This is a genomic window from Chitinophaga barathri, from assembly GCF_003807585.1.
GTDB lineage: Bacteria > Bacteroidota > Bacteroidia > Chitinophagales > Chitinophagaceae > Chitinophaga > Chitinophaga barathri.
In genome coordinates, this window is sequence record NZ_RMBX01000004.1 from 1 (window position 1) to 56805 (window position 56805).

The following is a 56805-nucleotide window of genomic DNA, read 5'->3' on the forward strand; positions in this document are numbered from 1 at the left end:
CGCCACGGATATCTTAAAGGCATCTTCGTAAATGGGGGGCTTCCCCTGTCGCTTCTTTTTCATATTGGGTAGTTTGAATCTATATATTTTCTACCGCAATCTGTAAAGCTTATTTAGGAGGAGACATAGTAAAAGCGTTCATGAAGCAGGGTAAAAGCGTTCATATAGTAGTAGAGAAGCAGTCTCTAAGTAGCAGACAGGCAGCGGATAAGTACCGGAAATCCACCTGTAATTAAAACTATCTTTAATGTGAGGGGCTGGTGCATAAAAAAAGCCGCGCATGGCGCAGCTTTCATAATATCCTGATCTGTAATTATTTGTATTTCGGATCATACAGGGAGCTTTCCGGAACGGCCACTTTAGGCTTCCCTTTATAGCGGTGTGTAAAGAGCGCGTAGCTGCCACCCACCACAAGCGCCAGAATACAGGCAAGTTTCAGATAAAACAGGAAACGGGAGGAGGCTACCCAATCGCGGGTAAAATCATTCGTATTTTCAACTGTATGCTGGTCCATATTAGATTTTTTTCGCTCTGCAAACTTACAAAGTAAATTTTCAAAGTCCAAATAAGAACGTTATTTCTTCTTGGGGTGCCAGAGGGTGGAAAAGGTGCGTTTGTTGAGGAAATAATACCGCCAGATCATGATCCCGTGGAATACGCCGTTCAGGTCGTAGAGCCGCTTGCGGGGGATGGTGTCGATGATCTTTTTTTCTTCCGTCCTGCGCCAGCGGTAATAGTCGCGGTAAGCGCGGAAGATCGCCATCATGTCTTTCGGTTTCCCGGAAACAAGGCTTTTTACAGCCGCCATCAGGTCCAGTACATGCCGCTGCGTAAGGATGATCCATTGTTCGCCGAAATGCAGGTTTTTGCAGAGCATGATGAGGTTATTCCGGAAGTTGAGGTACAGTTTGCGGGGATTGCCCTGTGGCAAACTGCCGCCGCCTACGTGGTACACCACGGCGGAAGGGCAGAAACTGATGCGGTAACCGGCCCGTTGCAGCCGCCAGCAAAGGTCCACTTCTTCCATATGGGCAAAAAAGTAAGGGTCGAAGCCGCCTACTTCCCAGAAACAGGAAGAACGGATGAACAGGGCTGCTCCTGTGGCCCAGAAGATGTCCTGCGGGTTGTCGTATTGTCCTTTATCTACTTCGGTGTTGTAAAGAATGCGGCCCCGGCAGAAAGTGTAGCCGAGAATGTCCATCCATCCGCCCGCGGCACCCGCGTATTCAAAACTTTCAGGTTCATGGAAAGCCCGCATTTTAGGCTGGCAGGCAGCAATGCGTTCATCGCTCTGCATCTGGGTTATTACCGGGGAGATCCAGTTGGGATCCACCTCCACGTCCTGGTTGAGCAGCACGTAGATATCGGCTTTCACATGCCGTAGGGCTTCGTTGTAACCGCCCGCAAACCCGCTGTTGGTAGCATTCCGGATGATCTTTACCTGTGGGAAAGCGGATTGAACAAAAGCCACACTGTCGTCCGAAGAGGCATTATCCGCCAGGTAAATTTCGAGATTGCCATACCGGGAAGCGCACACGGAGGGGAGAAAGCGTTCGAGAAAGGCTTTTCCGTTCCAGTTGAGAATAACTACCGCTACCGAGGGCAATACTGTCAAAAGTGTTCCGTTTAATCCGTGACGTAATAATTTTAGCGTTGCAAATATGCAACAAAGCCTCCAAATATTACTAAATTAGTTGATTGTTAACAGTCGGTAACGATTGTGATTTTATAAACTAACTGATGTTTAAACAGTATATAGGCTGGAAGTTTACATTGGTGGCGGTAGCAGTAGTGATTATTGTAACCACCATCTGGTTTGTCAACAACCTGTCTGAGAAGATCCAGCACGAGGAAACAAAGAATGTGGCCACCTGGGTGGAAGCCAACCGCGAGGTGTTGCAGTCTCCCCCGGACGCGACCTTCAACCTGGCATCAGTGATTGTTACCACCAATACCACCATCCCGCTGATCCTTACAGACGATCACGGCAAGATCATAGACGACCGGAATATGGATTCCGTAAAGGTGGCGAACGATCCGGGATATCTCAGCCGCCAGCTCGCTGCGTTTAAAAAGCAGCATCCCCCCTTTATTATGGCCATAGATGCCAAAACGAATTATTATATCTATTACGGTGACTCACTGATCCTGAAGCAGGTGCGTTATTACCCATACATCCAGCTGCTGGTGGTGGCCTTGTTCATCGGTATCGTATTGTTTGCGCTGTCGTCTACAAACAGGGCCACGCAGAACCTGGTGTGGGTGGGCATGGCGAAGGAAACGGCCCATCAGCTGGGTACCCCGCTGTCTTCCATGGAAGCCTGGCTGGAAATATTGAAAGACAAGGAAGAGAGCCTGGCTATTGCCACGGAACTGGGCAAGGACGTGGACCGGCTGAAACTGATCAGCGAACGTTTTTCCAAGATCGGCAGTGTGCCCAGGCTGGAGGAGCACAACGTAGTGGCGCAGGTGGCCAATATGGTGGCTTATATCCGGAAAAGAGCCCCCCAGAAAGTACGGTTCACGCTGCAGACGGCGGAGCAGGAGGTGGTGGCGATGATTTCCCCCGCCCTGTTCGACTGGGTAGTGGAAAACCTGCTGAAAAACGCCCTGGACGCGATGGAAGGGAAGGGAGACATTACGGTGCTGATAGAAAATCACCTGACGCACATTACCATAGACATCACGGATACGGGCAAGGGCATTCCCAAAAGCCTGCAGGATAAAGTGTTTAATCCTGGTTTCAGTACCAAAAAAAGAGGCTGGGGGCTGGGTCTTTCACTGGCGAAGCGCATTATCCAGGACTACCACAAGGGCCGCCTGACGGTGAAATGGAGCGAAGTAAATAAGGGGACTACGTTCAGGATCCTGCTGCGGAAATAAATTTATTTGCTTATTATCAAAAAGGCTTTATTTTTGCAACCCACAAACAAGCGCGGAGGTGGCGAAATTGGTAGACGCGCTACTTTGAGGTGGTAGTGCCTGAAAGGGCTTGGGAGTTCGAATCTCCTCCTCCGCACCTAATGAGAATCTAACAGATTCGGTTATGGGCTGCTCGACAACGGGCAGCCCATTTTTATGACTTTAATATCTTCCCTGACTTTTCTTTTGACATCGGTATTCAGATATTGCAACTCCTCCTGAAGCCTCGCTATTCCCGTTACCAAAATAAAAATGAGTACCATAAATTCCGACGCCTTTTCTGTTGACTTTAATTGGCGTGAAGTAACAGGAAGTGCAGCTTATTTACAGGGAACTTTAAAGAAGTCATCACCAGGCAAAAAGATAACCGCGGGAGAAGAAGAAGTCCCAATTTGGTATTTCTTCTTTTTGCCACTGGAGAATTTCAGGACAATGACGTCTGTTTTAAATGGAATGCTGTAAACCGATTTTATGCACCACCTTCCTCGTAAAGTATCTGGTACAGTGGCAGTATTGTTTGCAGGCTTTATCCATTGAAATGTAAGGTCGGATTTTGTTACAAAGTTGCCGTCTGCCTTATTGTTTGTTTGCCAGCAACCTGTGTAATAATCAATATAATACTGCTTGTTACTTGTATTCTGTGCCTTTGCTGTAGTGCTGCAAAAAAACAGTAGACAGCAGTAAAGTGTGGGACAATAGGCAACCAGTGGTTTCATACGAAAGAGGATTTAGCACAAATGTATAAACAATTCATCCTGCCTGCCTAAGAGCGGTTTCTCTGGAACAGCTCTTTTTTTGTTTAGTACGGGCATTGTATCGGGCGGCTTCGTCTGCTGATTATATTAATTCCAGGTGTGTGAGTTCTTTGCCCAGGTCCTTTATACTGGACAAAATCCGGTTGACCTGTTTTTCGGAAGGTATTTTAATCCTGTTGGCATATTGGGAAAGCAACGACTGGCTGATCCCGATACGTTCTGCCAGCGCGGAAGAGTTGATCACTTTGTAGTATTCAAAGAACTGCGCCAGGTCCAGGCGGATCATCACATCTTTTTCAGAAACATCCGGTAATCCTTTTAACTCCCTCCAGGTATTCATTGCATCGAGGATATTCTGTCTCAGTTCCGTCATGTTGGCCGCGGCTGTGCCTACAGGGAATTTATCATCTACTGCGTATGCGGAATAGCCGGTGCCGGTTTTCTCTACGATGAATACGATTTTTTTCATGTACTGTTTTTGAGGACAAAATTTGTATTACTAAATTAAACCTGCCTGTTTCAGGTACTTCCTTTCCAGGCCTTTTCCTATTTCCCTGCTTCCATGATCGGAAAAGATGATTTCGGTACCAGGCTTGTCCGGATGGACAAGAATGATGTGACTTCCTTTCCCCTGCCTTAATACTCTCCATCCGGCTCTTTCCAGCCTTCGCAGTATTTCGGAGCATTTACTCATTTCCCCATGATTTAAAGGTAATATATTTATTACTAAATTGTTGCTGAACGGTAATTATTTTATTACTTTTTTTAACTCCTGATCTACTCTTTAGGGCAAGAAAAAACCCGCCAGGAAAAGCGGGTTGTTTTTAAGTTTTCCAATGCACTAGTTGAAGAAATGCACAATGTTTAGTTAATCCGGGTGTAGCCGTAGAAACAGTACCCGTATATCTGAGTTTCCCCAAAATGAATCAGTAATTTAATTATCGCGACAGGCGGTGTGTAAAAACACTCCATTGTCCCGTTTCTTTGTTTCCAATTCCGATATTCCAAATGTAAATATGACGCTGATGAAATCACGAAAATGGAGGGCGAGAAATTCTCGGGATTTTAAGAGAATATCCCGGAATTTGGAATGAAGAATGAATTTTGCAACACAGGTGCCGCCCGCCTCACCACGGAATACTGAAAAATCGTCTAACTTTACATAACGCACGCAGATACACTGCGTTTCGTCGCCGGAGCTTTAAACCGGCTATAATCATGTGAACTATGGGAACTTCAATCACCTGCCCGAACTGTAAGCATCACTTCGTTATGGAAGATGCGCTTTCAGCCGACATTGAACGTGAAATGCGTAATAAAATGGCTACTGAATGGAATAAAAGGCTTGATGAGCTGAAAACTCAAAAGCAGGAAATAGAACAGCAGACGCTGACCGTTAAAAGCCAGATGGAGAAAGAACGCCAGCAAATTGCCCAGGACCGCCAACAGATCAGCCAGCAACGCCAGCAGCAGGAAGACGAATTGATCAAACGCCTGCAGGCCGAAAAAATAAAATTGCAGGAAAGCATGGCCGCTACCATCCGTAAAGATGTAGCCGCCGATTTTGAAAACCAGCTCCAGATGCTCCAGCAATCCCAGCGGGAAAACGAAGACAAACTTAAAGATGCCCGCATGCGCGAACTGGATTTCCTCAAAAAAGCCCAGGATCTGCAGAACCGCGAACAGGAACTGGAACTTTCTCTCCAGAAAAGGCTCATGGAAGAACGTGCCCAGCTCGTGGAACAGATCCGTAAAGACGAAGCCGACCGCAGCAACCTGAAAGACACCGAATACCAGATGCGCCTCAGGGAAATGGAAAAACAACTGGAAGACCAGCGCCGCCTCGCGGAAGAAATGCGCCGCAAAGCGGAACAAGGTTCCATGCAGCTCCAGGGCGAAGTGCAGGAACTGGCGCTGGAAGAAATGCTGCGGGCTACCTTTCCCTTCGACGCCATCAGCGAAGTAGGCAAAGGCGTGCGCGGCGCGGATTGTATCCAGACCGTGCGCAACCAGTACGGCCAGGAATGCGGCAAGATCATCTATGAAAGCAAACGCACCAAAGACTTCTCCCGCGACTGGATCGAAAAACTGAAAGCGGATATGCGCAGCCAGGGCGCGGATGTGGCCATCCTCGTTACCCAGACCATGCCCCGCGACATGGACAAGTTCGGTGAACGGGAAGGCATATGGGTTTGTACTTTTCATGAAGTAAAAAGCCTCACCTACGTGCTCCGCGATGCCATCATGAAGATTTACAATTCTGCCAAAAACCAGGAGAACAAAGGCGATAAAATGCACCTGCTGTACCATTACCTCACCAGCGGCGAATTTGCCGAACAATGGAGTGCCATCCGCGAAGGTTTCCGTGCGATGAAAGCCTCTATCCAGAAAGAACGCGAAGCCATGGAGAAACTCTGGAAAGCCCGGGAAAAACAACTGGAAAAAGTATTGCTCAACGCCGCCCACATCAAAGGTTCCATAGAAGGGATCGCCGGCAGCGACTCGGTGGACCTCCAGTTGCTGGACGAAGCGGCGGAAGCCCTGCTGTCCGGCGCCGGGCAGTCACCGGATGAATAGACCCGATATTTTAGAAAAAAAATTGATATAAAGCCTTGCATGGCAGCAAACCGTGCAATACATTTACTGTTGTGAAAACTGGTTCCATCCGGTAACATAAAAAACAGACCGGCGAAGGAGGTCCATCGGAGACAAAAATTAAAAGGTAAAGAACTACGAGATGAAAAACCACGCTTACCATTCCATTATATTCGACCTGGGCGCAGTGCTCGTTGACTGGAACCCGCGTTACCTGTACAGCAAGATATTTACGACCCCGGAAGAAGTAGACCATTTCCTGCAGAACATCTGTACTTCAGACTGGAACGAAACCCAGGACGAAGGCCGCAGCCTGGAGGAAGGTACGGAGCTGCTGATCGCGGAGCATCCGCAATATGAAGCACAGATACGCGCTTTTTATGGAAGGTGGAAAGAAATGCTGGGCGGCCCCATTCCCGAAACTGTCCGGATACTGAAACAACTCAAAGACAGCGGCCGGTTTAAATTATACGCACTGACAAACTGGAGTAACGAAACATTTCCCATCGCGCTGATGGAATACCAGTTCCTGCAATGGTTCGATGGCATAGTAGTATCAGGCAAGGAAAAGATCCGCAAGCCGCAACCTGATTTTTATCAGTTATTACTCGACCGGTACAACGTAGATAAATCCACTTCCATCTTTATTGATGATAATTTCAGGAATGTAAAAGCCGCGGAAGAGTTCGGTATCGAGTCCATTCATTTTCTGAATGCGGAACAATTGCAACAGGAGCTATCCACGCGCGGTATCCTGAATTGACCGGATTTCTCTTCTACATAACGTGAAAACATAACATTTATTTTCGAGAATATATATCGTTATTCCCCTATGCAAACCGCCTTCCGGGCGGTTTTGCTTTAACATTTCTTTATAGCTATTTTAACTTTTCTACTGTAAACCAACAGTAACATTCGCCTGTCTATAGCGTTCAATAAAAGACAAGCCGGATGTGATGTTTGATATGGTGAATTGAAATGATGATGTTAGTCCGTTTATCAAATTGATAGTAATGCAGAGTAGGAGCAGGACAAGGGAGAGTTGAGAACGGACTGCATCACCGGCCATATAACAGCGATTAAATTGAAACACATATGAAAAGAACAGGATTGATTTTAAGTGTGGTGGCTGCCGGGGTAATGCTTGTAAGCAGTTGCAGGAAGGATCCGCTCAACGACATGACGGCTGAAGAATCCCGTATTTATGTTACGAATTACGATGAGCAAGCAAATTTCTCTTCTTACAAAACTTTCAGCATAGTAGATTCCGTTGCGGTCATCAGTAACCGTGAAGGCGCGGCAAAGGAACTGACCACCTACGATCAGAACCTGCTGGCCACGCTAAAAGCTTCCATGCAGGCGCGCGGTTACACGCTGGTGGATAAAGGCGCAAAGCCGGACCTGGCCATGAACGTGAGCCGGATCGATAATACCACCACTTCCGTAGGTTATGATCCCGGCTACTGGTCCGGCTGGCCCGGCTACTGGGATACCGGCTACTGGGGTTACCCCGGCTGGAATTACTGGTTCCCATCCTACTACACGGTATTCCGTTACAACGAAAAATCTGTTGCGGTAGACCTTGTAGACCTGAAAAATGCAGCCAGTCACGGCAACCAGCTTACCGCCATATGGAACGCGCAGCTGCGTGGTACCGGTGTTTGGACAGGCAGCAATATCGAGTCCATGCTCAAGACAGTATTTGAGCAGAGCCAGTATCTGAAAGCATCTAACTGATTGGTGAAAGCTTAAAACGAAGAAAAATGAAAAGTATCAAAACCATTATACTCGTACTGATCGGCTCGCTGGGCGTGAGCAGCGCTTTTGCCCAGAGCAGGCCGCCGGTATCCTTTAACGTGAATTATTCCATCGCGCAGCCGCTCGGCTCCCTCAGCGACTATGCCAAAAATACGAGCTTCCGCGGCTGGACTGTCGGGTTCCAGTATGCGCTGAACGACCGCCTGAGCCTGGGTCTCAAAACAGGTTTCAACGATTTTTATGAAAGAGTGCCCCGCGCCGTTTATCCCGGTAAAGGTGAAGATGTAAGCGCCGTGCAGACGCGTACGCTGCAAACCATTCCTATCCTGGCCACCGTGCAGTATTCGCTGGCCCCCGCTGATGCAAGGGTGATCCCTTACGCAGGCCTGGGTGTGGGTACCGCCAACATGAACTACGAGAAGTACTGGGGTGAGTTCGTGGAACAGGAAAACAAATGGGCGTTCCAGGTGAGCCCGGAGCTGGGCGTCAACGTGCCTTTCGGGAAATATTCGCCTTTTATGCTGAACGCGAACGTGCAGTATAACTACGCGCCATTTAAAGTGAACGAGATTTCAAATTTCAGCTCGATACAAGCAAACATTGGAGTGAAGTTCCATATCCAGTAACCACAATTCAACGGAACATGTGAGAGTGAGGGGCCGCCGGGGGGCGGCCCCATTTTTTTACCGTTGTTCAAAGAATCCTTCGGAATATTTTTCACGTACCTGCCCGTCCGTATCCTTGTAGATGTACAGAGCGCCCAGTTTCAGTTTCGGGTGGTGGCGGATAAATTCTAGCCCTTTGTCCACCCCGAGCAATATCAGTGCGTTGTCATACGCATCCGCCGTCATGGCGTCCGGTGCGGTAACGGTTACGGTAATGATGTTGTTGTGAATGGCTTCGCCGGTACGGGGATTGATGGTATGCGCAAAGCGGGTGCCGCCTTCGTCGAAGAAACGCTGGTAATTGCCGCTGGTGGCCACCGCACCGCTGGTCATCATCAGCAGGGATTGTTTTCCCTCGCCCTGTTGCAGCCTTTCGATGCCAACGCTCCAGGGCAGTCCTTTTTCATTATTCCCCAATGCCACCAGTTCTCCGCCCACATCCACGAGGTAGTTGGAAATACCGCGCGAAAGCAGGAACCTCGCAATCACGTCCGAGGTGTATCCCTGGGCAATGCCGTTGCAGTCTATCTCCACGCCCGGTTCTTTTTTGATCAGGTAACGGGAGCGCAGCGTGAGGTTTTGATAATCCACATGCCGGAGTGTACGTTTGATCGCGTCTTCGGAAGGTTTCCCGTTGGTATGCCGCTCCACGCCAAAACCCCAGAGGTCCACCAATGGTTTTACCGTGATGTCGAACAGGCCGTCCGTGATGCGGGATACTTCCTGCGCTTTTTTTACCACGGCGCGCATATGATCGTCCATCATCACTTTATCCCCTTTATTGAACCGGTTGATCAGCGAGCTGGGCACGTACAGGGAAAGGGAACGGTCTATCTGTCTGAAGAGGCCATCTATTTCAGGTTGCAGGGAAGTGGTATCCCGGCTGAGATATTTAATTACATAATAAGTGCCCTGTGCTTTGCCCGAAAGGGTAATGGCCTTTTGAGCGGAAGTGCTAACGGTGAAGCATATACTTAGCAGCAATAATAAACCCTTCATGCGTACAATTTAGTAAAAACATCAGGAAAATGCATTCTGCCCGGTAATATCCATACCGGTGATGAGGAGGTGTATTTCATGGGTACCTTCATAGGTGAGTACGCTTTCGAGGTTCATCATGTGGCGCATGATGGGATATTCGCCGGAAATGCCCATGGCTCCCAGTATCTGCCGGGCTTCGCGGGCAATGTGGGTGGCTGTTTCGCAGGCATTGCGTTTGGCCATGGATATTTGCTCGGGAGTGGCTGTATTGTTGTTTCTGAGCACGCCCAGCCGCCAGTTGAGCAGCTGCGCCTTGGTGATCTCGGTGATCATTTCGGCCAGTTTTTTCTGTATCAGCTGGAATCCGCCGATGGGCCGGCCGAACTGTACCCTTTCCCGCGAATAACGCAGGGCGGTGTCGTAACAATCCATGGCCGCGCCGATGGCTCCCCAGGCGATGCCGTAGCGCGCGCTGGAAAGGCAGGAGAGAGGCGCCTTCAGCCCGAATGCCTCCGGCAATATATTCGTTTTGGGTATCCGTACATTATCCATCACCAGTTCGCCGGTGGCGCTGGCGCGCAGGCTCCATTTATTGTGCGTCTCTGGCGTGGTAAATCCTTCCATCCCCCGTTCCACGATCACCCCGCGCACTCTTCCTTCCGGGTCTTTAGCCCAAACGAGGGCAATATCCGCAAATGGCGCGTTGGAGATCCACATTTTGGAACCGTTCAGCAGGATATGATCGCCGTCGTCATCAAAGTAAGTGAGCATTCCGGCGGGATTGGAGCCAAAGTCCGGCTCCGTGAGCCCAAAACATCCCATGATCTCCCCGGTGGCCATTTTGGGCAGGAAACGGCTTTTCTGTTCCTCGCTGCCATAGGTAAAAATGGGGTGCATCACCAGGGAGCCCTGCACCGAGGCGGTGGACCTCACGCCGCTGTCTCCCCGTTCCAATTCCTGCATCATCAGGCCGTAGGAAATATAATCCAGGCCGCCTCCGCCGTATTCCACAGGGATAGTCGGGCCAAAACAGCCCTGCTCTCCAAGGCCCTGCAAAATATGGTTGGGGAACGCGGCCCGCTGGCAATAATCATCTATCACGGGGGTGACGGCTTTTTTTACCCATTCCCGTACAGACGTGCGCACGAGTTTATGTTCTTCGGTAAGCAGCTCGTCCAGTTGGTAATAATCCGGCGATTGAAACAGGTCCTGGTGCATGGGTAAAGATTTTGTGTCTGCTCCTAATTTACGGAATTACACCAAAGTTGCTAACTTCGGCACAGCAAATCTGATCTGTATGGCCAAACTGATGCCCGTCTTCCTGCTGGCGGTGTTCCTGACTTTTGTGATCGCCAGTTTTTCTTCCCGTTTTTCACGGATCAAATCATCTGAAACTGGTCATTCTGTTGCCGGTATAGACACGGAGGTGCAGGCGGAAGTAAAACAGTATTGGATGGTATTCCTCGAAACCGGCCCGAATCAGCAGCAGGATCCGGCCAGCACGGCGCTTATCCAGGAAAAACATATTGCGGGCATCCGGAAACTGGCGGCTGACGGAAAGCTGCTGGCGGCGGGGCCTTTCAGGGGAGATGACAATCTCCGGGGGATCTTCATTATGGATTGTAAAGACAGCCTGGAGGCGGTTGCGCTCATCAATGCGGACACCGCCGTGATGACCGGCAGGCTGAAATACACGATCAAACCCTGGTGGACTGTGAAGAACTGCCTGTTCCGGTAGTTTTTTTACCGCCAGGTGTCTATATTATTTTCATAAACCGTTTGTGGTAAAGCATTTACTCACCTTCCCGGCATAAAAAAAGCGCCCTGTGTTACAGAGCGCTCCTGGTATTCATTCAATCTTTTTTGTCCTTTACAGGTATCCCGCCATTTCTTTCTGCAATTGCAGGGCGGCGGCGTGTGCATCGTCCGCAAATCTTTCGTCGTTGCCGGCATAGATCACGGCGCGGCTGGCGTTTACCAGCAGGCCTGCTTCCTTGTTCATCCCTTTTTCAGAAATGTCTTTCAGGCTGCCGCCCTGCGCGCCCACGCCGGGTACGAGGAAGAAGTGGTCCGGTACGATCTTGCGGATATCCGCCACCACGTCCGCCTGTGTGGCGCCTACCACGAACATCATATTGTCCGGTGAGCCCCAGGAAGCGCAGGTGCGTATTACCTTTTCGTAAAGTTTTTCATCTTTCAGCGGCTGCATCTGGAAATCAGCGCTGCCTACGTTGGAGGTGAGCCCGAGCACGATCGCCCATTTTTCGGGGAACCCGAGGAAGGGCTGCACGCTGTCATGCCCCATGTAAGGCGCCACCGTCACGGAATCGAAGCCGTATGTTTCGTAAAAGGTTTTGGCGTAATAAGAGGAGGTATTGCCGATGTCGCCGCGTTTGGCGTCCGCAATGGTGAAAATTTCCTTCGGTATGTATTCCACGGTGCGTTGCAGGCTTTCCCAGCCGCGGATGCCCTGGCATTCATAAAAAGCTGTGTTGATCTTATATGCAACGCAAAGGTCTTTTGTAGCGTCGATGATAGCCTTGTTGAAGGCGAACATCGGGTCGGGGTGGGATAACAGGTGTTTGGGAATCTTGTGAATGTCCGTATCGAGGCCGATACATAAATAAGACCGCCTGTCCCTGATAAGCTGCACCAATTCCTGTCTATTCATAGTATAATTTGCAATTAGGAGCGAATTTCCGGCATTTTTACCAAATCCCCATTTTGATTTTCCGATTTAAGTGCTTATTTTTTGCTTCACCACGGTATGTAAAAACTAGATTCCCATGAAATTAAGCGCGTTGTTTAGCCTGTTATTCGTTTCGGCTGTGTCTTTTCTGCAATCGAATGCGCAGGAGGTAAAACTACCACAGATAGGCGTTGCCACTTCTTTTGACAATGACAGCCTGCTCAGCAGCGCCGGTTTTGTTTATATCGAAGAATCCGCCCGCAAACTGCTGGCCCCCGGCGTGGAAGATTCCACCTACCGCCGCCAGCTGGCCAGCCTGAAAGCCATGAAGCTCGAAGTACGCTCCTGCAACCTGTTTTTACCCGGCACTATACGTCTCTTCGGCCCCGGAGCGGATGAAAAACAAATACTCGGGTATGTGGACACCCTGATGTTCCGCGCCAGGGAAGCCGGTATCAAACTCATCGTATTCGGCAGCGCCGGATCCCGCAAGCTGCTGGACGGCATGGACCCGCAGGTTTCCCTGAAAGAACTGATCGCTATCTCCCGTAAAATGGCGGAAGTGGCTGCGAAATACGACAGGATCATCGCCATCGAAAACCTGAACAAATCCGAAGACAATTTTATCAACTCCCTGGAGATCGTCACCGAGATCGTAAAAGCCGTGAACCATCCCAATTTCAGGATCACCGCGGACATTTATCATATGAAAAAAGAAGGAGAAGACCCGGAACGGATTGTAAAAGCGGCGCCCTGGCTTGTGCATTGCCACATTGCCGAAAAAGAAGGCCGCCGCGCCCCGGGCACTTTGCCGGAAGATTTTACGCCATACCTCGCCGCCTTAAAAAGAGCCAACTTCAAAGGCCGTATTACCATGGAATGCAGCTGGAAAAACATAGCGGAAGAATGCAAGCCCGCCCTCGTTTACCTGCAAAAACAACTGGCGGAAGCATATAAATAAACATAACAATAAGCACACATACACAGCACTCACAACAAAAAAAGATCCATATGACTGAAGTAAAAAAGGACCGCCGCGAATTCCTCAGGCTTTCCCTGATGGGGGGCGCAGGCGTTGCCCTGAGCGCAATGGGGATGCCGGCCAGCAGCTATGCACGCATCATGGGCGCGAACGACAGGGTAAACGTAGGCGTGGTAGGGTTTTCCGACCGTTTCCGCCAGGCGCTCATGCCTTGCTTTATGAACAATCATAAAGAACTGAATTTCGATATCGTGGCCGTATCCGACATCTGGAACAGGAGAAGGGACGAAGGCAAAGCCATCCTCGAAAAACAACTGGGGCACAGCGTTCAGACCTGTGTGAACAATGACGAACTGTATAAAATAAAAGACCTTGACGCTGTTATGATCGCCACGGCGGACTTCCAGCATGCCTTTCATACCACCGAAGCAGTCAACAACAAAAAGGATGTGTACTGCGAAAAACCTTTCGCGGAAACCATGGCGGACGCCCGTATGGCCCTCAAAGCTGTAAAAGCATCCGGCAGGGTGTTCCAGGTGGGCACGCAGCGCAGGAGCGGCCCCAGCTATCATTCCGCCGCAAAGTTCATCCAGGACGGCAAATTTGGCCCCATCACCATGGTGGAAATGACCTGGAATGTAAACCAGCCCGGCCGCTGGCGCAGGCCGGACCTTACCGGCACCATCAAAGAATCCGATGTGGACTGGCAACGTTTCCTCTGCACCCGCCCCAAAGACAGCTGGGACCCGCGCAAATATCTTGAATTCCGCCTTTTCTGGCCTTATTCCTCCGGTATCTTCGGCCAGTGGATGACGCACCAGATAGATACTGTACACTGGTTCAGCGGCCTCAAACACCCCCGCAGCGCAGTGGCAAACGGTGGCATCTACCAATGGAAAGACGGACGCTCCAATGCGGACACGCTCACCGCCGTATTCGACTACGGTCCTGAAAACGACCCCGCCACCGGCTTCCAGGTAGTGTATAGTTCCCGCTTCCACAACTCAGCCGGCGGCACAAAAGAACTTTATTACTCAAACGGCGGCATGATCGATATGAGCACGAATAAGATCAGCCCCACCGGCGGCCTGAGGGAAAGAGAAGCCAAAGAAATGGGCATGAAAGCCAACCTCCTCCCCGACATGGACATAAGCATATCTGCTGCTGCCGTAGAAGCCGGCGCAAATACAGGCGGAGACGACACCACGAACGCACACGTGCGCAACTGGATGGAATGCGTAAGGAAACAGGACGTTAAAACAAACGCACCGATAGAAGCCGCTTATTCCCATTCCATCGCGCTGATCATGGGCACAGCCGCTTACAGGACCGGTTTAAAAGCAACATTCGACGAAACCAAACAAGACGTAATCGTAGGAGGGAAGGTGTTTACACTATAATTTCCGCCTTTCCTCTCCATGGTGGGCTGGTTCAAATTGTATGTTTTAAGAAAATAAACTGGGCGTTGTTTCTTTTGGGCAATGGGCACAGTATTTTCTTAAAACATACAATTTGAACCAGCCCTTCTTTTTTTGACTTCGTTGAAAGTTATAGTGTTTGGGTGGGGAGCAGGAGAAATTGGTTAATTAAGGTAGCGTTTTCCGCTTTTGCATGGGCGGGGGAGACTTCTTCCAGCAACAAACCCTCTCATTTCCCTGGATTAGAGGCCGTAGGAATTTAAAGAAATAATTTAAAATTTCGTAAAAAGCTGTGCCCACAGCCCTGAAGCCACAATGCCCAGTTCTTTTTAGGAAATTTTAAATTATTTCTTTAAATCTCCGCTTCGTTTGAGCATTTCGGCGGCGATTTCCTGTGACTGGGAGTTGGGATCGTTTTGCAGGTGTTGTACCACGCTGGCGTAGTCTTTTTCGTTTTTGTTCTGGCTTAGTTTGAAGCGGGTATCCACGCGGGTGATCGTGATCTCAAAACCGGTGATGGCTTTGAGATTGTTGTGCAGTTCTTTTTCGCCGATGTCTGAAATGCTTACGGGGTGGGCGCTTGCGGCTTCGTATTTGTTCATCAGGGCGGTGAGCGATTCGGTCAGTTCCTGTTCGCTCTGGATGCGCAGGGTGCCGTATATATGCACCGCAATATAATTCCAGGTGGGGATTTTGTCTTTTTCGTACCAGGAAGATGAAATATAAGCGTGCGGGTCTGAGAATACCGTCAGGAAGGTCTGGCCGCTGGTGAAGGTGGCGGACTGGGTATTTGCATTGGCAATATGCCCCCGCAGCACGTATTCTCCGGGCATTTTTTCCTCCAGCTCCACAGGCAGGTGCGTACCGACAGGCAGCCCGTCCTGTATGCTGATGAGTAGCGCGAAGCTATGTTTCCGGATAAATTCCGCGATGTTATTCCAATCTGTTTCCTGGTGAAGGCGGGGAGCATACATAGGCTAAAATTTGAGTACTGGGGAAATAAATCAAGGCCAAGGAAAACAATCACAGAACGCAGTCAGGAAACACAATCACAGCCAGGGCTTGGATAATCCGGCATTTCAAAACAAACCTCATCCCCCCTTTGGGCTTAAAGGCCGTAGGAGTTCAAAAAGGTAAATTTAAATTCGTAAAAAGCTGTGCCCATTGCCTCAAAAAACAGCTGCCCAGTTCTTTTTATGAATTTAAATTTACCTTTTTGAATCTCCGCTTTTAGACAACTATCTCTACGATCTTTGTCGGCTCTATTTGTTGGCATTGCGCATAGCGATGCTGCGGGCGGTATTGCCTGCGAACTCCGCAAACGCTTCTTTGGTAACGGCATCGTTTCCTGCTACAGCGGGCACGCCTTCGTCACCGCCTTCGCGGATGCTTTGTACCAGGGGTATCTGTCCCAGGAAGGGGATTTCCAGCTCTTCCGCCAGTCTTTTACCGCCTTCCTTGCCAAAGATGTAATATTTGTTCTGCGGCAGCTCAGCGGGCGTGAAATAAGCCATGTTTTCCACGAGGCCGATGATCGGCACGCGGATCTGCGGGCTGCTGAACATGCTGATGCCTTTTTTGGCGTCAGCCAGGGCCACGTCCTGCGGGGTGGTTACGATCACCGCGCCGGTAACGGGCACGGTCTGCACCAATGTCAGGTGGATATCACCGGTGCCGGGAGGCATGTCGATGATCAGGTAATCCAGTTCTTCCCAGTACACATCGCTCACAAATTGTTTGAGGGCGCTGCTGGCCATGGGGCCACGCCACACGATGGCCTGTTTTTCATCCACCAGCAGGCCGATGGACATGAATTTGATACCGTATTTCTCCATCGGCACGATCATGCCTTTGCCTTCCACGTTCACCATCATGGGTCTTTCGCCGCGTACGCCGAACATGATAGGAACGGAAGGACCGTAAATATCAGCGTCCATCAGGCCTACCTTGGCGCCATCCTGCGCGAGAGCGAGTGCCAGGTTGGCCGCTACGGTGGATTTGCCTACGCCGCCTTTGCCGGAGGCCACCATGATGATATTTTTAACGTTCGGCAGCAGGGATCTGCCGTCCTTACGGTTGGAGCTTACGTTTGCGGTCATTTTTACCTCTACTTCCGCCTCTTTGCTCACCAGGTGAATGATCGCGTTCACACAGGCGTTTTTTATCATTTCTTTCAGCGGGCAGGCCGGGGTGGTCAGTACTACCGTAAATTTTACTTTATTGCCGTCGATCTCAATGTCCTTCACCATGTTAAGGGTCACCAAATCCTTACCCAGATCGGGTTCTTCCACATTTGACAGTGCCTCGAGGACCTTTTCTTTTGTGATCATAAATTGATGTTAAAATTGTTTCCGATCTGCAAAGTTAACCTAAAATGATGTTTAATTTGTTGGTTTTATATTCGTGTTTCCGGGTGGTAACATATATCTTAGTCCTTGCATGCATAAGAAACTGATCATACTATTTTCCCTGCTGTTCCTGCCTTTTTTGCTCAAAGCACAACTGAAAGCATTCAAAGACAGCATTATACAGATTTCCGGTATCACCATGACCGCGGACAGCCTGCGCGCCATCCCGGCCGTGAGCATCCTTGTAAAGGGCCAGAACCGCGGTACTATTTCCAATAGCCAGGGCGTTTTTTCCATCGTGGCGTTCAAAGGGGATACCCTGCTTTTCAGCGCCATAGGTTTCCGCAGAAAAGACTATAAGATCCCCGTCGAACTGGTCGGTAACAGCTATTCCCTGATCCAGCTGATGACCGAGGACACGATGTACCTCGCCGAAACGGTTATCCATCCTTATCCAAACAAACGTGAATTTGAAAAGATGTTCGTGGATATGAACATCCCGAACGATATGTACGAAGTGGCCCGTAAAAACAATGAGCAGGCCAAACTACGCGCCATGGCCAGGTATATACCTGTGGACGGCGGCGGCGCCTACAACGTGTTTATGCAGAAACAGCAGCAATCCCTCTACTACGCCGGGCAGGTCCCGCCGCAGAATATCTTCAACCCGCTCGCCTGGGCACAATTCATCGAATCCTGGAAACGGGGGGACTTCAAACGGAAGGACTAAACGTTTTTCAAAGACTTCATAAAGATTTACGCACCTGAAAGGCCGGCAACTGTTTAACAACCGGCTTTCCCATAACATCATCCCGTGCACCCGGTGGCTTCATGCGGCTTGGAACCCGTTTTTCCTTAAATTGCCGTTCATTGAACAATCACCAAAATAAATCTTCTATGCAGAAAGTAGCTGTGATCGGCGCCGGCACCATGGGCAACGGGATTGCCCACGTATTTGCCCAGCACGGGTTTTCCGTTCACCTAATCGATGTATCCCAGCAGGCGCTGGACAAAGCACTGGATACCATTGTCCGCAACCTCAACCGCCAGCTTTCCAAAGAAACCATCACAGAGGCGGACAAACAGCAGACCATTACGAATCTTCATACTTTTACCAGTCTCGCGGCGGGCGTGCAGGGCGTGGACCTCGTGGTGGAAGCCGCTACGGAAAACGTGGACCTGAAATTGAAAATATTCCGCGAGCTGGACGAACATACCGGCCCGGAAGTAATACTGGCCAGCAATACCTCCTCTATTTCCATCACAAAGATCGCGGCGGTCACAAAGAAGCCCGGCAAAGTGATCGGTATGCACTTTATGAACCCTGTGCCGGTCATGAAACTGGTGGAGATCATCAACGGTTATGCCACGGAAAAAAGCGTGACGGAATATATTACGGACCTTTCAAAACAACTGGGAAAAGTGCCCTGCGTGGCGAACGATTACCCCGGTTTTATTGCGAACCGCATCCTCATGCCGATGATCAACGAAGCAGTCTATACTTTGTACGAAGGTGTAGGGGGCGTGGAAGAAATAGATACGGTGATGAAACTAGGCATGGCCCATCCCATGGGGCCTTTACAGCTGGCGGACTTTATCGGCCTGGACGTTTGCCTGTCCATCCTCCGTGTGTTGTACGACGGCTTCGGCAACCAGAAATACGCGCCCTGCCCGCTGCTGGTGAATATGGTGACTGCCGGTTATCTCGGCGCCAAAAGCGGTGAAGGATTCTACAAATACACTGCCGGCAGCAAAGACCTGGTAGTGAGTGACCGTTTCCTCTAAAATGTTGTAACCCGCCGGCATACTGCCTGGCGGGTTACGCTATCAAATCCCATATCAAATCACTATTTTTTATCCGCTTTGCAAACGCCGGGAAACTCCACCCGGCTTTAGTTTCATGAAGGATATCGTAAAAGTTTATTTCTTTGAAGAAGAACTATACAGGTTCAAGTTTAATTTTTCTGAGATATAATTGATCGCAGCCATAGACCTCACGCTGTTGCCCACGGGGTCCAGCGGGGGAGAGAATGCCGCAATGGCCATCCTGCCCGGCACTACGGCTATCACACCGCCGCCTACGCCGCTTTTGCCCGGCAGTCCTACGTGGAACAGCCAGGTGCCCGAGGTCTGGTACAATCCTTCCATACTCATCACGGCCAGTATTTTAGGCACATACTTTTCATCAAGAATACGTTTTTTCGTAATAGGGTTCACGCCCCCATTGGCGAGTACGCCGGCCATCACAGCAAGGTCTTTGGCGGTTACACCTACGGAACATTGTTTGGTATAACTGTCACAGGCGTCTATCGGGTCCGCCCACATATGACCGTATGCGTCCAGCAGCATGGCGATGGCGCGGTTGTGCTGGTTGGTGGCGGCTTCTGATTTATACAGTTCATCTAAGACTTTCAACGGCCTGCCCGCCATATCGCTGAGGTGGTTCAGCACGATCTGCCATTGTGCGTCTTTATTCGGGCCTTTGATCATACTGTTCGTAGCCATGGCGCCTGCGTTCACAAGCGGGCTCACGGGCGAATAACCTTCCAGCTCTATCGCGATCACCGAATTAAAAGGCATGCCGGTGGCATTTACGCCGATGGCATGCGCGATGCTGTCCGGGCCTACTTCCATCATGGCTTTGCAAAGCACAAATGCTTTTGAAATAGATTCTATGCCGAACTCATATTTTGTATCGCCGGCCTCAAACACTTTGCCATCGGCTGTTACAATGGATATGCCAAAGAGATTGGAAGGCACATTGGCGAGGAAGGGGATGTAATCCGCGTTCGCTCCGCCGTTCAGGCCTTTGAACTTTTCATGGGTTTCTTTGAGCAGTTCGTTGTAGTTCTGTGCAAAGGAAGTGACCGTGATCAGCAGGGTAGAGAACAGGAGTATTGCTAAGCGTTTCATAGCAAATATTTTTTTGAGGGTTTAGAATTTGAACATCGTGGAGAATTGTATGCGGTGATTGTCCGCACTCATCCCATTGATATTTTTGCGGTATCCGTATAAGTATTCCAATCCTACTTTCATGAATGTATTGGGGTACCAAATGAGGTTCCCCACGCCGTACTGGCTCATGTTAAAATCCGTGCCCGGCTGGTATGATTTGGTTTTAAGGGTGAGGTATCCCCAGCCCACCGTTGTGCTCAGTTTGTCGCTCCACCAGTGATCGTAAAATCCCATCAGGCCAAGGGCCGGCACGGTACGCAATTTTTGCGCGGGGCTTTGCCAGATGCCGTCGTACCCGTCTCCGCCGATGTCGTCAAAATAATTCGCAATGCCTTCGCCGTAGGCGGCCTGGTACACGAAATTGTCTTTGCTTTTTTCCAGCTGGAAAGTACCGGAAATATTCACCCCCCAGCCCGGGGTGCTTTTACGGTCTTTGTCCGGCATTTCGTAGGTGAGCGGGTGAAACACGCCTGCGATCTTTACATGATTTCCGCCCCAGTCGTGACGGATGCTCAGCACGGCGTCGGGTATCTGCGTAAGGCTGTTATAACCGGAATCGGTGGGGACGGTAATATTCCCGCTCGGGTTTTCCAGCGAGATGGCAATTTTGGTGTCTTTGCCGACGGGCTGTGTAAAACGGATCTGCACCTGCCGGGTGAACACCATGGCATTCGGCCCCCAGTAATCCAGGGTGTTGGGGAAAACGTCGATGTCCATGAAGTTGCTCCAGTATTGCCCTGCGCCCAATCTTCCATACTCGCCCCAGGCATGCCGCAAGCGCGGTACTGAGCTGCCGTTGGGGTTAAACAGGTCGAACTCAAGGGTGGTTTTGAGCGTATGTTTTCCCAATGGCACCGAACCGATAAAATTAAAACGCGTTTGCCGGATGGTGTAGGATGTATTGGTTTTATGATCGTTTGGGATCACGATGGTACTGGGCTGAAATGCGTCGTGATTGGTGGTCTGGTGAAAATCATGAATAGCGTCGAACTGGACGTAGCCGCCAATTTCAAGCGACACGCCTTTATTGTCCGACACCACAAAACCGCCGTACCTGCCGGATTCTATGGCACTGCGCGTTTGCGAGCGCGCTTCGGGACTGTAGCGGCTGATGCGCAGTTCAAGACGGCGAAGGCGCGCGTCAAGGCTGTCCAGCCTGCTTTGTGTGGCGGGATCCTGCGCGTGCAGGGCCTGGCAGAGCAGGATGCAGGGCAGTAGCAAAACACCCCGTATCAGGCCCGTGTATCGTTTTAAGAAGGATATTTTATACGGTTTCATAAGATCAAACTTTAGGGGTTGGAAGCCGTGCTCAGTTATGGTGTACTGCCCGTTTTCGCGGCCGGTTTCTTTTTTATGGAAGCGCTGATCACAAACGGCGCCGCCACGAATATGGCAGTACCAGCCATTACCACGCCCACATAAAACGCCGGGCTTCCCACGGGAAGCTGCGTAGGCGGGAAAAACGCGACTACAAACGCGAAGGCCACGGCCAGGAAACCCACGCCCGCGATGATCCACATACCCGTATTGCCGCCGGGCACTTTATAGGACCGGGCCAGGTCGGGCTGTGAATATCGCAGCTTGATACCGGCGGCATACATCATCATGTACATGATGAGATACAGACCGATCGTGAGTGCGCTGAGCAGGAAAAACGCCACGTTCACATCGTCCATCACGAAATACAACGAGGACAACACTGTTACGATACAACCCTGTACGATCAGGATATGACTTTGCACGCCGTTTTTGTTCGTATAGGCCAGGAAAGTGGGCAGCTGCCCGTCTTTGGCCGTCCACAGCAAACCGCGGCTGGGCCCAGATATCCACGACATTACACCCGCCATTACGCCGAATGCGGTGAGCGCCCCCATGACATTGGTGATCCAGGGCACGCCCAGTCTTGCGAATGCCTGGTCGAAAGCCACCAGCAGACCGCCCTGCAGGTCGATCTTATCGTACGGCAGCATGGCCGCCATGCTGAGTGAACCGAGTGTGAACAATGCAAAGGAGATCAGCGCGGCAAGAAAGATGGCCGCCGGGAATTGTGATTGCGGTTTATCCAGCTCCTGCGCGTGTACCGCGTGCACTTCCACGCCCGCGAACAATAGCAGGATACCCGCCAGGAAGGCGATATCGCCCATACCCTGGATGCCCGGTATCAGCCGGGGATGGATGCGCCCGCTCACTTCGTGCACTAATGTGGTTTGTTCAGACGGTACGTTGAGGAATTCCACCGGGTTGCCCTGCGCCACCCAGATGGCCGCCAGCACGATCACGGTGACGCCGGGGAGCACGGTGCCGATCAGGAAACCCTGGCTGGAAATTTTCGAGATCACTTCCGTTCCTTTAAAAGTGATCCAGGTGGCGAACCAATAGATGGCAATGGAGAATGCGCCTACGAACTTGCCATTCAGCGCCAGTTCCGGCTTGCCGATCATATACGCGATGCCTGCCGCGGCAAACGCCAGCACAGTAGGGTACCATACCACGTTCTGTATCCATTGCAGGAATATCGCGAGGAAGCCGAGCTTTTGATTAAACGCTTCCTTGATCCAGGTGTACACGCCGCCGCCTTTGCTGGCGAAGGCTCCGCCAAGCTCCGCGCCTACCAGCGCCGCGGGGATGAGGAAGAGAAAAGTAGCGAAGCCGATATAGAAGAACATGGTAAGCTCTTCTTTTGCCATCATGGGCAGGCCCCGCAGGGAGATCACCGCGGCAGCCGTCATTAAAGCCAGCTGCGCCGTGGTGATCCTTGATTTTTCAGATGCCATATCAATCAGTTAGATAAAGTAATGGATTTGCCGCCTAGTGGTGATAACCGCCGGATTCTTTTTGTGTGGACGGTGAAGACACCGGGTGGTTTTTGAAATAATCCACGCTGCGCTTCAGGTCCGCGATCAGCAGCGAAGCCATATCCCTGCTGAAGCCATGGCGTACCAGCACGCGTTGTATCACGATCTTGTTCAGGTTTGCAGGCAGCGGATATGCGGGTACCTGCCATCCGCGCATACGCAGGCGGTCCGCCAGGTCGTACAGCGTAAAGCCGGGGTTTACACCTTCCCTGATGCGCCAGCTGGCGCCGGGCAGGCCGCCTTTTCCGTCATAGAACAACTCGAATATTTCCATTTTCCTGATCTCGTCCGCAATGTATTGGGCATGGCCCAGGCAGGCTTCCATCACCTTTTTGTAGCCTTCGCGGCCGAGGCGCAGGAAGTTGTAATACTGGGTGATGATCTGGCCGCCGGGGCGGGAGAAGTTGAGGGCAAACGTGGGCATGTTGCCGCCGAGATAATCCACCTGGAACACAAGTTCTTCCGGAAGGTCTTCCGCGTCGCGCCAGATCACCCAGCCCACGCCTAAAGGAGACAGGCCGTATTTGTGACCGGACGCGTTGATGGACTTAACACGCGGCAAACGGAAATCCCATACCAGGTCCGGCTGTATAAAGGGCGCGATAAACGCGCCGCTGGCGGCATCCACATGTATACCAATGTCCCAGCCTTTTTCTTTGTTGAGTTTATCCAGCGCTTCGCTGATGGCTTTTACATTTTCAAAAAGACAGGTGAAGGTAATGCCCAGTGTAGGCACCACACCGATCGTATTTTCATCACAGGCCGCAATCACATCGTCGGCCGAGAGGGTGAGTTTGTCTGCTGTAACCGGTATCTGGCGCAGTTCCACATCAAAATAACGGGCAAATTTATGCCAGCATATCTGTACGGCGCCGCAGATGAGATTGGGTTTGCTGGTGTCCTGCCCGGCTTTCTGGCGGCGTTTGCGCCATTGCCATTTCAATGCAAGACCGCCCAGCATAGCGGCTTCGGAGGATCCTGTGGTGGAGCAGCCGATGGTATTGGCGGCATCGGGTGAGTTCCAGAGATCGGCAAGCATATGCACGCAGCGTCTTTCTACTTCAGCCGTCTGGGGGTATTCATCCTTGTCGATCATGTTTTTGTCGATCGTAAGGTCCATGATCTGGTGCACTTCCGGCTCCACCCATGTCTGGCAGAAAGTAGCCAGGTTCTGGCGGGCGTTACCATCCAGCAGCATTTCGTCTGATACGATGGCATACGCATGCCGTGGGTCGGTTTCCGCTTTTGGAAATTGGTACTTTGGAGCAGATACAGTCAGGTCTGAGGAAGCATATACCGCTTCTTTAAAAAATCCCCGCACCGTGTTTTTGTCATGTAAGGGCATAAACAAATATTTAGGATGGTTAAATACACAGTTTCTTTAAGCATGGCGGTGCTGCGATCTTTTATGTTATGCATTTGCGGCGCCTTTTCATGATCCGGGAAAAGGCTTAACCGCAGATGTCTGGAGTCGTTGTAAATGCCCTGCTGTGCCCCTGGTATGCATGGCCATTCCGCATACCGTTCAGGCACGACAATGCAGGTTTCATTCACATGAAATCAGTTAAAGGAATGCTGATTGTTGCTTAGAAAGGGTTATTATGATTGATTAACAGGTTTCTGTGGTTTTTGTTCAACCTGCATATTTTTCCCGGTACTCTTTAGGGGAGAGGCCTACTATTTTCCGGAAGAGCTGGCGGAAAGCTTTTGCGTCTTCATAACCGGTCTGCATCATAACGCCGGTGATGTTTTCCTGTTTTTGTTCGAGCATTCTTTTGGCGGCTTCTATGCGTATCCGCTGTAGATATTCGATAGGGGTAACGCCGGTGGCGATCTTGAACCTGCGGATAAAATTACGGCGGCTGACGGGCAGGCCGCGTATCACTTCTTCCACCGTCAGGCGGTCGCGGAAGCGGTCTTCCATCCTTTGCTGCGCTTCGCATACCAGCTCGTCCTGGTGCTCGCGGGAGGGGGACCAGTTGGCAAAATAGGACTGCTGTGCGCGGTCCATGTCTATCGCGAAGGTTTTAGCGGTATGGATCGCCGTTTTCCGGTTGCAGTATTTTTCCAGGATGTGTAATAACAGGTGAAAGGTGGACGTAGCGCCCCCGCTGGTATAAATGCCATTGTCGTCCGTCACGACCACATCGGGGTCCACGATGACGTCCGGGTAGGCGCGGGCCAGCTCTTTAACAGCCGTAACATGGGAAGTGGCCCTTTTATTCCGCAGCAGCCCTGTGGCCGCCAGTAAAAAAGCGCCTGTGCAGCAGCTGGCCACTTCGGCCCCTTTGTCCGCCTGCTGGCGGATCCAGGAGATAAAACCGGCGTTTTCGCGCACATACGCGGAAATGTCCCCGCTCATAAAAGCGGGTATCACCACCAGGTCCGACTGCGCTACTTCCCCCATGGGCACGGGTACATACGTTTCGTGGAAAGAAGGGGCCTGGTCGCGGCTTTCCAGGGCTACCAGCCTGATCTCAAAGAAGGGGAGGCCGGTCTGTTCCTGGTAATAAATATTCACGGTCTGAAAAACGTCCAGGATGGCTGCAATGCTGATAGGACGGTAATGCTGGCTGAGGATTACAGAAAGCTTTTTCATAATTAGGCGAAATGGCTCTTCAAGATACTAAAAATTTTGGCATAAATGACCCGGTAAATTGACCCTTCCGCCCTCATGGTTATCTTGTATCCCTTTGTAAATTAGCAGTAAATACCACCAGATATGGATAAAAAACCCGGCACCCTCATTGGCTTGGACCTGACGGTGAACGATGCGGAAACTGTAAGCCAGTTTTATCACAAAGTGATAGGCTGGGAAATAGGCGCACAAAAAATGGGCGATTATGAAGATTATTTCATGAAAAACCCAGATACCGGCGATATCATAGCCGGAATATGCCATGCACGCGGTGGCAATAAAGACCTTCCGCCCGTTTGGCTCGCGTATATCCAGGTAGCGGACCTGGACGCAAGCCTGGCCCAGGTTGAAAAGCTGGGCGGCAAGATCATGAGCGAAAAAAAGAAAGCCGGAGAGATGGGAAGTTATGTGCTGGTGCAGGACCCTGCAGGGGCTTTTTTTATGTTATGGGGATAGAACCGCCGTACTATAATCTGTAAACAGGGCCGTGGATTCCGCGGCCCTGTTCTATTTAGCGGGTGTATCAGCGCGATGCGCAATGAAGGATATCTCCCGTCATCATAGCCGGTACAATTATATCGCCTTTGGCATCCAGCGTAAAGTCCGCCGGCCCCGCGATCTTCTCTTTATTCAGTACGGCGCTGCTGCCGTCGCTCAGCTTCACTTTAATGATCTCCCCGCTTTTTTCAAACGCCACCCAGTCGGACACCAGCAGGTATCCATCCAGCAGCGCGATGCCGTCATACCGGCCCGGGCGGCCGCTCACACGCGTAAAGGCGGGATTGGGTTCTTTCAGGCTGATGTAGCCGATCTCCCCGTCGGACTTTTCCATGGAGCCGAAAGTGCAGATATACAGGCGGCCGGAGGAGTTGTCTACAAACAAACCGTTCAGCCCCTGCAGCTTGCCGGTTACCGGCACGGCTTCTATGGCGGACTGCTGCGAAAGCCGGATCCGGAAAAGTTTGTTGATGTCCATCGCGGAAACATACAGCGTGTTGTTATCCTGTACGGCAAGATCGTTCAGGAAGGAAGTGTTCTCCGCTGTAAAATCGATGTTATACAGTTCCTTCCCGGTAGCCAGGTCGTAACCTTTCACCCGGTCGATGTCCGTTACAAAAAGGATCTTGCCGGCGATCACGGCGCCTTTGGGAGCGTGCAGGCCTTCGGCGAAACGTTCCGCTTTATTGCCGCTGAGGTCCGTACGCCAGATGATGCCATTGGTGTCTTTGGCGGTAGGGTTGCCTCCTTTGCCTACGTCCGCGATGTAAAGGTATTTGCCGTCTGTGGCGATGCTTTCGGGGTTGGAAAGGAATGTGCTGCTGTTCATCTTATGCTGCGCGAGGGCAGGCGTGGCCAGTAGTAATAATGCCAATAGCGTTCTCATTGTTTTTAATTTTCAACAAAGCTATGGCCGCATGGGCAAAGGGCTATAACAGATTCCGCTCAAAAAGTAGCAATTTTAGCCCGCTGCGCATTTTTGGGTGTGGCGCCATATTTCCCTTTATAACATTTGATGAAATAAGACACGTTTTCAAACCCGCATGCATCGGCGATTTCATTGATGTTCATGTCTGTCGTCCGCAACAGTTGGTCCGCATGTTTAAGTCTTTCGTCGTTGATCCATTTTTTGGGAGCGGCATTAAAGAGGCGGGCAAATTCGCGTTTGAACCCGGAGAGGCTAAGGCCGCAGATCTTTGCGTAATCTTCCAGGCTGAGGGGTTTCAGCAGGTTCGATTGGATCGTGAGCGTAATGGCGGCGGCGCTGGTGTCGAACAATTGGTGGAGGAATGACAGCAGCTGTGGCCGGTATGGGCTGGCGAGCATGAGCAGGAACAGTTCCTCCAGTTTCAGCTCCAGCAGCGGCGACGTATGTTCGTTCGGGTGATGCATGTAATCCAGGATGGTATCGCGTACGCTGAGGATGTTCAGGCTGCACTGCACTACCAGCGGTTCGTTCTTCCGGGCTTTGCGTACTTCTTCCACGGCGCCGTGGCGGTTGAGGAAGGCGCGCATAAAACTATCGTCCATGGCCAGCATGAGCGCCTGGAAATCTTCCTGGTCCGTCATATAGGCGCTCATAAAATACACGCCGCGTTTCAGCAGCACGAGGTCACCTGTTTTGGCGTCGATGACCTCTTCACCGAAATGGAAACGTTTGATGCCTTTGATGACAAATACGAGGCAGGTGTCTGTAAGGAAACCTTCATTGCGGCCGGGCTCTTCGGCGAGCCTGAACCAGGCGAGCACCGATTTACCGGTGTATGCCATTTTAACGCCCGGATCATAAGCCATGGCTTCGGGGAAGCGTAATAACATGGTGCTGGATTTTCTGTTTTCAAAGATAGGGCTTCCAGCGATGTGTTGTTTTTCTATGACCGGAACCCGCCACTGTCGGGCAGTTGCTGGTGTGTGGTACTTTTTTAACTCCTGATCAAGTCCGTCTCATCTCCGCGTCATCTCCGCCTATCCTCCGGCTGTCCTATATCTTTCCTATAACCACCCTGTAAGCACCCTGCTGTTAATATAGTGTAATACGGTTTCGCTGGTCCGCCATGGGAGCGGGTTTTCAATTTCGCCGAAATTGTCATACCGCACATTTTTAATCAAAAAAGGCCGGTCTTTTCAGATCGGCCTTTTCATTTATGTTTCCGGTGGTTTGGTAAATTCATGCCCGCAATATGCGCAATGCGTCAACCCCGCCTGTTTCCCGCTTTTCGCCCCGCAGGCCGGGCAATTCCGGTTCGGAGGCGGTGGTGATTGGCCGGAAGGCGGTTCCAGCTTTAGCTTATCAATGATATCCAGCGGTTTGCTGTTTTCTTCTGTCATACCGTACATTTTCTATTGTTTCTTAAATTCTGCTGTGCTTATATAATCTGCTTATGGGAACTGCCGCTTGAATTAACAGATATAAATATAATAAAAACACTTAAAATGAAAACATTCATGGATGAGCGGTAATTCATCTATCGGACCCGTAAAAAAAGATTTTAATCCGTACATTTATAACCCATGCCAAGAGGCTGAAATGGATTTCATGCTGAAAAAGACATTGCTATACCTGCTGCTGGTTTTTGCGACCCGCGCTGAAGCCCAAAACTGCACCGCTCTCGGACAAAACCCGTCCACCGCATTCCCCGTTTGCGGTGACCAGAAATTTATTCAGCATTCCGTTCCCATCTGCGGCAACCGCGTTATTCCAGGGCCTACCTGTAATACTTTCGGAGACGGGCCTCACAACGATAAAAATCCTTACTGGTATAAATTCACCTGTTACAAAGCCGGCACACTGGGCTTCCAGATCACACCGCTTACACTCGCGGAAGATTATGACTGGCAATTGTTTGACATCACGGGCAAAAACCCGGATAACGTGTATACGGACAGGAGCATGTACGTAGCCATGAACTGGACCGCTGAATTCGGCGTTACCGGTGCTTCTTCCGCGGGCACCAGCCTGGATGTATGCGGCGGCCCGCGCCAGCCTTTGTTCAGCAAAATGCCGGAACTGATCGTGGGGCATGAATACCTGCTGCTGATCAGCCACTTCAGTAATTCGCAGAGCGGGTATGAGCTGTCTTTCGGTGGCGGTACCGCCGAGATCATCGATCCGGTATTACCGGAGATCACTTCCCTGAAATACGATTGCGCGTCTTATTCCATCGGTATCAAACTGAGTAAAAAAGTATTGTGCAGCAGCCTTGCCGTGGACGGCAGCGATTTTGTCCTTTCCGCCGGCGCGCCCGCTATTCTTTCAGCAAGGGGCGTCACCTGCAGCAATGGTTTCGACCTGGATTCCGTCACGTTATTCCTGGCCGGCCCCCCCGCGCCCGGCACACATGTGGTGACCGTGCGCAACGGCAGCGATGCCAATACTTTGCTCAACGTATGTAATAAACAAATGCTGGCCGGAGGGAACATGGGTTTCTCCGTGCCGGTATATCCCGCCCCGCGCATGGCCACTCTGAAGGCATTGCCCTGTGGTCCGGACGAAGTGGTGCTTGAATTCCCGGACCCCATCCGTTGCAGCTCCGTAGCCGCGGACGGCAGCGATTTTACGATCACCGGCCCCGCCGGCGTCACGATCGTATCCGCCACTACTGTCTGTGCCGCAAATGATCTTACCAATACCGTCACACTGAAACTAAGCGGTCACATCATCACCGCGGGAAATTATACCCTGAGCCTGACGGGCAGCGTGCTGAGCGAATGCCACATTCCCAGCCTGCCGGGCGGCCAGGCCGTATTTAGTATTCCCCCGCAACCGCCTGTATTGCTGCGCGGTATTCCCTTGCAGGGATGCGAGCCAGTGGCGGTAAAGATCGGGCTGAGCATACCGGTGCGTTGCAGCTCCATTGCGGCGGACGGCAGCGATTTCACGATCAGGGGAGCGAGGCCGGTGACCATCTCAGGCGCTACCGGCATCTGTAATGCGGCCGGCCTGGCGGATTCGGTGGAGCTGCGGTTTAATGCGCCGGTACAGACGGGAGGGAGGTACGAAGTACTCACCGCTTTGGGAACAGACGGCAATACTTTACTGAGCGAATGCTGGCAGCCCGCCGCTATAGGGCAGATCACCGCTTTTAATGCGGCGGATACCGTCAATGCGGATTTTACTTTTGATCTCGCTTTTAACTGTAAACTGACCACCGCCAGTTTCCACCATCATGGCCGCAACAACGTCAATACCTGGAGCTGGCTGATGGATGGGGCAGATCCTTTTAACATACAGCATCCCGTAAAAATATACGACAGTTTTGGCGCCAAAGCCGTCACCCTCGTAGTGAGCAATGGTGTATGTTCCGCCCGGAAAGACACCACTATCACCATCACCAGCGAGCTGTCGGCGGACTTCAGCGTGGACTATGGCCCGTATTGCCCGCTGGAGGCGGTACATCCCGTGGATCACAGCACGGGCAATATCGTCCGCTGGACCTGGGATTATGGGAACAACGCCGTCGCGTCCGGCAAGGAGGCCGTGCCCATGCGTTATTTCCCGCAGTTCCGCGACCAGGATTATACCATCCGCCTGATCGTGGAGAATGACAAGAATTGCCGCGATACCGCGGAACATAAGATCAAAGCGGCACGCAGCTGTTACGTGGAGATACCTTCTGCTTTTTCGCCGAACAACGACGGCGTCAACGATTATTTCTACCCCATCAACGCCTATAAAGTAACAAACCTCCGCCTGGCGGTGTACACCCGCTCCGGCCAGCTCATATTCGAAACGTACAACTGGCAGAAACGCTGGGACGGCAAGATCAACGGCTCTCCCGCCGATGTAGGCACCTATGCCTGGATGCTGGAATACACGGACCAGCTGGGTGAAAAAGTACAGAAAAAAGGAACGGTCGTACTGGTGAGGTAATTATAGGTATTAAAGCATTGAACGATGATAATAGATGTTAATAAACAAGACCTAAGTGCGCTTTACGATAAGGCGAAAGAAAAATACAAAGAATGTATTAATAATAAGGAGAATGAGTTTTTGCAGAAAGAGGTTGGTGCCTCCCTGAAGTCTGTTATGTCAAAAGAGAAAAGTATAAAAATTGTTTTTTCTCCGGAATTTACCGGGAAGTATCTGGTTGAGATATGCCTGGCACTATCAGATAAAGATGATAGCCTCCTCGGGGAGTACATGTATGTTGAGAATGAAAAGGGCGATATTATTGATGATAGTTTAGTTTTTTGGTAGTGATACTGATAACATATTCGTTTAGATGCCTTTGGCGGTACGGTCTTTCACCGTTTCCAGCAGGCGGTCTAAATAATTACGGTCCATCCATTTCCCTTTGCTCACTACGCCATAGATCTTTTGTGTATTGGAAATGTCGGTCAGGGGGTTGGCATCCAGCAGGAGTATATCCGCTTTGTTGCCGGCTTTTAACGCGCCGTATCCTTCCTGGTGAAGGAATTTCGGGGCGTTGATCACAGATGCCCGCAGCGCCTGCAACGGCGTGAGGCCATGTTTCACCATCAGCGCCAGTTCTTCATGGAGGCCGATGCCGGGATAGGTAAAGGAATTAAGATACCCCGCGTCTGTGCCCGCCAGTATCATCACGCCCGCTTTTTGCAGATCGGGCAGTACAGCCGCGGACTTTTCATACGAGGCTTTTCTGAATGCGATCGCTTCCGCATCATGTTTCTTCACATTATTCACTCTGCCGGTATAGGTGCCTTGTATGCCTTTGCCGATGTATTGCAGGTAAGGATCGTTCTGATGATCGTCCTGGTCAAAATAAGCGAGGATATGACCGAGGCTGAGCGTGGGCGTTACGGCCGTGCCTTTTTTTGCCATGTAGCTGAACATCTTGTGGGCGGAAGCGGGGTCGTACGTTTCCATCACTTTGACGGTGAGGTCGCGTCCTTTCAGCGTCCCGGCCTTCACCTGCGCGGATATTTCAGTTTCTTCCCTGGAGCCTGCTTTCAGCAGGTAAGTAATATGTTCGATGGACGAGATGCCCGCATCCACGATCTCTTTCATGGGAATGGCGTAGGGCACATGGCCGGAGATCACCCAGCCTCTTTTGCGCGCTTCGCGGATGCTTTCCAGGTAAAGGTCCGGCTGAAGGGTATTGTCGGTGATCTTGATGAAATCCACGTTCAGGCCTTTCAGGGAATCGAGCGCGTGATGCAGTTCTTCTTTGGTGCCTATTTCAATATCCCCTTTCCAAACGGATTTGTAGCCTTCCAGTTTGGGGCCGGAGGTAAAGATATTGGGGCCTTCCAGTTGGCCGTTGCGGATGGAGTCGCGCCACTGAAGCACGTAGTGGCTGATGTCCGCCGCGCAGTCGCGCACGGAAGTGATGCCGTATGCGAGGAAGAGGGGGAGGAAGTTCTTGTTCTCATGCGCCAGCGTGTCACCGCCGCCAAAGTGCATATGCGCGTCCCAGAGGCCGGGCATGGCGATCTTCCCTTTTGCGTCCACGGTTTGCGGAGCGTCGTACTTTGATAACTGGCGCTGGTCAAAAACGGCGATCACTTTATCATCCTTTACCGCAATGGCTTTGCCGGTAATAAGTTTGCCGGTTGCCACATCAAGGATAGATGCGGAATGAATGATAAGATCGGCCCTGGTCTGCTGTGCGGAGGAAATGATGCCCGGGGCCAGGGCAAACAATAAGAGTAGCACTTTTTTCATCGCGTGAAGGTAAGCGATGCACCCGCCCGGGAATGGTACTTTTTGTAACTATCCGGGTGTTTTTGGTAAAAGGGTAGGGATAACAGGCGGGAAAAGTTAATTTCACGCGGTTAAAATTGAATACAGGTATGATGAAGCGAATTTTCGGCGTGATGATGTGCGCCGCTATAGGCCTTTCCGCGCAGGCACAAAGGATGAATATTATCCCGAAACCGATGGAGATAATAGAAAAGACCGGGGAGTTTGTAATAAAACCATCCACGGTAGTGTATGCGGATGCAGCGTTCCGTGAAGTGGCGGGTTTGTTTTCCGAAGAGACCGGCATCCCTGTTTCCGCCAAGTCCAGGCAGCATAATGCTATTGCGATTGTGAAAGCCATGAAAGGCGGCATTCTTGATTCAAATACCTACGCGCTGAGCATCCATGAAAATTATATCGAAATACAGGCATCCGGCAGGGCGGGAGCTTTGTACGGCATGCAGACGCTGCGGCAGCTGATGGCCACGCAGCCTGACGGGAATAAGATCCCCGCGGTCACGATCGTGGACCGTCCGCGTTTTGCGTACCGGGGCATGCACCTGGACGTATCCCGGAACTTTTTTCCCCTGAGTTTCGTCAAAAAGTTCATCGACCTGATGGCTTTGTACAAAATGAATACCTTTCACTGGCACCTGACGGATGGCGCGGGCTGGCGGCTGGAGATCAAAAAGTATCCCGCCCTCACGCAGCAGGCCGCATGGCGCACGCATGGCGCCTGGACGGACTGGCAGGCCAACGGCCGCCGTTATCTCCAGGAAGGCAGCCCCAACGCCTATGGAGGATATTACACGCAGCAGGAAGCCAAAGATATTGTAGCCTACGCCGCACGCCGCGGCATCACCGTGATCCCCGAGATCGAAATGCCCGGCCACTCGGAAGAAGTACTGGCTGTATACCCGCATTTGTCCTGCTCGGGCCTGCCCTATAAAAACTCGGAATTCTGCCTGGGGAACGACAGCACCTTCACTTTCCTCGAAGACGTGCTGGACGAAGTACGCGAAATATTCCCTTCAACATACATCCACATCGGCGGCGATGAAGCGGATAAAAAAGCCTGGAAGACCTGTCCTAAATGCCAGCAGCGCATCCGGACGGAAAAACTGAAGGACGAAGAAGAACTGCAAAGTTATGCCGTGCGACGTATGGAGCGTTACCTGGTGGGCCACGGCCGCAAGCTGCTGGGCTGGGACGAGATACTGGAAGGCGGCCTCGCGCCTGAAGCCACGGTGATGAGCTGGAGAGGCGAAAAAGGAGGCATCACCGCCGCTACCGAAGGCCACGACGTGATCATGACGCCCGGCGGGTATGTTTATTTCGACAGCTACCAGGCGGACCCCGCCACCGAACCGCAAGCTATCGGCGGTTTCCTGCCCCTGTCCAAAGTATATTCCTACGAGCCCGTACCGGCGGAGCTGGATGCAACCAAAGCCAAACATGTACTGGGCGCGCAAGCCAATCTCTGGACGGAATACATGCCCACTACCTACCAGGTGGAATACATGACCTTCCCGAGGATGCTGGCGCTGGCCGAAGTAGTATGGTCACCAAAGGAAAGCAGGAACTGGGATGATTTTAAAGTACGCCTGCAACAACATTACCGCCTGCTGCAAAAAAACAGGTGAACTATTACCGACCTTCTTACCAGTTGCAGATCAAAACAAAAATAGACCAGCAAAAACAGATCACCACCGTGAGCTTCGACAGCGAACAATACCAGCCGGTGATCCGCTATACGCTGGACGGAACCACGCCCTCCATGACTTCCACGCTTTACAGCGGCCCTTTCGAAATCAAAGGCTCCGCAAAAGTACAGGCCGCCATCTTCCGTGATACTTTGCTGATGGGCCGCCCCGCCAGCCTGCCCGTGGATTATCATAAAGCGATCGGTAAAAAAGTGACCTACAACGAACCCTACAACAAAGGATACCAGGCACAGAAAGACAGTACGCTCACGAATGGTTACCGTGGCTCTCTTACCTACGGAGACGGCCAGTGGCAGGGCTTCCTGAACAAAGGCCTGGACGTTACCATCGACCTGGAGAACGTTACGGCGCTCAGCAGCCTGTCCGTCGGTTTTATGCAGCTCACAGGCCCCGGCGTGTACATGCCGCCTTATGTGGAAGTGTCGCTTTCCGTTGATGGCAAACAATTCACCGCATTGCCGCAGTTGCAGAACGATATTTCCCCCAACCACAACAAACTCATCTTTAAAGATTTTGTATTTGACCTCAAAGGTAAAGAAGCGCGGTACATCCGTGTGAAAGCGCCTACACAGAAGGGTTTTATTTTCACGGACGAGATTATCGTATATTAGAAGTATGAAGTATCATACACTGGGACGATCTGCATTAAGGGTAAGCGAAGTGGCCTTTGGTTGTATGTCCCTCGGCATGGATGACGCGGCCAATGCAAAACTCATTCACCGCGCATTGAACGAAGGCATCAACTTTTTTGACACGGCGGACCTTTACGATAAAGGGTTCAACGAATCCTCGCTGGGCAAAGCGCTCAAAGGTAAAAGGGAAGAAGCGGTGATAGCCACGAAAGTAGGCAACCAGTGGCGGGAAGACGGCTCTGGTTGGGACTGGAACCCCAGGAAGGATTACATCATCGCCTCCGTTGAAAAGAGCCTGCAAAGGCTTCAGACCGACCGTATCGATCTTTACCAGCTGCACGGCGGTACGATAGAAGACCCCATCGATGAAACCATCGAGGCGTTTGAGTTGCTGCAGCAGCAGGGGAAGATCCTTTATTACGGCATCTCTTCCATCCGGCCGAATGTGATCCGCGAATATGCAAAACGTTCGAACATCGCCACTGTCATGATGCAGTACAGCCTGCTGGACCGGCGGCCTGAAGTATCCTGCTTCGGCGTATTGCAGCATCACGGCATAGGAGTGCTGGCGCGTGGCAGCCTGGCAAAGGGCCTGCTGGTGAACAAACCGGCTGTGCCTTACCTCGATTACAACGAAGCTGAAGTACAACACGCGAAAGAAGCCATAGAAGCCATTTCAGGGGACGAGCGCAGCCTGGCGCAGACGGCGCTGAAATATGCGCTTATGCATCCCGTGGTATCCAGCGCGGTGGTGGGTATCAGGACGATGGAGCAGCTGCTGGAACTGGCAGAAGAAGCACCGCGGCTGAACGAAATGGAGTATGAACAACTTACCGCCGCCGTGCCGGTGAAAGATTACACACAACATGTGTGACAGCCTCACGGCGCACATGATTACAGAAACAGACTTACCTGCCCATTTATAAAAAAAGGCTGACCATTTCCCGGTCAGCCTTTTTATTGCGGCAGGTATCTATTTTTTCAGTATCCCCTGGTTTTGCAGCTCATTCACCAGCGCCACGGTATAACTCTTTGAAAAGTCGTCTATGCCGTTTGGATTGACGGTGGAGGATTGCACGGAGAAAAGCAGCGCTTCCGTCTGTGCGTCGTACAGGTTGCTTTCCATGTAATAGGTTTTGTCCGTGGTATAATACCCGGGATCGTACATCATGGGGCTCCAGTAGTTGTAATATCCCCAGAAATTGCCGTACCAGCCATAGGCAGGATAAGGGCGGTAAGGCCCTGAGCCCGGTACATAGCGGGTTTCGGAGGTTTTGTCTACAAGGGCGATGGTAAAGATCGCATCACATCCCAGTTCTTTTACTTTATTGAGGATGGCCTCTTTGCCGGGAACGTTGTCGCGGGTAAAGTTCGGCGGGAATACATCCCCGCTTTTGATGGCCTTGTAACCCTTAGCCTGCGCGGCATTGGCTACGTTCGTCTCGATGGAGTTCTTGGCATTTACATTATGCACCAGGGCGGCAATAAAAATGGATTGGTAAGTTTTCTGCGGGGCTTCCGCGCTTTTCCAGAAGTTCGTAACGCGCGTGGGGGTGCTGCATGACAGGATGCATGCAATCAGCATCAGCCAGTATGTTTTTCTCATAACATTGATGGTTTAGATAAAAACTAAACAAGGGCCGGGCGTAAAAAGTTGCCATGCAGGTGTTCATTATCGGACAGTGACTGTCGCATTTCCGGACAGTTCCCAGCTGGATAGGTTTGTATATTATTGAAAATCAATACACATTCCGCTGGTATTTAATTTGACTGTTTCCGGACATGCTAACCAACTATCTGAAAATCGCCTGGAGGAACCTGTTGAAAAACAAAACCTTCTCAATAATCAATATTATTGGACTGGCCATCGGGATGGCTACGTGCATAATGATCCTGCTGTTCGTTTCGTACGAAAAGAACTTCGACGGGATGCATAAAAAAAATATCTACCGTCTTTGCGAAGTGCAGAAGCCGGAGGGACTGGTAGCACCGCAGAATGTGGCGCTCAGCATGTACCCGATGGCCACGGCACTGAAGCTGGAATACCCCGAGGTGAAGAACTTCGTGCGTATCAACGACGGGCAGGACCTGGGGCTTACATACAAAGACAAACACCTTTATCTCAAAAAAATGAACTGGGTGGATTCCACCTTCTTCCAGATATTCGATTTCCCGCTGTTGGAAGGTGACCGCAATTCCGCGCTGATGAAGCCCGGGAGCATGGTGATCACTACGGAAACGGCGAAGAAGCTGTTCGGCAATGAAAACCCGATGGGTAAAACGGTCACGCGTTACCCGGGGGATACAGTTGCTTTAACCATTACGGGTGTAATGGAGATGCCCGCCAATTCGCACCTCCAATTTGAAGCGCTGATATCCATGAGTACCGTGTACAATCCGAGATGGGAGCAGAACTGGGGCGGCAACTGGCTGGTGACCTACCTGGAGCTGGATGAAAAAGCCAATATAGCGGGGCTGGAAAGCAAGTTCCCGGCATTTTGCAGAAAATACCTCGCGGAGGAAGACAGGTGGAAAAATTATGAGCTTTTCCTTCAACCGCTCGCAGACGTTCACGCCGCGTCCAACACTATCACACATGACTATAACAACTTTCAGAAATTCGACCGCCGCTATACTTACATTTTTTCTTTTATAGCAATACTGATACTGGTGATCGCCTGTATCAACTTCGTGAACCTTTCCACCGCCCGATCTGCCGAAAGAGCCAGGGAAGTAGGTATCCGCAAGTCGATGGGTGCGCACCGCTCGCAGCTTGCCTGGCAGTTTATGGGCGAATCCGTTATGTTGTCGCTGATCGCGCTGGTGTTTGCCGTAGCCATTGTAAAGATCAGCCTGCCATGGGTGAACGATTTCGCGGGACGGCCGCTGTCGCTGCCTATTTTCAGCAACTTTATTTTACTCATTGGAATTATAACAGGGACCGTGCTGGTAGGGATCCTGGCGGGGCTTTATCCCGCCGGATACCTTTCTTCTTTCCAGCCGGTGAAAGTGTTGAAGGGTTCTGTGATGACCGGGAAAAACAAAAGCCTGCTGCGGAATGCGCTGGTAATAGGCCAGTTCACCGGCGCGGTGTTCCTCATCATCGCCACCGTGTTTGCATTAAAACAGCTAAAGTACATGCAGACGAAAGACCGTGGTTTTAATGGCGACCAGGTATTGCTGGTGCCGCTGGACAACGAAGCGAATACCAATTACGCGGCCATGAAGCAGGAGCTGCTGGGCAGCTCGCTCATCAGCGGCGTGAGCGGCTCGCAGCAGCGGCTGGGGAACAACCTGCACCAAACCTCCGTCGTTTATCACGGCGAAGGCCCGGCGAGAGAACTGGTCACTTCACAGGTGGTAGTGGATAAGGATTTTATGTCCCTGTACAAAATACCCATGGCCGCGGGCAGCAATTTTTCGAAAGAGATCACCGCGTCCAACGGCAGGGAGTACATCATCAACGAAACGCTGGCGCGTGAGCTGCTGAAGAATGAAAGAATGGGTGGTTCGCTGGAATCGCTGGTGGGCAAGATGTTCGGATTTATGGGTATGGACAGCACGGGCCGTATCGTAGGCGTGGCGCGGGACTTCAACTTTAATTCTTTGCATCACAAAATAGAAACGCTGCTGATGCTGAACCAGTCGGAGTGGGGTTTTTCGGAAATGTCCGTCCGCATCAGCGGGGGCAGGACCAAGGAGGCCGTTGCATTGGTGGAGTCTGTCTGGAAAAAACATGTTACCAAACACCCGTTCACCTACAGTTTCCTGGACGAACATTTTGCACAGATATATCGTTCGGACTCACAGGTGAGCAGTATTGTAACGATACTGGCCGTGCTGGCGATCATTGTAAGCTGCCTGGGTTTATTCGGCCTGGCGTCTTATTCGGCGGAAAGAAGAGTGAAAGAGATCGGGATCAGGAAAGTGCTGGGCGCAACGGTGGAGAACATTGTTACCATGCTTAGTAAAGACTTCGTGAAACTGGTGATCATTGCAAACCTGATCGCCTGGCCCATTGCCTTTTTCGCGGTGCGCCTCTGGCTGCAGGACTTTGCTTACCGGGTGGACATCAGCTGGTGGATATTCGCCGCGGCTGGCATTATCGCGATCTTTATTGCGCTGTTCACCGTCAGCTTCCAGGCCTTACGCGCCGCGCGCAGCAACCCTATGCAGAGCCTGAAAATAGATTAACCTTTTTTCTTTATAGCAAGCAACCATCGCAATGCCGTTGATAAGCCCGAAGGGGCCGGTCAGCGGCATTGCCATAATACGTCCGTGAACCAGCGTTTGCTGTCATAGAAAAACTCCACCGGCCTGAACCCGCTGCGGGAAGCCAGTTCGTTGATCTCTTCCACGGTGTATTTCTGGGATATCTCCATGAATATGGGCTCATTGGCGCCAAAGCGCACCGTTTGCCCGGCAATCTCCACCGCCTGCTCTTTCTGGCTGATGAGAAAACTTTTGCAGGCGCCGGTGAGCGGATCGTAAGTAGGGTAATGTTCAAATTGTGATACGTCAAAATTCCCGTCCAGCTCGCGGTTGATCCTTTCCAGCAGGTTCAGGTTAAAGGCGCGGGTAATGCCGGCCTTATCGTTGTAGGCGTCCAGGATGGTCTTCGGGTTTTTGCGCAGATCGAAGCCGATCATGAGCATATCCCCCGGCTGCAATTGCTGGCGCAGTTTGGCGCAGAACTGTACGGCTTCCGCGGGCGTGAAGTTCCCAATGCTGGAGCCCATGAACATTACTACTTTTTGCCTTCCCGTAATTTGCCCGGCAGCCTGGAGCATGTCCATGTATTCCCCGTTCAGCCCCGTTACCTGGAGGCCGGGGAGTTTTACCGGCAGCGACTGTTGCAGCTGCGCGATAATGTTACGCGAAATATCGATGGGGAAATAAGTGTCTATGGCGCCGGTGCGGAGCAGTTCTTTCAGCAGGTAAAAAGACTTGGAAGCGTCTCCTGCGCCCAGCTCCACGAGATCGAACACAGGGGCCTGGCGGCGTATGGCCCGTACTATCTGCTCGGTTTGTCCGCGCAGTATGTCCATCTCGCAGCGGGTGAGGTAATATTCCTGGCAGTGCATGATCTGCTGGAATAAAGCATCGCCGGTGGCGTCGTAGAAATATTTGGAATGAAGGCGCTTGGGCACTTCCCGCAAGCCTTCCAGTACGTCTTTTTCAAATACGAGCAGTTGTTTTTCAACAATGGTGGTGTTGTGATATGCCAATGCTGTTCTCATCCTGGTGGTTTTTAATGATGTACTTTAAATAGTTTTTGCCAGCCTGATGCCTGTGAGCTGCCAGCGCATCGGTGCATGGAAAAAGTTCCGGTAAGTGGGCCGGCTGTGGCCTTTGGGCGTGTAGTCCGAAGCGCCGCGCAGCACTTTCTGGTTCACCATGAATTTGCCGTTGTATTCGCCCACGGGCCCGGCTACGCGTTCAAACCCGGGATAGGGGAGATAGGCGCTCTCCGTCCATTCCCAGCCGCGGCCCCAGTTGAATTTGTCAGCCGCTGCTTCCCATTCAAATTCCGTGGGCAGGCGCAAACCTTTCCAGGCAGCGTAGGCGGAGGCTTCGTAAAAACTGGTATGCTGCACGGGATCTTCCGGGCGGACCGGTTGCAGGCCGTTCAGGGTGTAATGGTGCCACTGGCCGTCTATGTTGTGCCAGTAAAGCGGCGCCTGTATATCATTGTTTTTTACCCAATCCCAACCTTCGGCATGCCAGTATGAAAATTCCCTGTAACCGCCCCCGCGCATAAATTCCAGGTATTCGCCGTTGGTGACAAACCCGTTTGCGATAGCATATGGTTGGAGGTAAACTTTATGACGGCCCAGTTCATTATCGTAGCAGAACCCGGGACGGGAGAAACCTGTTTCATACACGCCTTCGGGCATTTTCGTAAAACCTTTTTCCTGCTGCCCTTCTTTCTCATTGCCATTCTCGTCCGAATACGCGGGGAACAGCGGGTTGTGGCCCAGTATGTATTTAATGTCGTACCATAGCAGTTCCTGGTGCTGCTGCTCATGGTGGCAGCCCAGTACCAGGATGGTTTCCGCATCGGGGGGCAGGGGCGTTTCCAGCAGTTGTTCCATCGCGGAATCCACGTAAGCGCGGTAACGGTAGATCTCATCCACTGTGGGCCTGCTCAGGTTGCCGCGTTGTGTGCGGATCACGCGGGCGCCGAGACTTTCGTAATAGCTGTTAAACACGAAATTAAAATTCGGGTCGTATTCGGTGTAACCGGGTAAAAAAGGTTTGAGGACCAATGTTTCAAAAAACCAGGTGGAATGGCCGAGATGCCATTTCGGAGGGCTTACAAAGTCCACAGGTTGTACCACATAATCCTCTTTCTGTAGCGGGCGGCAAATGTCTTCCGTCCATTTGCGTACGCTCCTGTACTGCTGTAGCAGTGGCGTCACGGTGGTGGTAGTGATCATTTCAGTCTTTTTGCGTATTCAACAATTGCGTAAGGTCAGTGATCGTGCGGAGCTTCAGTTCCTCCGCCTTTCCCCTCCTCATCATCAGTGCGTAGGCGTTGTTAAAGCCGATGGGCTTCAGCCAGCTGAGCTTGTAGCGTTCGCTGAACTGCTGTTGCACAAAGGCGTAAACACTGTCTTTATTCCTCAGCTGCTCCGTGAGCGGCGATTGTAATATGACCAGCAGGCCCGTGCCCGTATATTCGGGATAAAGGTCTATCTGGTTGTTCGTCAATGCATCAAAACAAATTTTCGTGCCACCTAATCCGGTTTTGGAATCCACACCCAGATCCGTGTGGCCGCGGATGAGCATTTTGTACATTTCGCAGAGGATGTATTGTTCCGTAAATATCTTGCTCCCGATGCGGATCACGCCTTTGTTCCCGGCGCGTGGCGGCAGCAGCAGCCGCTGTTCCTTCAAAAATGTCCTGGCTGCCTGTTCGGGACTTTGTTTGAGATAATCCACCTGGTAGTTCAGGTAAGTCATCACGGAGTCATTGATCCGCCCGGCCAGCAGGTTGAGGGCATCGCCCAGTTCGGGGTATTGTTCCAGTACGGACTGGCGTACCACTGGTGCCGCGTAATATGGCGGGAAGATGAATTTGTCATCTTCGAGGATAACAAGGTCGTATGCGCGGATGCGCCCGTCCGTGCTATATCCGCTTACCACATCCAGTTTGTTCTCATGCAGCGCCTGGTACATCACCGCGTCGTTGATCACCACGGTGGGGATGCGCAGTTTGTAGATACTTTTCAGGCCGAGATAACCGTCCTGCCGGCCCATGAACTCCGGGGTAAAACCGGCCAGCAATTTCCCTTTTGTGGCGGCGGGCAGCATGGCAAAACAAAGTATGGCAATGCCGGCGCCGCTGAGCAGGAGTTTATATTTCCGCCAGTTGATCTTCTGGATGCGTGACAGCAGGAAGTCGAACAGCAGGGCGAGCAGCGCGGCGGGAATAGCGCCCGCGAGGATCATATTGGTATTATTCAGCGCGATGCCGCCGAAAATAAATTCCCCCAGTCCCCCGGCCGCAATGTAAGCCGCCAGGGTAGCCACGCCTACGTTGATCACCGCGGCGGTGCGGATGCCTGCTATCAGCACCGGCATGGCGAGCGGCAGCTCCACTTTAAAAAGCACCTGCCAGGGCGTCATGCCCATGCCTTTGGCGGCTTCTTTTACGTAGGCGTCCACACCGGTGATGCCGGTGTAGGTATTGCGGATGATGGGTAGTAATGCGTAGAGGAACAATGCGAAGATGGCGGGTTTGGGTCCGATGCCCAGGAGCGGTATGAGAAATCCGAGCAAGGCGATGCTGGGGATGGTTTGCAGCACGCCCGCAAATCCCAGCACGGTGCCCGCCAGTTTTAATCTTTTGGCGATGAGGATGCCCAGCGGTACGCCCACTGCAATGGCAATGCCCACGCTCACCAGGGTGAGGCTGATGTGCGTAAGCGTTTGCTGCAGCAGCTTGTCGGACTGCGAGGCCAGGAATTCAAAAAATCCGTTCATTGCGGTTCATATTGTCCTTTCAGGAAGTTGCTTACAAATTCATTCACAGGCTGGTCGCGGAGTTCTTCCGGAGTACCCAGCTGCACGATCTTTCCTTTGTCCATCAGGCAGATGCGGTCGCCGAGGGCAAAAGCGTCCTGTATATCATGGGTCACCATGATGATGGTTTTTTCCCGGAACTCATCCAGCTCCGCGAATTCCTTGCGGATGCGGTGGCGGGTGACGGGGTCCAGGGCGCCGAAAGGTTCGTCCATGAGAAGCACCGGCGGGTTCGCTGCGAGGGCGCGCGCAAGGCCTACTCTTTGCTGCTGGCCGCCACTCAGCTCGTGCGGGAACATATGTGCGTGGGTATCCCGGCTGAGGCCGAGTTTGGTGAGCAGCGTATCCGTTCTTTCATGAATGCGCTGTTTGTCCCATTGTTCCAGCTTTGGCACCACGGCGATATTTTCTTCCACGGTGTAGTGGGGGAACAGGCCGGTTTGCTGCAATACATAACCCATCTGCCGGCGGAGCATTTCAGGCTGGAGGTCGCGGGTGTTCGTACCGCGGAAAAACACTTCGCCGCCGTCAGGCTCCAGCAGGCGGTTGATCATGCGCAGGGTGGTGGTTTTGCCGCAGCCGCTGGTACCTAGCAGGATGAGGTTCTCGCCTTCCGCAACGGTAAAGGAGACGTCCTGCACGGCGGGCTTTCCGCCGAAATTTTTCCGGAGATGCCGTACTTCAATCATTATCGAGCGAAAGGAAAAGATTATTTAAGGATTCAGAAAATGTGGGATGCGCAAATGCGGTATCCCGCAGTTGTTCATATGTGATGTTGCCCGTCATGGCCATTTGCAGTACACTCATGATCTCGCCGCCGCTGACGGACAAAATGGCCGCGCCCAGTATCTGTTTGTTCTCCGTATTGATCACCGCTTTCATCAGCCCGCGGGTATCGCCCGTTTCAATACCCCTGGCCACCCGGCTGAGGGGTAGCGTCGCTACTTTGATCTTAAAGCCCTGTTTAAGGGCTTCTTTTTCAGTCAAACCTACACGACCAAGTTCCGGGTCGGTGAACATACAATAGGGTATCATACGGTCTTTAATGCTCAGGTTCTGTTTGTCAATAATATTATGGGCCACAATAAGGTGATCGTTATAGGAAATGTGCGTAAAAGCGGGGCCTCCTTTCACGTCTCCCATCGCGTAAATACCGGGAGCGGAGGTTTCCAGCCTGTCATTCACTTCAATGTAACCGTGCGGGCCTGTTTTGACGCCGGCCAGCGAAAGGTTCAGCTCTTCCGTATTCGGCGCCCTTCCCGCGGCTACCAGCAGGTGGCTGCAGGTGATGCGTTTTTCCTCACTGTGCTGCATCAACGTCAGCTCCGTTTGTCCGTCTAAATTACGGGATACTTTGTTAACCGCGGCATTTGTCAGAAAGGTAACATTATCTTCTTCAAGTATCTGCCGGATGCAGGCCGCAACGTCATCGTCTTCCTTCTCCAGCGGGGCGGCATTACGCTCCAGGATGGTCACGCGGCTGCCAAAGCGGGCGTACATCTGCCCCAGTTCCATCGCGATGTAACCGCTGCCAATGATGGCCAGGTGTTCCGGTATTTTGTCGAGATCGAGGATGGTGGTGGAGGTGAGATAAGGAATGTCCGCAAGACCGGGGATTGCCGGAATCATGGGCCTTGCGCCGGTATTGATGAAGATATGTTCCGCGCTCAGGGTTTCTCCGTTCACACTCAAAGTATCAGGCCCGGTGAAGGAGGCCGTGCCTGAAAACATCTCAAGGTTTTTGATGTCTTTTACACCTTTTTCAAGGCCGGAACGGAAGCGGTTCACCACCTCATTTTTCCTGTCCAGGACAGCGGAAAGGTTCAGCTGCGAAGGATCGGAAGGAATACCGAAGGCCTGCGCCTTTCGGGAGAGATAGCTTAGCCGGGCCACGGCTATCATGGTTTTGGTGGGAGTACAGCCGTCGTTCACGCAGGTGCCGCCGAGAAAACGTTTTTCGATGAGTGCGGTACGGCGGCCAGCCGCGGCGAGTTTTTTGGCAAGCGGGATCCCCGCCTGGCCGGCACCGATAACAATTGCGTCAAATTTGTTCATGTCTCAGTTTTACAGGGCTTGTAAAGCTAGTATAACAGGTGCAGGCAGTGCAATGTTCATACCATGGTTTGCGTGGTGGGAAAGGTGAGGGCTGGAATATACCGGATGACCGGAGCAATATTCCGTTTGGGAAAGACCGGAGCATAGCATGTAAACCCCAATCCCATCATATACGATCGGTATAGGATCGCTATAAGATCGCTATAGGGTCGCTATAGGATAAGATTTGGTAAAAAAGTACCAATGAACTGAAGAGAATGCCATATTTTGTACAGATGATCCTCGAACTCTGCCTGATATTTTTTCTCATAGCGCTGGTGTATTCCTCCGCCGGTTTTGGTGGGGGCTCCAGTTATCTTGCCTTGCTGGCATTGTACGGCATCGGTTTCCAGCTCGTGAAATCCACCGCGTTGATCTGTAATGTGGCCGTGGTAGCGGGCGGGGTGTGGCAATTTCACGCCAGCGGGCAGCTGCCGTGGAAAAAGGCCATGCAGCTGAGTGTTTTTAGTGTCCCGATGGCTTTTATTGGCAGTTATATGCCATTGAAACAGGAAGCATTTTTCCTGCTGCTGGGTATTGCGCTGGTGCTGGCGGCTGTATTGATGGGTGTGAAGCTGGTGAAGGAAAAACAATACACGGTAAAGGGACAGCGGGGGTGGCAGTTTACGGCGGTGGGAGGAGGGATCGGTTTTTTGTCCGGTATCACGGGCATTGGCGGGGGTATTTACCTGGCGCCGGTTTTAAGGTTGGGCCGTTATGATACCCCCAAACATATTGCAGGATTGTGCAGCTTTTTTATTTTGGTGAATTCATTGGCGGGGCTGCTGGGGCAGTGGGCCAAAAATGCGGTGGTGTTCCGTGCGGAGGTGACGCTGCCATTGCTGGCGGCGGTGATAGTGGGCGGGCAGATCGGTTCGAGGCTGAGCGCCGCCATATTGAAGCCACGCTGGGTGGAAGTGGCTACGGCCGTGCTGATCCTGTATGCGGGCGTAAGGATGCTGCTGAAATAAACGCTCTTATCCACCAATCACGGACATACTTTCCAGGACTTTCCCCGCATTCGCGCGTTCTGCTTCAAAGCCGTTCACATACTTGCCGGCAACGGCTGATCTGATCTCATGCATCAGCAGGTCATCCGGCATTCCTTCTCTCATCAGGTCGCGCACATTCAGCGTATCGTGCCCATACAAACAGGTTTTCATTCCGCCGGTGGGCGTAATGCGCAGGCGGTTGCAGCTGCCGCAAAATGTTCTGCTGAAAGCGGGGATCACGCCAATATTCCCGGTATGCCCGGGGATGTGATAACTGAGGGAAGTGCTGCCCGGCGGGTCGGGAAGTTTATGCAGGTCAAATTCGCGGCCGATGTGATCCAGTATACGCCGGTAATGCCATTGTATGCCTGAAAAACCGTTGCCCTGGCCGTTGAAAGGCATTTCTTCAATGAACCGTACGGAGATGGCCTGGTGCCGGGTTAAAGCGGTGAACGCCGTAAGTTCATCCGTATTTACCTCATTCATTACCACCATATTGATCTTCACTTCCATGTCATATTCCAGCAGGGTTTGCAGTGTATGCGTCACGGCGTTGAGTTGGTCGCGGCGGGTGATCTGTTGGAAACGGTCCGGGTGCAGTGTATCCAGGCTGAGGTTTATTTTACGGATGCCGAGCCTGTGCAGTGCGGGAATAAACGGAGCGGTGAGCACGCCGTTAGTAGTGACGGACACTTCGCAATGAGCGGAAAGTATCTCCAGCAGCGAAAGCAGGTCTTTACGCAGGAAAGGTTCTCCGCCGGTGATGCGCACTCTTTGAACGCCTTCAGCAGCCAGCAGCTGTACCAGCCGGGTGATCTCCTCGTAAGAAAGGAGCGACGCGCGGTCCATGAACTGCATCTTTTCCGGCATACAATAAGTACAGCGGAGATTGCAGCGGTCGGTTACAGCCAGGCGGAGGTAACTTACCTGCCGGCCGTGTTGGTCCATCAGCATATCAGCAGGTTTTCCCGGCATTCGGATTCTCGAAAGCCTGGCTGTCATCCTCATCACGAACGGTCAGGCATTTAAAATCTTTTTCCACCAATATTTTCAGTTCTGAACCATCGGGATTTTTGAGGCTGAAATCCAGGCTGGTTTCATCAGTGTCCAGCATCTGGCTGAAATAAGGCGCGGGTATGCCCAGGTGCACGCCCCAGCCTTCCAGCTTGACGGCCGGCGCAAAAAGATTCTCACGCGAGCGTATGCAAAAGTGCAGTGCATGCGCGCCAATCCAGGTGTGTTCTTCCACTTTGCCCGTTTCCCTGATCCTGGCAACGTCTGCCTGATCGAGCCGGTAGCGGATGCTGTTTCCCCTGATCCTGATTTTCATAATGAGATATTTTATGTTAGGTCTTTTTAAAGTTAACGAATTATGACGGTGTTATTGTAGCTTTATACCGTCATGAAGATTATGTTTTTCGGGATCGCCAAAGAGCTGGCCGGCGGCGCTACGCTGGAAATAACGGAAAAACCGGGAACGGTAGGCCAGTTCCGTGAATGGCTGATCCGGCAATATCCCGCCATGCGGGAATTGCGGAAAGTGATGATCGCCGTGAACAAAACATACGCCACCGATGAGCAAACTATTGCTGATGACGACGAAATAGCCGTTATTCCTCCCCTGAGCGGCGGGTAAAAAATTACAAGATGGAATCACTGATCAAAATTGTTTCAGACATACAAACTGAGGAAGCCATCCGTTTCGTTGAATCTCCCGGAAGCGGCGGGGTGGTGACTTTCATCGGTACCGTGCGCAACCAGACGAAGGGCAAACCCGTGCTGAAATTGTTCTTTGAAAGCTACGAGCCCATGGCAATTCTTGAAATGGAAAAGATCGCGCAGCAGGCGTTTGAACAATGGGATGTGCAGCGTATCGCCATCATTCACGCCATCGGTGAAAAACTGCCCGGCGAAGAAGTAGTGGTAATAGCTGTAGCCGCCCCGCATCGCGGAGCCGCTTTTTCCGCCTGCCAGTATGCGATAGATACCCTCAAAGAGACCGTCCCCATCTGGAAACAGGAATTCTTTGAAGACGGCGCCGTATGGGTGGCGGCGCATCCCTGACAATTCCATATCATATCCTTCCATCATTTCAGTTTCTCCTTCGCATTTTCCATCTCCTCCGGTGTATTGGCATTGTATTGCTCACGCCTGTACGGGTTCTCTATCAGCGCCACTTCCATGCCGGATAGTGTTTTACGCGGACAGGTCTTCCCTTCCCTGAAATCGTTTGCCAGCTGTTCCAGCGCGGCAGGCTCCCATATCGCGATGAGCGGTTCGGGCTGCTCGTTGAACGGGCTGATGAAAGAAGTAGCCGCCAGCCGGGGCTGGCGTTTTTCCAGCAGCAGCGAAATGCTTTGCGCGCTGATCAGCGGCAGGTCGCAGGCGAGTACCAGCCATGACGCGGCCGGGTCATGGGCATATGCGCTCAGCAGCCCGGCAGACGGGCCTGCGCCTTCCACACTGTCGTGGATGATATTCCCGCAGCCGGGGAACTCCTGGCCTTCGCGGGCGGAGAGCCATACCTCCGGTACAAATTCTTTCAGCAAGTTGTACAGGTATTGCCACTGGGGCAACCCGTGATAGGAGATGGTGCTTTTGTCCTGCTGCATTCGCAGGCTTTTGCCGCCGCACAATACCAGTCCTTTAAGCGCCATGTTTACCTCCCGTTTTTGTAATGAGTTTTGTACCATTGATCACCATTTCCATGGAAAGGGCTTTGCACATATCGTATACTGTCAGCGCGGCCACGCTTGCGCCGGTGAGGGCTTCCATTTCCACGCCCGTTTTGCCAAAGGTTTTCACGGTGCAGCGGATCACGGCTTCTTCTCCTTCCAGTTTGATGTCCACGCTGCAATGGTTTAACAGTAAAGTATGACAGAGTGGGATCAGTTCCGGCGTTTTTTTAGCGGCCATAATACCCGCGATGATCGCGGTCTGGAATACCGCGCCTTTTTTGGTGACAAGCTCCTGCCCGCTGATGCAGCTGCGCACGGCCGGGGGCAGGTACACACGGCTTTGCGCCACGGCTGTTCTTTCCGTATCGGCCTTGCCGCCCACGTCCACCATCTGCGGCCGGTCCTGTTCATCCAGGTGGGTAAAGGCCGTATTTGACGCATTGCTCATAATTGAATAAATTTATCGTAACAAAAAAGTGTTTGCTTATGATGCCTGTTCCGGATGCTTTTAAGGCAGTAATGGCCACCGTGAAAGACGCGGGGATTACCACCGTATTGCTGGAAGCCGCGGCAGGGCGCATCCTGCGCGAGCAGGTGATTGCGGACCGGCCGTTCCCGCCGTACGACCGTGTGGCGATGGATGGAATTGCCATTGCGTTTGACAGTTATGCGCGTGGGCAGCGGGTATTCGGGCTGGAAGATGTGCAGGCCGCCGGCATGCCGCGTATGCAGCTGGCAAACCTGGCGGATTGTATGGAAGTGATGACGGGCGCTATCCTCCCCGAGCTGACGGACGCGGTGATCCCGTACGAACATACTGAAGCGGAAGAACACGAAGGGTTCAAACGTTTTACGGTTGTAAAGGATGTGGTGGCCGGGCAGCACATTCACCGGCAAGGCAGCGACGTGCCGGCAGGTAAGATCCTGCTGGGCCCCGGCGTACGTATTGCCGCCCCCGAAGTGGGTGTGCTGGCCAGTGTGGGAAAAGCTGAAGTGAAAGTAAGCGCCCATCCGCGTATCTGCCTGGTAGCTACCGGTGACGAACTGGTGGAGATCCGCTCCGCGCCTGAACAGCACCAGGTAAGGATGTCCAACGTATACAGTATCGCGGCGGCTTTGCATACACTGGGCATTCCCGCGGAGATTGTACACCTCCGCGACGAGCCGCACAGCATGGAACAACAGCTCCGGCCGCTGCTTTCCAAAGCGGATGTGCTGATATGTACGGGTGCCGTTTCTGCCGGTAAGTTCGATCATTTGCCACAAGTATTGGAACGCTGCGGTATGCAGCGTGTGTTTCATAAAATCAGCCAGAAACCGGGTAAACCTTTCCTGTTTGGTACAGTTCCCGGTGGCCCTGTGATATTTGCACTGCCGGGCAACCCCGTATCCGTGCAGCTTTGTTATTTCCGTTATATCCAGCCCTGGTTGCTGGCTTCCATGCATCATATGCCGGAAGAACAGTTGTTCGCGGCGCTGGAAACGGAAGTGAAGTTTGATAAACCCCTCACGTATTTCCTGCCGGTACAGCTGCAATGCGCGCCCGGCGCCCGCCTCACGGCCCGGCCCGTCACCTACGGCGGCTCCGGCGATATGGCTTCGCTGCTGCACGCGGACGCTTTTATGGAACTGCCGCCTGAGCCGGATGTATTCCCCGAAGGAGCGGTGTTTCCGGTTTGGAAGTTCAGGTAAGCGGCGCCGCCAATGCGGATAACGTGACCGGGATAAATTCTTTCCCCGGCGTTTCACAGATGTAACAGGTATAATCAGCCGGCAGCGCGGAGGCGGGAGTGCCGGCCGCCACACCACGTTCGGGATCTCCTGTTGTGTCATCATACACCGTCAGGCACGACGGGCATTGGTGCACGGTTTTCTCCCGGCTGATATCCACCGTTACTGCTTTCTGTCCTGAAACGTACTCCTGCAACACATTCCATTCCGTTCCTTTTTCATAGTACTGCCTGCACAACGATGCGATGTACGGCCCCAGGTGTTCCTTCAGCACTTCGCTGCGGTAAGGGATCAGCTGGTGCGTGTTCGGATTAAAATCCGGGGTGTACAGGATATCGTAGCGTTGGAGGTATTTGAGTTTGCTGCGGTGTTTGTTTTCCTGCCGCCTGATCACGATGGAACCGAAATGATGTTTCCCCGCATCCAGGCTGATGTTGAAACAAAGACCGTAAGTACGCACATCCGCGGTGTCGAAATGCCGGATGATGTGCCGCTTGAGGATAAGACTGTCTTCGCAATGGTCCGCCACCTGCCAGTTCAGCTCATTGGCTGCGTGCCTTACATTAATACCGTGTTTGCCGAGTACATAATCCCAGAGTTTACGATGCGCGGGCTCGATGTTTTTGATGATGACGGATTTCCAGGGTGTGGCATAAAACTGCCCGATGCCGGTTTCAAGACATACGGAACACATGTCTTTCAGAAAACTCACATCAAATATTTCGTCGCGGCGGTATATGCCCAGCCAGTACTGGTTGTTGTGCCGGTTAAAACCTTCGTAGTAAGGAAGATGGAAGGCGGGCAGTTCCAGTTCCCTGTCGATGTCGCGGCTGATGCAGTCCAGCGGTGTGCTGAGCAGGGAGGCGGGTTCCCGGTGATCAATAACGGGCGTTTCCAGCGCGGCGCTTACCGCCGGTATGCTGTTGGTGTAGATCAGCCGGGGCCAGCGCCAGCTTTCGGTCTGGCCGGGATAACGAATGTACAGGTGCCAGTAATGCGGATGCTGCGAGGCAACCCAGTTGATGTGCCCGCTGAAAAGCGGCACAAAGGTCTGGCGGCTGTCGCAGATATTGATCTTCAGTTTGGGCGAAGGCGCCAGGGTGTCGAAAATATCTTTGTAAATGCCTTCCGTGAGCCAGGAATCGGTGATAAAAATACCCGACGCGGGGTAGGAGCTGGTGATGTTTGGCGTTGCCTGATCCAGTTGGAATGCCACTTCCCGCTCACGGCAGGCTTGCTCGAATGTATCGAATTCTTTATAGGGTACCTCCAGGAAAAGCTGTTGCCGGAGGCCAAACCTTACGTCCTTCACCCGCGCAGCTTCGGCTGCTTCCAGTACCTGGAGCAGGTAGCCGGGAGAGATGATGCCCCCGGTGAAATTAAACCGTACCAGATGTGATTGTTTGGCCATGATGGGTGGTTTTGATAGAAGGAAGCGCCTGCTCCAGCAGTCTTAATACTTCGGGGCGGCAGCTGCCGCAGCCCATGCCCGCGCCGCTGGCGCGACAGATACCGTCCAGGTCCGTATGCCCGTCCCGGATGGTTTCTTTGATATTACCATCGCCCACGTTGCCGCAGGAGCAGACGAGTTTCCCGATCACCGGCGCGCCTTTTTTGCCGGAACGCAACAGCTCCAGCCGCTTGCCGGACAATTCGGTTTTCTGGCGGATCAGGTCGCGGAATTCCGCCAACTCGCTTTTATCGCCGATGAGGATGGCGCCTACCAGTTTATCCTGGTGGATGATGCATTTTTTATAATAACGTTTCGCTTTGTCTATGAACACTACTTCTTCGTAAGCGGGATCGCCGGGCGTTTCCACCATACCGAGGGAGCAGAGGTCCATGCCCTGTACCTTGAGGATGTTGATAAACAGCGAGCCTTCGTAATACCCCGCAATATCTCCATTAAGATAACGGGCCACCACCGCGGCCTGCTGCTCCGCGGCAGCGGTAATACCGTACAGGATGTTTTCAAACGCCGCGATCTCGCCGATGGCAAAGATGGACGGGTCGCTGGTTTGCAGGTATGGATCAACCACCACGCCACGGTTGCAATCCAGTTTGGCGGCCTGCGCCAGTTCTATGTTCGGGATGGTGCCGATGGAAAATACCACGGCCTGGCAGTCTATGTGGCGGCCGCTTTTCAGGCGGATGCCTTCTACCTGTTTCGTGCCGGAGAATTGTTCTATTTCATCGTTGAAAAATATTTCAATATCCCTTTCCCGCAGTTCTTCACTGAGCAGCTGCGCCCCCAGCGCATCCAGCTGGCGGTCCATCAGCCGTGAGGTGCGTTGTATCACCGCCACGCTGATGTTCATTTCACGGAGCGAAGCGGCCAGCTCTATGCCCAGCAGCCCGCCGCCGGCGATCACCACCCGGCCTTTGCCGGGTGAAATATGTTGCATGAAATCATCCGCGTTTTTGCGGGTGCGCATGGTGAAGATGCCTTCCATGGCCGGTACGTCTTTGAGGGTGGCAGCCCTGCTGCCAGTGGCGAGAATGAGCACATCGTAATCGTGTATGAGTCCATTGCTGTCCGTCACCTGTTTGGTTTCACGGTCAATCTTTTCAATGCTCACACCTCGGTGCAGCGTGATGTTTAAGGTGGCTTCCTCCGCGTCGGACATCTTCACCAGCTGCGCCCATTGCTGAGCGCCGCTGATGTAGTCCGGAAGCATAACGCGGTTGTAAAAAGGCAAATCTTCCTTGCTGAATACGGTAATGGCATCGGTCCTGTTTAATGCGCGGTAGGAACGTACAAAGCCGCAGGCCCCGGCGCCCGCGCCTATCACAATGATCTTCTGTGATGGTTTCCGGTACTTCGTTACTTCCACGGTGGCAAACTTCAGGTCCGGCTGCCGCGATATGGGATCGGTGAGATTGTTCGTAAGATTGTTCGCCCTGTTCAGGTCGTTCTGCAATATTTTGCCCCAGTGCATGGGGAGAAATACCACACCCGGTTTGATGTCTGTACTGATCTTTGTTTTTACGCGTACCTGCCCGCGCGGGCTGCTCACCACCACCAGGTCGTCCTGCCGGAGATGCCGCGCTTCCGCATCCCGCGGATGGATCTCCAGGAAAGAGGATGCAATGTGCTGTTTCAGTTTGCTGACCTTTCCTGTTTTGCTCATGGTATGCCACTGGTCGCGGATGCGGCCGGTGGTGAGGATGAGCGGGAAATCTTCATTGTGCGCTTCGGAGGTATTTTCGTCGCCGACGGTGTGGATGACGGCTTTTTGATGTTTGGTGTAAAACAGGTGGTCTGTGAAAAGGCGCGCTGTGCCCTGGCCGTTTTTGTAAGGCCATTGGATGCTCCGGCACTCCTGTAATATTTTATAGGAGAGACTGCTGATGTCTATGCGGGTGCCCGCGGTGAGGCGGCAATGTTCATCATAGATCTCGCCCGCGTGCGCATAATCAAATCCTTTATAGCCCATCTTCTGTGCGAAGCGACAGATGATCTCCGCATCGGGCAGCGCTTCGCCGGGCGCTTCTGTGATCTTTGAAAGATAACTGATGCGGCGTTCTGCATTGGTCATGGTGCCTTCCTTTTCCGCCCATGCGGCGGCGGGGAGTACCACGTCCGCGTATTTTAATGTTTCGGGTTTGGAGGATATTTCCTGCACTACTACAAAACTGGCTTTCTGCAAAGCCGCTTCCATGGCCCGTGCGTCAGGGAGGGACACGAGCGGGTTAGAACCCATGATCCAGATGGCTTTCAGGCTGCCGCTCTGCAAAGCGGAGAACATATCCGTGGCGGTAAGGCCGGGTTTGTCCGAAATAGTAGTGCCGCCCCAGAAAGCCTGCACTTCCGCGCGGTGTGTTGGGTCATCCAGCAGGCGGTGCGCGGGGAGCAGGTTGGCCAATCCGCCGGTTTCCCTTCCGCCCATGGCATTGGGCTGACCGGTGAGCGAAAAAGGCCCGTTGCCAGGTTGGCCGATCTTACCGGTAATAAGGTGGAGATTGATGAGGCTGAGATTCTTGGAAACCCCTACTGCACTTTGGTTCAGCCCCATCGTCCACATCGTCATAAATCCTTTGGATGGGCCGATCAATGCGGCCGCTTCATAAAGCTGCTGCTCCGGGATGCCGCAGATAATAGCCGCTTCGGCAATGCTGCGTTGCATCACGGCGTCCCGGTAACGCGTAAAACCTTCGGTGTGCTGGTGTATAAAATCTTTATCCGTAAAACCCTGCTCTATGAGCAAACGGCCGATGGCATGATGTAATACGATATCCGTTCCGGGATTGAGCTGGAGATGCAGATCTGCTGATGCGCAGCTCTGCGTAACCCTCGGGTCGCTCACAATAATACGCAGCGCGGGATTGGCCGCTTTGGCCGCTTCTATCCTGCGCCAGAGGATGGGATGGCACCAGGCTGGATTGGCGCCGGCCACAAAAATGCAATCCGCCAGTTCAATGTCATCGTAAGTGCCCGGCACCGCATCTTCTCCCAGCGACATTTTGTAAGCGGCTACCGCGCTGCTCATGCAAAGGCGTGAATTGGTATCGATGTTGTTGCTGCCGATAAAACCTTTGATGAGTTTATTGACCACATAATATTCTTCGGTAAGGCACTGGCCGGAAGCATAAAACGCCACCGCGTCAGGGCCGTACCTGTTGATGATGCTTCTGAACACCGCCGCCGTCCTGTCCAGCGCCTGCTCCCACGAAACCCGCATCCGGGGTGCGTTGCGATGATAACGCATTTCCGGGTGCAATAACCTGTCGCTGGTGTCCATGACGGTGTAGTGCAGGTTCATGCCTTTGGAACAAAGCATGCCCCTGTTCACGGGATGGTCTTTATCGCCTTCCAGGCTGAGTTTTCCCTGCCTGTCCCGGTGAACGACTATTCCGCATCCTACGCCGCAATAGCAGCAGGTGGTTTTGAAGCTGGACATATTATTGCGTAATAAGGTTTGGAACCCTCCTTTCGGCCGGTTCTTTGGAAAATCCCGTGAACAGTACGATGCAGCCGGTAGCAATCACCGCGTAAGCGATGTAGGTGAAAGCCTGTTCGTACGAGATATTTTCTGCTTTGAATAAAAAACCGAACAACATACCGCCCACGTTGCCGCCAGCGCCTACAATGCCGCTCACCAGTCCTACATTCCGGGGATTGATAAAAGGTACAATGCCGTAAGTGGCGCCGTTCGCCATTTTCAGGAACAAAGCAAAGCCGATCATGGCGATAATGGCTAATTGCAGATTTGCCGCACCCGCAAAGAGGAGCAGCCCGCCGCCTTCGGCGAGCAGTACGAGCGCCAGCAAAATGCCTTTCCCTTTCAGCCCTTGTTTTAATCCTATCCGGTCCGAAACAAAGCCGCCGAGCGCGCGGGCAAACAGGTTCATCAACCCGAATATGCCCGCCCAGAATCCCGCACTGCTTTGGGAAAGACCGTAAGTATCCACGAAGTGGAGAGAAGCTACATTGTCAAAAGTGATCTCCATGCCGAAACACATCGCATAAGCAAGCATCAATGCCCATATGCGCCAGTCTTTTAACACAGACCAGTCGGTGCTGCTCCGTTCCCCTTCACGGGGTATCTCGTCATAATTGCCTGCCGGCGTGTCTTTGGTGTATTTATGATAAAGAAAAGCAACGCCGAGCATCATGACTCCGGGCACGATCATGGCCAGCCGCCAGGATGCCCCGGCTGTATATCCGAAACCGAGGATAGCCGTGAATATCAGCGGCATTACGATATTGGTCACGCCGCCGCCCAGGTTGCCCCATCCGCCGGTAATGGCGTTTGCCGTGCCTTTGATGGCCGGTGCGAACATCATGGAGGTATGGAACTGGGTAATGACGAAGGAAGCGCCGATGGTGCCGATGGCGAGGCGGAATAATAGGAAGGTGGTGTAGTCTTGCGCCAGGCCGACAAAAAACACCGGGATGGAACCAACCAATAGCAGCCGCACGGCTGTTTTGCGCGGCCCCCAGGTATCGCAGAGCCGGCCGATGATCAGCCGGGCAATGATAGTGCCGGATACGGACGCGATCATGATATTGCCTACCTGTGATTTGGTGAGGCCAAGGTCCTGCCGGATGGTGGGCATCAGCGGCGCCAGGCCAAACCAGCCGAAGAAACAGACGAAAAACATCAGCCAGGTGATATGAAAGGTGCGCATCTGCACACTGCTGAGGCTGAAAAGGGAGAGTTTCCGCAGGGGTTCAGGGAATGGATTTTTCATGTAAATTTGAG

General features: G+C 52.2%; 53 protein-coding genes and 1 tRNA gene. 22 read left to right on the plus strand and 32 right to left on the minus strand.

The genetic code is table 11. The annotated features are described in order from the left end of the window. Positions 1-313: 313 nt before the first annotated feature. Together EG028_RS08330 and EG028_RS08335 are read right to left on the minus strand one after the other, a co-directional pair. On the minus strand, positions 314-514 hold the full coding sequence (locus EG028_RS08330) for a hypothetical protein (RefSeq protein ID WP_120516358.1): 201 nt from the start codon (positions 512-514) through the stop codon (positions 314-316). A gap of 60 nt (positions 515-574) precedes the next feature. Then, a complete protein-coding gene (locus tag EG028_RS08335; protein ID WP_120516357.1) occupies positions 575-1615 on the minus strand; it encodes a glycosyltransferase family 2 protein in 1041 nt (346 codons plus the stop codon). A 125-nt stretch (positions 1616-1740) separates the two neighbouring features. Here EG028_RS08335 and EG028_RS08340 point away from each other — a divergent pair, with 125 nt between their 5' ends. Next, complete coding sequence (locus tag EG028_RS08340) at positions 1741-2883, plus strand: sensor histidine kinase (RefSeq protein ID WP_120516356.1); 1143 nt, start codon at positions 1741-1743, stop codon at positions 2881-2883. Positions 2884-2935: 52 nt separating this feature from the next. Then, positions 2936-3019, plus strand: a tRNA-Leu gene (locus EG028_RS08345). Between the two features lie 223 nt (positions 3020-3242). On the opposite strand, the gene EG028_RS08350 is transcribed toward EG028_RS08345, so the two are convergent. From EG028_RS08350 to EG028_RS08360, 3 genes are all read right to left on the minus strand, one after another. Further along, a complete protein-coding gene (locus EG028_RS08350) occupies positions 3243-3638 on the minus strand; it encodes a hypothetical protein (protein WP_120516355.1) in 396 nt (131 codons plus the stop codon). Between the two features lie 121 nt (positions 3639-3759). Then, on the minus strand, positions 3760-4146 hold the full coding sequence (locus EG028_RS08355) for an XRE family transcriptional regulator (protein ID WP_120516354.1): 387 nt from the start codon (positions 4144-4146) through the stop codon (positions 3760-3762). A 30-nt stretch (positions 4147-4176) separates the two neighbouring features. After that, the gene (locus EG028_RS08360) at positions 4177-4371 is read right to left on the minus strand and encodes a type II toxin-antitoxin system HicA family toxin (RefSeq protein WP_120516353.1); all 195 of its coding nucleotides are present in this window, start codon (positions 4369-4371) and stop codon (positions 4177-4179) included. 533 nt (positions 4372-4904) lie between these two features. Between EG028_RS08360 and EG028_RS08365 the strand changes: the two genes are divergently transcribed. The 4 genes from EG028_RS08365 (at position 4905) to EG028_RS08380 (ending at position 8656) form a co-directional block, all read left to right on the plus strand. After that, complete coding sequence (locus tag EG028_RS08365; RefSeq protein ID WP_120516352.1) at positions 4905-6254, plus strand: DUF2130 domain-containing protein; 1350 nt, start codon at positions 4905-4907, stop codon at positions 6252-6254. A 160-nt stretch (positions 6255-6414) separates the two neighbouring features. Further along, positions 6415-7035: an HAD family hydrolase gene (locus tag EG028_RS08370; RefSeq protein WP_120516351.1), complete on the plus strand. Its 621-nt coding sequence runs from the start codon at positions 6415-6417 to the stop codon at positions 7033-7035. Between the two features lie 332 nt (positions 7036-7367). After that, a complete protein-coding gene (locus tag EG028_RS08375; RefSeq protein WP_120516350.1) occupies positions 7368-8009 on the plus strand; it encodes a DUF4136 domain-containing protein in 642 nt (213 codons plus the stop codon). 26 nt (positions 8010-8035) lie between these two features. After that, positions 8036-8656, plus strand: coding sequence for an outer membrane beta-barrel protein (locus EG028_RS08380; protein WP_120516349.1), 621 nt, complete (start codon positions 8036-8038; stop codon positions 8654-8656). Between the two features lie 57 nt (positions 8657-8713). On the opposite strand, the gene EG028_RS08385 is transcribed toward EG028_RS08380, so the two are convergent. After that, positions 8714-9694 (minus strand): FAD:protein FMN transferase, encoded by a 981-nt coding sequence (locus EG028_RS08385; RefSeq protein ID WP_120516348.1) that lies wholly within the window; start codon positions 9692-9694, stop codon positions 8714-8716. Between the two features lie 21 nt (positions 9695-9715). Further along, complete coding sequence (locus EG028_RS08390) at positions 9716-10894, minus strand: acyl-CoA dehydrogenase family protein (RefSeq protein WP_120516347.1); 1179 nt, start codon at positions 10892-10894, stop codon at positions 9716-9718. 79 nt (positions 10895-10973) lie between these two features. Here EG028_RS08390 and EG028_RS08395 point away from each other — a divergent pair, with 79 nt between their 5' ends. Further along, on the plus strand, positions 10974-11414 hold the full coding sequence (locus EG028_RS08395) for a YciI family protein (RefSeq protein WP_162946430.1): 441 nt from the start codon (positions 10974-10976) through the stop codon (positions 11412-11414). A 132-nt stretch (positions 11415-11546) separates the two neighbouring features. On the opposite strand, the gene pyrF is transcribed toward EG028_RS08395, so the two are convergent. Continuing rightward, a complete protein-coding gene (gene pyrF, locus EG028_RS08400; RefSeq protein WP_120516345.1) occupies positions 11547-12347 on the minus strand; it encodes an orotidine-5'-phosphate decarboxylase in 801 nt (266 codons plus the stop codon). A 115-nt stretch (positions 12348-12462) separates the two neighbouring features. On the opposite strand from pyrF, the gene EG028_RS08405 reads away from it, so the two are divergent. Next, on the plus strand, positions 12463-13326 hold the full coding sequence (locus EG028_RS08405) for a sugar phosphate isomerase/epimerase family protein (RefSeq protein WP_120516344.1): 864 nt from the start codon (positions 12463-12465) through the stop codon (positions 13324-13326). 50 nt (positions 13327-13376) lie between these two features. Then, positions 13377-14747: a Gfo/Idh/MocA family protein gene (locus tag EG028_RS08410; protein WP_120516343.1), complete on the plus strand. Its 1371-nt coding sequence runs from the start codon at positions 13377-13379 to the stop codon at positions 14745-14747. A 362-nt stretch (positions 14748-15109) separates the two neighbouring features. On the opposite strand, the gene EG028_RS08415 is transcribed toward EG028_RS08410, so the two are convergent. Beyond that, positions 15110-15739, minus strand: a complete 630-nt coding sequence (locus EG028_RS08415) for an FMN-binding negative transcriptional regulator (protein WP_120516342.1) — start codon at positions 15737-15739, stop codon at positions 15110-15112. 288 nt (positions 15740-16027) lie between these two features. Further along, positions 16028-17095: an Mrp/NBP35 family ATP-binding protein gene (locus tag EG028_RS08420; protein ID WP_120516341.1), complete on the minus strand. Its 1068-nt coding sequence runs from the start codon at positions 17093-17095 to the stop codon at positions 16028-16030. A 109-nt stretch (positions 17096-17204) separates the two neighbouring features. Between EG028_RS08420 and EG028_RS08425 the strand changes: the two genes are divergently transcribed. Continuing rightward, the gene (locus tag EG028_RS08425; RefSeq protein WP_120516340.1) at positions 17205-17843 is read left to right on the plus strand and encodes a carboxypeptidase-like regulatory domain-containing protein; all 639 of its coding nucleotides are present in this window, start codon (positions 17205-17207) and stop codon (positions 17841-17843) included. Between the two features lie 167 nt (positions 17844-18010). Further along, on the plus strand, positions 18011-18898 hold the full coding sequence (locus EG028_RS08430) for a 3-hydroxyacyl-CoA dehydrogenase family protein (RefSeq protein WP_120516339.1): 888 nt from the start codon (positions 18011-18013) through the stop codon (positions 18896-18898). A 135-nt stretch (positions 18899-19033) separates the two neighbouring features. Here EG028_RS08430 and glsA read toward each other — a convergent pair whose 3' ends face one another. The 5 genes from glsA to EG028_RS08455 all read right to left on the minus strand — a co-directional run bounded on the left by glsA (position 19034) and on the right by EG028_RS08455 (position 25522). Then, positions 19034-20026, minus strand: coding sequence for a glutaminase A (gene glsA, locus EG028_RS08435; protein ID WP_120516338.1), 993 nt, complete (start codon positions 20024-20026; stop codon positions 19034-19036). A gap of 21 nt (positions 20027-20047) precedes the next feature. Further along, complete coding sequence (locus tag EG028_RS08440; protein WP_120516337.1) at positions 20048-21346, minus strand: DcaP family trimeric outer membrane transporter; 1299 nt, start codon at positions 21344-21346, stop codon at positions 20048-20050. 35 nt (positions 21347-21381) lie between these two features. Then, complete coding sequence (locus tag EG028_RS08445; RefSeq protein WP_120516336.1) at positions 21382-22842, minus strand: amino acid permease; 1461 nt, start codon at positions 22840-22842, stop codon at positions 21382-21384. Between the two features lie 34 nt (positions 22843-22876). Further along, entirely contained in the window at positions 22877-24268 is a 1392-nt protein-coding gene (locus tag EG028_RS08450) for a glutamate decarboxylase (protein ID WP_120516335.1), read from the minus strand. A gap of 288 nt (positions 24269-24556) precedes the next feature. After that, positions 24557-25522, minus strand: coding sequence for a GlxA family transcriptional regulator (locus EG028_RS08455; protein ID WP_120516334.1), 966 nt, complete (start codon positions 25520-25522; stop codon positions 24557-24559). Positions 25523-25645: 123 nt separating this feature from the next. On the opposite strand from EG028_RS08455, the gene EG028_RS08460 reads away from it, so the two are divergent. Next, a complete protein-coding gene (locus tag EG028_RS08460; RefSeq protein ID WP_120516333.1) occupies positions 25646-26017 on the plus strand; it encodes a VOC family protein in 372 nt (123 codons plus the stop codon). A gap of 67 nt (positions 26018-26084) precedes the next feature. On the opposite strand, the gene EG028_RS08465 is transcribed toward EG028_RS08460, so the two are convergent. From EG028_RS08465 to EG028_RS08475, 3 genes are all read right to left on the minus strand, one after another. Next, positions 26085-26945: an NHL repeat-containing protein gene (locus tag EG028_RS08465; protein WP_123864603.1), complete on the minus strand. Its 861-nt coding sequence runs from the start codon at positions 26943-26945 to the stop codon at positions 26085-26087. Between the two features lie 59 nt (positions 26946-27004). Beyond that, positions 27005-27877 carry a helix-turn-helix transcriptional regulator gene (locus EG028_RS08470; RefSeq protein WP_120516331.1) on the minus strand — a complete coding sequence of 291 codons (873 nt, stop codon included), beginning with the start codon at positions 27875-27877 and terminating at the stop codon, positions 27005-27007. A gap of 324 nt (positions 27878-28201) precedes the next feature. Continuing rightward, positions 28202-28387, minus strand: coding sequence for a hypothetical protein (locus tag EG028_RS08475; protein ID WP_120516378.1), 186 nt, complete (start codon positions 28385-28387; stop codon positions 28202-28204). Positions 28388-28595: 208 nt separating this feature from the next. Here EG028_RS08475 and EG028_RS08480 point away from each other — a divergent pair, with 208 nt between their 5' ends. Both EG028_RS08480 and EG028_RS08485 read left to right on the plus strand, forming a co-directional pair. After that, positions 28596-30929: a T9SS type B sorting domain-containing protein gene (locus tag EG028_RS08480; protein ID WP_162946428.1), complete on the plus strand. Its 2334-nt coding sequence runs from the start codon at positions 28596-28598 to the stop codon at positions 30927-30929. A 24-nt stretch (positions 30930-30953) separates the two neighbouring features. Then, positions 30954-31256, plus strand: coding sequence for a hypothetical protein (locus EG028_RS08485; protein ID WP_120516329.1), 303 nt, complete (start codon positions 30954-30956; stop codon positions 31254-31256). A 21-nt stretch (positions 31257-31277) separates the two neighbouring features. On the opposite strand, the gene EG028_RS08490 is transcribed toward EG028_RS08485, so the two are convergent. After that, complete coding sequence (locus EG028_RS08490) at positions 31278-32702, minus strand: amidohydrolase family protein (RefSeq protein ID WP_120516328.1); 1425 nt, start codon at positions 32700-32702, stop codon at positions 31278-31280. Positions 32703-32830: 128 nt separating this feature from the next. On the opposite strand from EG028_RS08490, the gene EG028_RS08495 reads away from it, so the two are divergent. From EG028_RS08495 to EG028_RS08500, 3 genes are read left to right on the plus strand one after another with little or no spacing between them, the layout of a single operon-like run. Further along, positions 32831-34363 (plus strand): beta-N-acetylhexosaminidase, encoded by a 1533-nt coding sequence (locus EG028_RS08495; protein ID WP_162946426.1) that lies wholly within the window; start codon positions 32831-32833, stop codon positions 34361-34363. Beyond that, a complete protein-coding gene (locus EG028_RS27660) occupies positions 34360-35055 on the plus strand; it encodes a chitobiase/beta-hexosaminidase C-terminal domain-containing protein (RefSeq protein WP_162946424.1) in 696 nt (231 codons plus the stop codon). Before EG028_RS08495 ends, EG028_RS27660 begins: the two co-directional genes overlap by 4 nt. Positions 35056-35059: 4 nt before the next feature. Further along, positions 35060-35950 (plus strand): aldo/keto reductase, encoded by an 891-nt coding sequence (locus tag EG028_RS08500; RefSeq protein WP_120516327.1) that lies wholly within the window; start codon positions 35060-35062, stop codon positions 35948-35950. 99 nt (positions 35951-36049) lie between these two features. On the opposite strand, the gene EG028_RS08505 is transcribed toward EG028_RS08500, so the two are convergent. Beyond that, positions 36050-36682, minus strand: a complete 633-nt coding sequence (locus EG028_RS08505; RefSeq protein ID WP_120516326.1) for a hypothetical protein — start codon at positions 36680-36682, stop codon at positions 36050-36052. Positions 36683-36858: 176 nt separating this feature from the next. Here EG028_RS08505 and EG028_RS08510 point away from each other — a divergent pair, with 176 nt between their 5' ends. Then, positions 36859-39270, plus strand: a complete 2412-nt coding sequence (locus EG028_RS08510) for an ABC transporter permease (protein WP_120516325.1) — start codon at positions 36859-36861, stop codon at positions 39268-39270. Between the two features lie 59 nt (positions 39271-39329). On the opposite strand, the gene egtD is transcribed toward EG028_RS08510, so the two are convergent. From egtD to EG028_RS08535, 5 genes are read right to left on the minus strand one after another with little or no spacing between them, the layout of a single operon-like run. Beyond that, positions 39330-40316, minus strand: a complete 987-nt coding sequence (egtD, locus tag EG028_RS08515; RefSeq protein WP_120516324.1) for an L-histidine N(alpha)-methyltransferase — start codon at positions 40314-40316, stop codon at positions 39330-39332. A 24-nt stretch (positions 40317-40340) separates the two neighbouring features. After that, positions 40341-41516 (minus strand): ergothioneine biosynthesis protein EgtB, encoded by a 1176-nt coding sequence (egtB, locus tag EG028_RS08520; protein WP_120516323.1) that lies wholly within the window; start codon positions 41514-41516, stop codon positions 40341-40343. 1 nt (position 41517) lies between these two features. After that, on the minus strand, positions 41518-43065 hold the full coding sequence (locus EG028_RS08525; RefSeq protein WP_120516322.1) for an ABC transporter permease/substrate-binding protein: 1548 nt from the start codon (positions 43063-43065) through the stop codon (positions 41518-41520). After that, on the minus strand, positions 43062-43793 hold the full coding sequence (locus EG028_RS08530; RefSeq protein WP_120516321.1) for an ABC transporter ATP-binding protein: 732 nt from the start codon (positions 43791-43793) through the stop codon (positions 43062-43064). The genes EG028_RS08525 and EG028_RS08530 overlap by 4 nt, the downstream gene beginning before the upstream one ends. Continuing rightward, positions 43786-45159: a mercuric reductase gene (locus EG028_RS08535; RefSeq protein WP_120516320.1), complete on the minus strand. Its 1374-nt coding sequence runs from the start codon at positions 45157-45159 to the stop codon at positions 43786-43788. The genes EG028_RS08530 and EG028_RS08535 overlap by 8 nt, the downstream gene beginning before the upstream one ends. A 257-nt stretch (positions 45160-45416) precedes the next feature. On the opposite strand from EG028_RS08535, the gene EG028_RS08540 reads away from it, so the two are divergent. Beyond that, positions 45417-46169, plus strand: a complete 753-nt coding sequence (locus EG028_RS08540) for a sulfite exporter TauE/SafE family protein (RefSeq protein WP_120516319.1) — start codon at positions 45417-45419, stop codon at positions 46167-46169. Between the two features lie 6 nt (positions 46170-46175). Here the strand turns inward: EG028_RS08540 and moaA are convergent, their stop codons facing one another. Together moaA and EG028_RS08550 are read right to left on the minus strand one after the other, a co-directional pair. Beyond that, positions 46176-47144 (minus strand): GTP 3',8-cyclase MoaA, encoded by a 969-nt coding sequence (moaA, locus tag EG028_RS08545; RefSeq protein WP_120516318.1) that lies wholly within the window; start codon positions 47142-47144, stop codon positions 46176-46178. A gap of 1 nt (position 47145) precedes the next feature. Next, positions 47146-47520: a DUF7009 family protein gene (locus EG028_RS08550; protein ID WP_120516317.1), complete on the minus strand. Its 375-nt coding sequence runs from the start codon at positions 47518-47520 to the stop codon at positions 47146-47148. Between the two features lie 72 nt (positions 47521-47592). Here EG028_RS08550 and moaD point away from each other — a divergent pair, with 72 nt between their 5' ends. Beyond that, positions 47593-47826 (plus strand): molybdopterin converting factor subunit 1, encoded by a 234-nt coding sequence (gene moaD / locus EG028_RS08555; RefSeq protein ID WP_120516316.1) that lies wholly within the window; start codon positions 47593-47595, stop codon positions 47824-47826. A gap of 11 nt (positions 47827-47837) precedes the next feature. Continuing rightward, the gene (locus EG028_RS08560; RefSeq protein WP_120516315.1) at positions 47838-48254 is read left to right on the plus strand and encodes a molybdenum cofactor biosynthesis protein MoaE; all 417 of its coding nucleotides are present in this window, start codon (positions 47838-47840) and stop codon (positions 48252-48254) included. A 23-nt stretch (positions 48255-48277) separates the two neighbouring features. Here EG028_RS08560 and mobA read toward each other — a convergent pair whose 3' ends face one another. Together mobA and moaC are read right to left on the minus strand one after the other, a co-directional pair. Continuing rightward, a complete protein-coding gene (gene mobA / locus EG028_RS08565; RefSeq protein WP_241559098.1) occupies positions 48278-48847 on the minus strand; it encodes a molybdenum cofactor guanylyltransferase in 570 nt (189 codons plus the stop codon). After that, a complete protein-coding gene (gene moaC, locus EG028_RS08570; protein WP_120516314.1) occupies positions 48837-49316 on the minus strand; it encodes a cyclic pyranopterin monophosphate synthase MoaC in 480 nt (159 codons plus the stop codon). Before moaC ends, mobA begins: the two co-directional genes overlap by 11 nt. Positions 49317-49354: 38 nt before the next feature. Here moaC and EG028_RS08575 point away from each other — a divergent pair, with 38 nt between their 5' ends. Beyond that, a complete protein-coding gene (locus EG028_RS08575; protein WP_123864604.1) occupies positions 49355-50560 on the plus strand; it encodes a molybdopterin molybdotransferase MoeA in 1206 nt (401 codons plus the stop codon). Here EG028_RS08575 and EG028_RS08580 read toward each other — a convergent pair. The 3 genes from EG028_RS08580 to EG028_RS08590 are packed head-to-tail and all read right to left on the minus strand — an operon-like array spanning position 50553 to position 56794. After that, on the minus strand, positions 50553-52010 hold the full coding sequence (locus tag EG028_RS08580) for a rubredoxin (protein WP_120516312.1): 1458 nt from the start codon (positions 52008-52010) through the stop codon (positions 50553-50555). The two genes, EG028_RS08575 and EG028_RS08580, sit on opposite strands and share 8 nt — an antisense overlap. Beyond that, positions 51979-55500, minus strand: coding sequence for a nitrate reductase (locus EG028_RS08585; protein WP_120516311.1), 3522 nt, complete (start codon positions 55498-55500; stop codon positions 51979-51981). The genes EG028_RS08580 and EG028_RS08585 overlap by 32 nt, the downstream gene beginning before the upstream one ends. A 1-nt stretch (position 55501) precedes the next feature. After that, positions 55502-56794 (minus strand): MFS transporter, encoded by a 1293-nt coding sequence (locus EG028_RS08590; RefSeq protein ID WP_185096813.1) that lies wholly within the window; start codon positions 56792-56794, stop codon positions 55502-55504. Positions 56795-56805 lie beyond the last annotated feature (11 nt).

Excerpts from the sequence above, each read along its gene's own strand:
- EG028_RS08330 (WP_120516358.1), bottom strand. The coding sequence starts at position 514 with ATGGACCAGCATACAGTTGAAAATACGAATGATTTTACCCGCGATTGG.
- EG028_RS08340 (WP_120516356.1), top strand. The coding sequence starts at position 1,741 with ATGTTTAAACAGTATATAGGCTGGAAGTTTACATTGGTGGCGGTAGCA.
- EG028_RS08350 (WP_120516355.1), bottom strand. The coding sequence starts at position 3,638 with ATGAAACCACTGGTTGCCTATTGTCCCACACTTTACTGCTGTCTACTG.
- EG028_RS08355 (WP_120516354.1), bottom strand. The coding sequence starts at position 4,146 with ATGAAAAAAATCGTATTCATCGTAGAGAAAACCGGCACCGGCTATTCC.
- EG028_RS08360 (WP_120516353.1), bottom strand. The coding sequence starts at position 4,371 with ATGAGTAAATGCTCCGAAATACTGCGAAGGCTGGAAAGAGCCGGATGG.
- EG028_RS08365 (WP_120516352.1), top strand. The coding sequence starts at position 4,905 with ATGGGAACTTCAATCACCTGCCCGAACTGTAAGCATCACTTCGTTATG.
- EG028_RS08370 (WP_120516351.1), top strand. The coding sequence starts at position 6,415 with ATGAAAAACCACGCTTACCATTCCATTATATTCGACCTGGGCGCAGTG.
- EG028_RS08375 (WP_120516350.1), top strand. The coding sequence starts at position 7,368 with ATGAAAAGAACAGGATTGATTTTAAGTGTGGTGGCTGCCGGGGTAATG.
- EG028_RS08380 (WP_120516349.1), top strand. The coding sequence starts at position 8,036 with ATGAAAAGTATCAAAACCATTATACTCGTACTGATCGGCTCGCTGGGC.
- EG028_RS08385 (WP_120516348.1), bottom strand. The coding sequence starts at position 9,694 with ATGAAGGGTTTATTATTGCTGCTAAGTATATGCTTCACCGTTAGCACT.
- EG028_RS08390 (WP_120516347.1), bottom strand. The coding sequence starts at position 10,894 with ATGCACCAGGACCTGTTTCAATCGCCGGATTATTACCAACTGGACGAG.
- EG028_RS08395 (WP_162946430.1), top strand. The coding sequence starts at position 10,974 with ATGGCCAAACTGATGCCCGTCTTCCTGCTGGCGGTGTTCCTGACTTTT.
- pyrF (WP_120516345.1), bottom strand. The coding sequence starts at position 12,347 with ATGAATAGACAGGAATTGGTGCAGCTTATCAGGGACAGGCGGTCTTAT.
- EG028_RS08405 (WP_120516344.1), top strand. The coding sequence starts at position 12,463 with ATGAAATTAAGCGCGTTGTTTAGCCTGTTATTCGTTTCGGCTGTGTCT.
- EG028_RS08410 (WP_120516343.1), top strand. The coding sequence starts at position 13,377 with ATGACTGAAGTAAAAAAGGACCGCCGCGAATTCCTCAGGCTTTCCCTG.
- EG028_RS08415 (WP_120516342.1), bottom strand. The coding sequence starts at position 15,739 with ATGTATGCTCCCCGCCTTCACCAGGAAACAGATTGGAATAACATCGCG.
- EG028_RS08420 (WP_120516341.1), bottom strand. The coding sequence starts at position 17,095 with ATGATCACAAAAGAAAAGGTCCTCGAGGCACTGTCAAATGTGGAAGAA.
- EG028_RS08425 (WP_120516340.1), top strand. The coding sequence starts at position 17,205 with ATGCATAAGAAACTGATCATACTATTTTCCCTGCTGTTCCTGCCTTTT.
- EG028_RS08430 (WP_120516339.1), top strand. The coding sequence starts at position 18,011 with ATGCAGAAAGTAGCTGTGATCGGCGCCGGCACCATGGGCAACGGGATT.
- glsA (WP_120516338.1), bottom strand. The coding sequence starts at position 20,026 with ATGAAACGCTTAGCAATACTCCTGTTCTCTACCCTGCTGATCACGGTC.
- EG028_RS08440 (WP_120516337.1), bottom strand. The coding sequence starts at position 21,346 with ATGAAACCGTATAAAATATCCTTCTTAAAACGATACACGGGCCTGATA.
- EG028_RS08445 (WP_120516336.1), bottom strand. The coding sequence starts at position 22,842 with ATGGCATCTGAAAAATCAAGGATCACCACGGCGCAGCTGGCTTTAATG.
- EG028_RS08450 (WP_120516335.1), bottom strand. The coding sequence starts at position 24,268 with ATGCCCTTACATGACAAAAACACGGTGCGGGGATTTTTTAAAGAAGCG.
- EG028_RS08455 (WP_120516334.1), bottom strand. The coding sequence starts at position 25,522 with ATGAAAAAGCTTTCTGTAATCCTCAGCCAGCATTACCGTCCTATCAGC.
- EG028_RS08460 (WP_120516333.1), top strand. The coding sequence starts at position 25,646 with ATGGATAAAAAACCCGGCACCCTCATTGGCTTGGACCTGACGGTGAAC.
- EG028_RS08465 (WP_123864603.1), bottom strand. The coding sequence starts at position 26,945 with ATGAGAACGCTATTGGCATTATTACTACTGGCCACGCCTGCCCTCGCG.
- EG028_RS08470 (WP_120516331.1), bottom strand. The coding sequence starts at position 27,877 with ATGTTATTACGCTTCCCCGAAGCCATGGCTTATGATCCGGGCGTTAAA.
- EG028_RS08475 (WP_120516378.1), bottom strand. The coding sequence starts at position 28,387 with ATGACAGAAGAAAACAGCAAACCGCTGGATATCATTGATAAGCTAAAG.
- EG028_RS08480 (WP_162946428.1), top strand. The coding sequence starts at position 28,596 with ATGCTGAAAAAGACATTGCTATACCTGCTGCTGGTTTTTGCGACCCGC.
- EG028_RS08485 (WP_120516329.1), top strand. The coding sequence starts at position 30,954 with ATGATAATAGATGTTAATAAACAAGACCTAAGTGCGCTTTACGATAAG.
- EG028_RS08490 (WP_120516328.1), bottom strand. The coding sequence starts at position 32,702 with ATGAAAAAAGTGCTACTCTTATTGTTTGCCCTGGCCCCGGGCATCATT.
- EG028_RS08495 (WP_162946426.1), top strand. The coding sequence starts at position 32,831 with ATGATGAAGCGAATTTTCGGCGTGATGATGTGCGCCGCTATAGGCCTT.
- EG028_RS08500 (WP_120516327.1), top strand. The coding sequence starts at position 35,060 with ATGAAGTATCATACACTGGGACGATCTGCATTAAGGGTAAGCGAAGTG.
- EG028_RS08505 (WP_120516326.1), bottom strand. The coding sequence starts at position 36,682 with ATGAGAAAAACATACTGGCTGATGCTGATTGCATGCATCCTGTCATGC.
- EG028_RS08510 (WP_120516325.1), top strand. The coding sequence starts at position 36,859 with ATGCTAACCAACTATCTGAAAATCGCCTGGAGGAACCTGTTGAAAAAC.
- egtD (WP_120516324.1), bottom strand. The coding sequence starts at position 40,316 with ATGAGAACAGCATTGGCATATCACAACACCACCATTGTTGAAAAACAA.
- egtB (WP_120516323.1), bottom strand. The coding sequence starts at position 41,516 with ATGATCACTACCACCACCGTGACGCCACTGCTACAGCAGTACAGGAGC.
- EG028_RS08525 (WP_120516322.1), bottom strand. The coding sequence starts at position 43,065 with ATGAACGGATTTTTTGAATTCCTGGCCTCGCAGTCCGACAAGCTGCTG.
- EG028_RS08530 (WP_120516321.1), bottom strand. The coding sequence starts at position 43,793 with ATGATTGAAGTACGGCATCTCCGGAAAAATTTCGGCGGAAAGCCCGCC.
- EG028_RS08535 (WP_120516320.1), bottom strand. The coding sequence starts at position 45,159 with ATGAACAAATTTGACGCAATTGTTATCGGTGCCGGCCAGGCGGGGATC.
- EG028_RS08540 (WP_120516319.1), top strand. The coding sequence starts at position 45,417 with ATGCCATATTTTGTACAGATGATCCTCGAACTCTGCCTGATATTTTTT.
- moaA (WP_120516318.1), bottom strand. The coding sequence starts at position 47,144 with ATGCTGATGGACCAACACGGCCGGCAGGTAAGTTACCTCCGCCTGGCT.
- EG028_RS08550 (WP_120516317.1), bottom strand. The coding sequence starts at position 47,520 with ATGAAAATCAGGATCAGGGGAAACAGCATCCGCTACCGGCTCGATCAG.
- moaD (WP_120516316.1), top strand. The coding sequence starts at position 47,593 with ATGAAGATTATGTTTTTCGGGATCGCCAAAGAGCTGGCCGGCGGCGCT.
- EG028_RS08560 (WP_120516315.1), top strand. The coding sequence starts at position 47,838 with ATGGAATCACTGATCAAAATTGTTTCAGACATACAAACTGAGGAAGCC.
- mobA (WP_241559098.1), bottom strand. The coding sequence starts at position 48,847 with ATGGCGCTTAAAGGACTGGTATTGTGCGGCGGCAAAAGCCTGCGAATG.
- moaC (WP_120516314.1), bottom strand. The coding sequence starts at position 49,316 with ATGAGCAATGCGTCAAATACGGCCTTTACCCACCTGGATGAACAGGAC.
- EG028_RS08575 (WP_123864604.1), top strand. The coding sequence starts at position 49,355 with ATGATGCCTGTTCCGGATGCTTTTAAGGCAGTAATGGCCACCGTGAAA.
- EG028_RS08580 (WP_120516312.1), bottom strand. The coding sequence starts at position 52,010 with ATGGCCAAACAATCACATCTGGTACGGTTTAATTTCACCGGGGGCATC.
- EG028_RS08585 (WP_120516311.1), bottom strand. The coding sequence starts at position 55,500 with ATGTCCAGCTTCAAAACCACCTGCTGCTATTGCGGCGTAGGATGCGGA.
- EG028_RS08590 (WP_185096813.1), bottom strand. The coding sequence starts at position 56,794 with ATGAAAAATCCATTCCCTGAACCCCTGCGGAAACTCTCCCTTTTCAGC.